This is a genomic window from Arthrobacter sp. GQ119 (assembly GCF_059759125.1).
Map to the genome: position 1 here is coordinate 1 of NZ_JCAXEA010000020.1, position 55,941 is coordinate 55,941.

General features: G+C 63.1%; 57 protein-coding genes and 2 pseudogenes (1 of these 59 only partly in view). 25 read left to right on the forward strand and 34 right to left on the reverse strand.

The annotated features are described in order from the left end of the window. The coding region (locus AC6CH3_RS17635; RefSeq protein ID WP_498133649.1) for a hypothetical protein at window positions 1-328 on the reverse strand (328 nt) is incomplete at its 3' end. 241 nt (window positions 329-569) lie between these two features. Here AC6CH3_RS17635 and AC6CH3_RS17640 point away from each other — a divergent pair. Then, the gene (locus AC6CH3_RS17640; protein ID WP_498133650.1) at window positions 570-1,184 is read left to right on the forward strand and encodes an LOG family protein; all 615 of its coding nucleotides are present in this window, start codon (window positions 570-572) and stop codon (window positions 1,182-1,184) included. A gap of 202 nt (window positions 1,185-1,386) precedes the next feature. Here the strand turns inward: AC6CH3_RS17640 and AC6CH3_RS17645 are convergent. The 16 genes and pseudogenes from AC6CH3_RS17645 to AC6CH3_RS17720 form a co-directional block, all read right to left on the reverse strand. Next, a pseudogene (locus AC6CH3_RS17645) lies at window positions 1,387-1,736 on the reverse strand (recombinase family protein); the annotation flags it as partial. Between the two features lie 232 nt (window positions 1,737-1,968). Beyond that, window positions 1,969-2,142 (reverse strand): annotated as a pseudogene (locus AC6CH3_RS17650) (aldehyde dehydrogenase family protein); the annotation flags it as partial. Between the two features lie 81 nt (window positions 2,143-2,223). Further along, window positions 2,224-2,802 carry a thiamine pyrophosphate-dependent enzyme gene (locus AC6CH3_RS17655; protein ID WP_498133651.1) on the reverse strand — a complete coding sequence of 193 codons (579 nt, stop codon included), beginning with the start codon at window positions 2,800-2,802 and terminating at the stop codon, window positions 2,224-2,226. Beyond that, window positions 2,799-3,350, reverse strand: coding sequence for a thiamine pyrophosphate-binding protein (locus AC6CH3_RS17660; RefSeq protein ID WP_498133652.1), 552 nt, complete (start codon window positions 3,348-3,350; stop codon window positions 2,799-2,801). The genes AC6CH3_RS17655 and AC6CH3_RS17660 overlap by 4 nt, the downstream gene beginning before the upstream one ends. Window positions 3,351-3,421: 71 nt before the next feature. Then, window positions 3,422-4,648: an MFS transporter gene (locus AC6CH3_RS17665; RefSeq protein WP_498133653.1), complete on the reverse strand. Its 1,227-nt coding sequence runs from the start codon at window positions 4,646-4,648 to the stop codon at window positions 3,422-3,424. Between the two features lie 156 nt (window positions 4,649-4,804). Further along, complete coding sequence (locus AC6CH3_RS17670; protein WP_498133654.1) at window positions 4,805-5,203, reverse strand: nuclear transport factor 2 family protein; 399 nt, start codon at window positions 5,201-5,203, stop codon at window positions 4,805-4,807. A 68-nt stretch (window positions 5,204-5,271) separates the two neighbouring features. Continuing rightward, complete coding sequence (locus tag AC6CH3_RS17675) at window positions 5,272-6,204, reverse strand: dihydrodipicolinate synthase family protein (RefSeq protein WP_498133655.1); 933 nt, start codon at window positions 6,202-6,204, stop codon at window positions 5,272-5,274. Between the two features lie 73 nt (window positions 6,205-6,277). Beyond that, window positions 6,278-7,063 (reverse strand): SDR family oxidoreductase, encoded by a 786-nt coding sequence (locus tag AC6CH3_RS17680; protein ID WP_498133656.1) that lies wholly within the window; start codon window positions 7,061-7,063, stop codon window positions 6,278-6,280. A gap of 31 nt (window positions 7,064-7,094) precedes the next feature. Next, window positions 7,095-7,487, reverse strand: a complete 393-nt coding sequence (locus AC6CH3_RS17685) for a universal stress protein (RefSeq protein WP_498133657.1) — start codon at window positions 7,485-7,487, stop codon at window positions 7,095-7,097. Between the two features lie 158 nt (window positions 7,488-7,645). Beyond that, window positions 7,646-8,281: an RraA family protein gene (locus AC6CH3_RS17690; RefSeq protein WP_498133658.1), complete on the reverse strand. Its 636-nt coding sequence runs from the start codon at window positions 8,279-8,281 to the stop codon at window positions 7,646-7,648. A 31-nt stretch (window positions 8,282-8,312) separates the two neighbouring features. Then, window positions 8,313-9,332 (reverse strand): tripartite tricarboxylate transporter substrate binding protein, encoded by a 1,020-nt coding sequence (locus AC6CH3_RS17695; protein WP_498133659.1) that lies wholly within the window; start codon window positions 9,330-9,332, stop codon window positions 8,313-8,315. Then, window positions 9,332-10,918, reverse strand: coding sequence for a tripartite tricarboxylate transporter permease (locus AC6CH3_RS17700; protein ID WP_498133660.1), 1,587 nt, complete (start codon window positions 10,916-10,918; stop codon window positions 9,332-9,334). Before AC6CH3_RS17700 ends, AC6CH3_RS17695 begins: the two co-directional genes overlap by 1 nt. 101 nt (window positions 10,919-11,019) lie before the next feature. Next, window positions 11,020-11,565, reverse strand: coding sequence for a tripartite tricarboxylate transporter TctB family protein (locus AC6CH3_RS17705; RefSeq protein WP_498133730.1), 546 nt, complete (start codon window positions 11,563-11,565; stop codon window positions 11,020-11,022). After that, a complete protein-coding gene (locus AC6CH3_RS17710; protein WP_498133661.1) occupies window positions 11,540-12,388 on the reverse strand; it encodes a MurR/RpiR family transcriptional regulator in 849 nt (282 codons plus the stop codon). Before AC6CH3_RS17710 ends, AC6CH3_RS17705 begins: the two co-directional genes overlap by 26 nt. A gap of 703 nt (window positions 12,389-13,091) precedes the next feature. Beyond that, entirely contained in the window at window positions 13,092-13,658 is a 567-nt protein-coding gene (locus tag AC6CH3_RS17715; RefSeq protein WP_498133662.1) for a recombinase family protein, read from the reverse strand. 360 nt (window positions 13,659-14,018) lie between these two features. Next, window positions 14,019-15,026: a LacI family DNA-binding transcriptional regulator gene (locus AC6CH3_RS17720; RefSeq protein ID WP_498133663.1), complete on the reverse strand. Its 1,008-nt coding sequence runs from the start codon at window positions 15,024-15,026 to the stop codon at window positions 14,019-14,021. Between the two features lie 226 nt (window positions 15,027-15,252). Here AC6CH3_RS17720 and AC6CH3_RS17725 point away from each other — a divergent pair, with 226 nt between their 5' ends. Genes AC6CH3_RS17725 through AC6CH3_RS17740 form a run of 4 tightly spaced genes read left to right on the forward strand, consistent with a single transcriptional unit; the run spans window position 15,253 to window position 19,953 of the window. Continuing rightward, the gene (locus AC6CH3_RS17725) at window positions 15,253-16,626 is read left to right on the forward strand and encodes an ABC transporter substrate-binding protein (protein ID WP_498133664.1); all 1,374 of its coding nucleotides are present in this window, start codon (window positions 15,253-15,255) and stop codon (window positions 16,624-16,626) included. Window positions 16,627-16,637: 11 nt separating this feature from the next. Continuing rightward, window positions 16,638-17,597, forward strand: a complete 960-nt coding sequence (locus AC6CH3_RS17730) for a carbohydrate ABC transporter permease (protein ID WP_498133665.1) — start codon at window positions 16,638-16,640, stop codon at window positions 17,595-17,597. Further along, a complete protein-coding gene (locus tag AC6CH3_RS17735; RefSeq protein ID WP_498133666.1) occupies window positions 17,597-18,529 on the forward strand; it encodes a carbohydrate ABC transporter permease in 933 nt (310 codons plus the stop codon). Before AC6CH3_RS17730 ends, AC6CH3_RS17735 begins: the two co-directional genes overlap by 1 nt. Then, entirely contained in the window at window positions 18,526-19,953 is a 1,428-nt protein-coding gene (locus AC6CH3_RS17740; protein ID WP_498133667.1) for a class-II fumarase/aspartase family protein, read from the forward strand. The genes AC6CH3_RS17735 and AC6CH3_RS17740 overlap by 4 nt, the downstream gene beginning before the upstream one ends. A 452-nt stretch (window positions 19,954-20,405) precedes the next feature. Here the strand turns inward: AC6CH3_RS17740 and AC6CH3_RS17745 are convergent, their stop codons facing one another. Continuing rightward, window positions 20,406-20,828, reverse strand: coding sequence for a hypothetical protein (locus tag AC6CH3_RS17745; protein WP_498133668.1), 423 nt, complete (start codon window positions 20,826-20,828; stop codon window positions 20,406-20,408). Window positions 20,829-21,114: 286 nt separating this feature from the next. Between AC6CH3_RS17745 and AC6CH3_RS17750 the strand changes: the two genes are divergently transcribed. Further along, window positions 21,115-21,801, forward strand: coding sequence for a hypothetical protein (locus AC6CH3_RS17750; RefSeq protein ID WP_498133669.1), 687 nt, complete (start codon window positions 21,115-21,117; stop codon window positions 21,799-21,801). A gap of 104 nt (window positions 21,802-21,905) precedes the next feature. After that, window positions 21,906-22,580: a plasmid pRiA4b ORF-3 family protein gene (locus tag AC6CH3_RS17755; protein WP_498133670.1), complete on the forward strand. Its 675-nt coding sequence runs from the start codon at window positions 21,906-21,908 to the stop codon at window positions 22,578-22,580. A gap of 419 nt (window positions 22,581-22,999) precedes the next feature. Here the strand turns inward: AC6CH3_RS17755 and AC6CH3_RS17760 are convergent, their stop codons facing one another. The 7 genes from AC6CH3_RS17760 to AC6CH3_RS17790 form a co-directional block, all read right to left on the reverse strand. After that, window positions 23,000-23,344, reverse strand: a complete 345-nt coding sequence (locus tag AC6CH3_RS17760) for a DUF202 domain-containing protein (RefSeq protein WP_498133671.1) — start codon at window positions 23,342-23,344, stop codon at window positions 23,000-23,002. 5 nt (window positions 23,345-23,349) lie between these two features. Beyond that, window positions 23,350-23,745, reverse strand: coding sequence for a YidH family protein (locus tag AC6CH3_RS17765; protein WP_498133672.1), 396 nt, complete (start codon window positions 23,743-23,745; stop codon window positions 23,350-23,352). Window positions 23,746-24,098: 353 nt separating this feature from the next. Then, window positions 24,099-25,538, reverse strand: a complete 1,440-nt coding sequence (locus AC6CH3_RS17770) for an MFS transporter (RefSeq protein WP_498133673.1) — start codon at window positions 25,536-25,538, stop codon at window positions 24,099-24,101. An 80-nt stretch (window positions 25,539-25,618) separates the two neighbouring features. Continuing rightward, complete coding sequence (locus AC6CH3_RS17775) at window positions 25,619-26,143, reverse strand: MFS transporter (RefSeq protein ID WP_498133674.1); 525 nt, start codon at window positions 26,141-26,143, stop codon at window positions 25,619-25,621. 30 nt (window positions 26,144-26,173) lie between these two features. Beyond that, a complete protein-coding gene (locus tag AC6CH3_RS17780; protein ID WP_498133675.1) occupies window positions 26,174-26,905 on the reverse strand; it encodes an MFS transporter in 732 nt (243 codons plus the stop codon). A gap of 54 nt (window positions 26,906-26,959) precedes the next feature. Next, complete coding sequence (locus AC6CH3_RS17785; protein WP_498133676.1) at window positions 26,960-27,886, reverse strand: MBL fold metallo-hydrolase; 927 nt, start codon at window positions 27,884-27,886, stop codon at window positions 26,960-26,962. A gap of 30 nt (window positions 27,887-27,916) precedes the next feature. Continuing rightward, window positions 27,917-29,296 (reverse strand): aldehyde dehydrogenase family protein, encoded by a 1,380-nt coding sequence (locus AC6CH3_RS17790; protein WP_498133677.1) that lies wholly within the window; start codon window positions 29,294-29,296, stop codon window positions 27,917-27,919. 158 nt (window positions 29,297-29,454) lie between these two features. Between AC6CH3_RS17790 and AC6CH3_RS17795 the strand changes: the two genes are divergently transcribed. The 4 genes from AC6CH3_RS17795 to AC6CH3_RS17810 all read left to right on the forward strand — a co-directional run bounded on the left by AC6CH3_RS17795 (window position 29,455) and on the right by AC6CH3_RS17810 (window position 33,631). Further along, a complete protein-coding gene (locus AC6CH3_RS17795; protein ID WP_498133678.1) occupies window positions 29,455-30,255 on the forward strand; it encodes an SDR family oxidoreductase in 801 nt (266 codons plus the stop codon). Between the two features lie 120 nt (window positions 30,256-30,375). Then, a complete protein-coding gene (locus AC6CH3_RS17800; protein ID WP_498133679.1) occupies window positions 30,376-31,218 on the forward strand; it encodes an IclR family transcriptional regulator in 843 nt (280 codons plus the stop codon). A 162-nt stretch (window positions 31,219-31,380) separates the two neighbouring features. Then, window positions 31,381-32,346, forward strand: a complete 966-nt coding sequence (locus AC6CH3_RS17805; RefSeq protein WP_498133680.1) for a PDR/VanB family oxidoreductase — start codon at window positions 31,381-31,383, stop codon at window positions 32,344-32,346. An 85-nt stretch (window positions 32,347-32,431) separates the two neighbouring features. Next, window positions 32,432-33,631 (forward strand): cytochrome P450, encoded by a 1,200-nt coding sequence (locus AC6CH3_RS17810; protein WP_498133681.1) that lies wholly within the window; start codon window positions 32,432-32,434, stop codon window positions 33,629-33,631. Between the two features lie 188 nt (window positions 33,632-33,819). Here the strand turns inward: AC6CH3_RS17810 and AC6CH3_RS17815 are convergent, their stop codons facing one another. From AC6CH3_RS17815 to AC6CH3_RS17835, 5 genes are all read right to left on the reverse strand, one after another. Further along, window positions 33,820-35,718: an alpha-amylase family protein gene (locus tag AC6CH3_RS17815; RefSeq protein WP_498133682.1), complete on the reverse strand. Its 1,899-nt coding sequence runs from the start codon at window positions 35,716-35,718 to the stop codon at window positions 33,820-33,822. Beyond that, window positions 35,712-35,933 (reverse strand): hypothetical protein, encoded by a 222-nt coding sequence (locus AC6CH3_RS17820; RefSeq protein WP_498133683.1) that lies wholly within the window; start codon window positions 35,931-35,933, stop codon window positions 35,712-35,714. Before AC6CH3_RS17820 ends, AC6CH3_RS17815 begins: the two co-directional genes overlap by 7 nt. A 95-nt stretch (window positions 35,934-36,028) precedes the next feature. Further along, window positions 36,029-37,375: an ABC transporter substrate-binding protein gene (locus AC6CH3_RS17825; RefSeq protein ID WP_498133684.1), complete on the reverse strand. Its 1,347-nt coding sequence runs from the start codon at window positions 37,373-37,375 to the stop codon at window positions 36,029-36,031. 99 nt (window positions 37,376-37,474) lie between these two features. Then, complete coding sequence (locus AC6CH3_RS17830) at window positions 37,475-38,398, reverse strand: carbohydrate ABC transporter permease (protein WP_498133685.1); 924 nt, start codon at window positions 38,396-38,398, stop codon at window positions 37,475-37,477. A gap of 11 nt (window positions 38,399-38,409) precedes the next feature. After that, a complete protein-coding gene (locus AC6CH3_RS17835; protein WP_498133686.1) occupies window positions 38,410-39,366 on the reverse strand; it encodes a carbohydrate ABC transporter permease in 957 nt (318 codons plus the stop codon). 154 nt (window positions 39,367-39,520) lie between these two features. Here AC6CH3_RS17835 and AC6CH3_RS17840 point away from each other — a divergent pair, with 154 nt between their 5' ends. Then, window positions 39,521-40,753: a Gfo/Idh/MocA family protein gene (locus tag AC6CH3_RS17840; RefSeq protein WP_498133687.1), complete on the forward strand. Its 1,233-nt coding sequence runs from the start codon at window positions 39,521-39,523 to the stop codon at window positions 40,751-40,753. Between the two features lie 11 nt (window positions 40,754-40,764). Next, the gene (locus tag AC6CH3_RS17845; RefSeq protein ID WP_498133688.1) at window positions 40,765-41,829 is read left to right on the forward strand and encodes a LacI family DNA-binding transcriptional regulator; all 1,065 of its coding nucleotides are present in this window, start codon (window positions 40,765-40,767) and stop codon (window positions 41,827-41,829) included. Between the two features lie 431 nt (window positions 41,830-42,260). On the opposite strand, the gene AC6CH3_RS17850 is transcribed toward AC6CH3_RS17845, so the two are convergent. From AC6CH3_RS17850 to AC6CH3_RS17865, 4 genes are all read right to left on the reverse strand, one after another. Continuing rightward, complete coding sequence (locus AC6CH3_RS17850; protein WP_498133689.1) at window positions 42,261-43,541, reverse strand: aspartate ammonia-lyase; 1,281 nt, start codon at window positions 43,539-43,541, stop codon at window positions 42,261-42,263. Window positions 43,542-43,553: 12 nt separating this feature from the next. Beyond that, complete coding sequence (locus AC6CH3_RS17855) at window positions 43,554-44,066, reverse strand: Lrp/AsnC family transcriptional regulator (RefSeq protein WP_498133690.1); 513 nt, start codon at window positions 44,064-44,066, stop codon at window positions 43,554-43,556. Between the two features lie 200 nt (window positions 44,067-44,266). After that, window positions 44,267-45,151, reverse strand: coding sequence for an aldo/keto reductase (locus tag AC6CH3_RS17860; protein WP_498133691.1), 885 nt, complete (start codon window positions 45,149-45,151; stop codon window positions 44,267-44,269). 121 nt (window positions 45,152-45,272) lie between these two features. Continuing rightward, a complete protein-coding gene (locus AC6CH3_RS17865; RefSeq protein WP_498133692.1) occupies window positions 45,273-45,869 on the reverse strand; it encodes a GntR family transcriptional regulator in 597 nt (198 codons plus the stop codon). A 231-nt stretch (window positions 45,870-46,100) separates the two neighbouring features. Between AC6CH3_RS17865 and AC6CH3_RS17870 the strand changes: the two genes are divergently transcribed. The 12 genes from AC6CH3_RS17870 to AC6CH3_RS17925 form a co-directional block, all read left to right on the forward strand. Further along, a complete protein-coding gene (locus AC6CH3_RS17870) occupies window positions 46,101-47,060 on the forward strand; it encodes a succinylglutamate desuccinylase/aspartoacylase family protein (RefSeq protein WP_498133693.1) in 960 nt (319 codons plus the stop codon). Further along, window positions 47,057-48,214, forward strand: a complete 1,158-nt coding sequence (solA, locus tag AC6CH3_RS17875) for an N-methyl-L-tryptophan oxidase (protein WP_498133694.1) — start codon at window positions 47,057-47,059, stop codon at window positions 48,212-48,214. The genes AC6CH3_RS17870 and solA overlap by 4 nt, the downstream gene beginning before the upstream one ends. Before the next feature lie 179 nt (window positions 48,215-48,393). Next, window positions 48,394-49,317, forward strand: coding sequence for an ABC transporter substrate-binding protein (locus AC6CH3_RS17880; RefSeq protein ID WP_498133695.1), 924 nt, complete (start codon window positions 48,394-48,396; stop codon window positions 49,315-49,317). A gap of 48 nt (window positions 49,318-49,365) precedes the next feature. Next, entirely contained in the window at window positions 49,366-50,262 is an 897-nt protein-coding gene (locus tag AC6CH3_RS17885) for an amino acid ABC transporter permease (protein WP_498133696.1), read from the forward strand. After that, window positions 50,259-51,026, forward strand: coding sequence for an amino acid ABC transporter ATP-binding protein (locus AC6CH3_RS17890; RefSeq protein ID WP_498133697.1), 768 nt, complete (start codon window positions 50,259-50,261; stop codon window positions 51,024-51,026). The genes AC6CH3_RS17885 and AC6CH3_RS17890 overlap by 4 nt, the downstream gene beginning before the upstream one ends. Window position 51,027: 1 nt before the next feature. Next, window positions 51,028-52,161, forward strand: a complete 1,134-nt coding sequence (locus AC6CH3_RS17895) for an FAD-dependent oxidoreductase (protein WP_498133698.1) — start codon at window positions 51,028-51,030, stop codon at window positions 52,159-52,161. Window positions 52,162-52,218: 57 nt separating this feature from the next. After that, complete coding sequence (locus tag AC6CH3_RS17900; protein ID WP_498133699.1) at window positions 52,219-52,689, forward strand: RidA family protein; 471 nt, start codon at window positions 52,219-52,221, stop codon at window positions 52,687-52,689. A gap of 25 nt (window positions 52,690-52,714) precedes the next feature. Next, on the forward strand, window positions 52,715-53,821 hold the full coding sequence (locus AC6CH3_RS17905) for an alanine racemase (protein ID WP_498133700.1): 1,107 nt from the start codon (window positions 52,715-52,717) through the stop codon (window positions 53,819-53,821). Between the two features lie 79 nt (window positions 53,822-53,900). Then, window positions 53,901-54,644: an SDR family NAD(P)-dependent oxidoreductase gene (locus tag AC6CH3_RS17910; protein WP_498133701.1), complete on the forward strand. Its 744-nt coding sequence runs from the start codon at window positions 53,901-53,903 to the stop codon at window positions 54,642-54,644. A gap of 37 nt (window positions 54,645-54,681) precedes the next feature. Then, a complete protein-coding gene (locus tag AC6CH3_RS17915; RefSeq protein WP_498133702.1) occupies window positions 54,682-55,332 on the forward strand; it encodes an aldehyde dehydrogenase family protein in 651 nt (216 codons plus the stop codon). A 35-nt stretch (window positions 55,333-55,367) separates the two neighbouring features. Beyond that, window positions 55,368-55,619, forward strand: coding sequence for a hypothetical protein (locus AC6CH3_RS17920; RefSeq protein WP_498133703.1), 252 nt, complete (start codon window positions 55,368-55,370; stop codon window positions 55,617-55,619). A gap of 220 nt (window positions 55,620-55,839) precedes the next feature. Then, window positions 55,840-55,941: the start of an Lrp/AsnC family transcriptional regulator gene (locus tag AC6CH3_RS17925; RefSeq protein WP_498133704.1), read on the forward strand. It continues 351 nt past the right edge of the window; 102 of the gene's 453 nt are visible here — the first part of the coding sequence; its start codon is at window positions 55,840-55,842; its stop codon lies off the right edge, out of view.

A 55,941-nucleotide genomic window follows, 5' to 3' on the forward strand; every position in this document is an offset into this window, starting at 1 on the left:
CCACACGCCCGGGACCATCAGCGACGCAGTCTCCTGACGCCCCACCAATTGCAGGAATCCACTTGTGCCCGGCAGGCCAACTGACGCGCAAGCCAAGACTCAAGGAGCCAAATGAAAGGCCAGAATGTCGTCCTTCGCTGAATGGGAAATCCGAGCCACCAGCCGGCACGACCTTGAAGAACAGCTCGAAGAAGCAGTCCGACAACTCCAGCAACTTGCCCCGCACACAAAGACACACGGAATCCTCATCACACGGCATCGGCACAATCACTACACAGTGGCCTTGTCCGAAACCGTCCCATTCGGAATGACCCAGGAACTTGATCAATGGTCTGGATCTCCCGAACCAGGTTGACAACCACATGCAGCATTACTTAGAACGCGCGAAACACTGGCACTGTCTCATTTCCTAGGAAGTGAACGCCCTGGGCTGGTCACTTACGCTCCCATTGGTTCTTTTGCTGGCGATCATCATCGTACCTACACTACTGGCAGGCGCATGCTCTCCCTATGGCACCGGCCAGGAGACTCGAGGCGGACAATAGATCCCTTTAGAAAGTGACTGGCAAATGAGCTCCAGCCCCGAAACTGCCCGAAGCATAGCCATCTTTTGCGGTTCCTCCGCCGGAGCCGACCCGGAGTACCTCAATGTTGCACGGGAAGTAGCCCGCAAACTTGTTGAGAATGACGTCACCATCGTCTACGGCGGGGGAGCGGTCGGGCTGATGGGCGCCATTGCCGATACAGCCCTTGAAGCAGGCGGGCGCGTGGTCGGTGTTCTGCCTCGTGCTCTCATTGAGGGCGAGATCGGCCACAATGATCTGTCCGAAATGCATGTGGTGGAGACCATTCATGAGCGCAAAGCCGTCATGGCTGAACTTTCGGATGCCTTTCTTGCCCTTCCGGGCGGGGCCGGCACCCTGGAGGAGATCGCCGAGCAATGGACGTGGGCGCAGTTGGGTTTTCATCAGAAGCCATGCGCATTCCTGAATACGCGCGATTTCTACAGTCCGCTCCGCGACTTCGCCAACCGCATGGTCGACGAAGGCTTTATGAAACCCGAATACGCCCAGATGTTGATCTTCGAAAAGGAAATCGAGCCCATCCTCAACGTGTTTACCGGCTATGTCGCACCACCCAAAAAGTGGATCACCTCGAACGCGAAAGAACTAGCCGAAGCATGAACAACTACTGAGCTCCGGCCTCTGTGTCGCCCAAGCTCAGGTGCTCAACGGTGCACCTGTTGCCTGTCCCTACCGCTAGCGTCGCGGTGAGTCGTTGTCGCCCGCAAATAGTGCTTGGGCAACCACGGCGGCCACTTGGAAAGGGAACTTCTGAGACTTCTCCCCCGCCCGTTTTCAAAGACCGAATTGATATTCCGTAAAGCTACGGTAACAAGTGCGGCTCGGCGGGAGAGTGGGTTCCCGCTGGCCTGGCGTAGCGCAGGTACGGGTAGACCATCTCCCTGCTGATCCCGTAATCGCGGGCAAGGATGACTTTCGAAACGCCGCTGCCGGCCCGCTGGACCAGCTCATCTGCACGTTCCGGTGTGAGAGTCTTTTTCCGCCCTTTGTAGGCCCCGCGCTGCTTCGCCAGGGCGATCCCTTCCATCTGGCGTTTCCTGATGAGGGAACGCTCGAATCGGCAAAGGCGCCCATGACCGAGAGCATGAGGTTGGCCATGGGGGAGTCCTCACCCGTACAGACCTGGCTCTCCTTGACGAACTCCACGCGCATGGGTGCGTACACCGGGTCAACGGTTACTCCGGTTTCCTGGGTGAATGCGTCACAGATTCTGTCGTCGAGGGCCTTCTTCATAGCGAGGGTGATGAAAAGTGTGACAGGGCGTTGGGTGAATGAGTTCCCCATGGAAGGTCCGTTCTGGTTCAGGTATGGGAAGAGACAGTTGCTGACAGCGGGAATGTCTCAGCGTTGGGTAGTCACGCTGCGTCCTCGCCATGCATCCGGATCAGAGTTGGATTCGGGTGCATTTGGTTTCTTGGTAGGCTTCCAGGCCTTCGGTGCCGCCTTCGCGGCCCAGACCGGATTGTTTGGTTCCGCCGAAGGGCGTGGCGGGGTTGGAAACGAGCCCGCGGTTAACGCCGGTCATGCCGGCGTCGATGGCGTTGGCAACGCGCAGGGCGCGTGCGAGGGTGCTCCTGTTGCATGCTGTGGGGGAGTAGAGTGCGGCGGGCCCGGTGCCGTTCCGGGCCCGCCGCGGCTTTTAGGCGCTTAGGCGCGGGGTGAGCCAGCGGCGGAAACGTTCTCCATGGACCACGGGGTCGATCAGCAGCAGCTTGGTGCCGGGTTCGTTGCCGGGTTCGGTGCGGGCGTGGATGAACCAGGGGCCGGGGGCGTCCAAGGTCCGCTTGAGGGCGTCGGTGAGCTCTTCGACGTTGCCTGCGCGGAGGACTTTCAGGTCCACGGATTCGGCGATTCGGCCCAGGTCCAGTTTCTCGGCGTGCGTGGGGATGGATGCGGTCGAGGCGTAGACGCCGTTGTCGAGCAACACGATGACGAGGTTTTCGGGGGCCAGGTAGCCGGCCGTCAGGGCAGCTCCCGGGTTCATCAGCAGGGACCCGTCACCTTCGATGACGACGGCGCGGGATACCGGGGTCCCTTCGATGGCCTGGGCGAGGCCGGTGCCTACCGAGATGGCCAGGCCCATTGCGTCCAGGAGGTACAGGTGGTTCTCGCGGTCCTCGATCGAGGCCAGTTCACGGCTGGTCGCCGCGCATGTGGCGATCACGGGAAGGTCGGAGGTTGCGTCAACTACGGCCCGGAGGGCTTCGATGCGTTTCATGCTTTGGCCTTTGCGTCTTTGTGGTCGAAGAACTCCATCAGGACAACGACCGGGCGGAATGTCATTTTTGCGTGGTTGCCGGCTTCCTTGACCGTGGCGCCCCAGTCCTCTGCGGGGTTGCGGCGGTCTACACGGAACACCGGGATGTTGGTTGAGCGCAGCAGTTCGGGGACGGGCTCGGAGATGCTGTGGATCATCGAGTTGTACTCGCCAAGCCCACCGCGGGTGTTGGCTACGATCAGCAACGGCAGGTGGTAGGACACAGCGAACGTCGTCAGCGCTGTCAGGGCATTGCCGAAACCGTTGTCCTGCATGATGACGACACCGAACTTGTCGGCGAACGGGTAGGCCCCGACAAGGCCGATGGCTTCCTCTTCCCGGGACACCGGATACACCAGGGGAAGATCGCCGTTGGTCTGGGCTTCGAGGACTCCGTTGATGATCGGTGCGATGCTCGCGCTGGGAACGTACGCGATACCGTCGGGGGCAAGCCCGACAAGCGCGTCCACCACCTCCCGGTGGCGGTCCTGAGTAATAGTGGTTCTCATAAGGTATCTCCTTGTAGATCGTGCCTCGGAAGGATCTGGATTAACTGATCTGGTTAGTTGTCAGGCTGATATCACTGGTCATCTACTGGTGCTGGGGGTTTGTCCTTTACCGATGGTGGCGGGTCGGTGTTGGATGTGGCGACCACTGCGACCGCGCCAACAAGCATTCCTGCATTGGTCCAAAAGACGCCGAGGGTGCCTAGGGGAGCGGCCAGGGCACCGACTGCCAGGGGTATGGACATCTGGCCGAGGCGGTTGGCGGTCATTCGCAGGCCAAGGACGGCTCCGTATCGTGATGCGTCTGTTTGACTGACCGCCCAGGACAACGTGAGAGGCTGTGGTAATCCGAGGCCTATGCCGAGCCCGATCATGACCAGATAGGCGCCGGCTTGCCCGACGAATGGGAGTGCCAGAAGGGCTGCGGCGCCAACTGAGATCGAGATGATCAGCAGGGATTTCCGTCCGATACGGTTGATAAGCCAAGTCATGCCCAGCCGGCTGGCTACTGTCACGCCGGCTCGTACTGCCAGGAGCACGCCGACCTCGGGTGCGCCAATTCCCTTTTCCGTCGCCCATAAGGGAATGTAGGCGTACATCAGGTCGAGGGTAACGAGGACAGCTGCACTGACTGTCATTGACCTCCACAGGCGGGACGCTCGCAGCGGGTGGGTTTGGGGTTGGGTATCAGCGGCTGTTTTTGCCCGCTGAAGTTTACGCCGGATGAGGTCAGAGCGGCGAAGTCCCAAATGGAGTAGGGCTGCCGGCAGAGCGGCGGCGGCACAGATGATCAGACCCGTGCCGGTGTCGGGCAAGCCGTTGCCTTTCCCCGACCCGACTGTGGCGAGTAACAGAACTGCCGGTGGCCCGATGAGCTGCCCCAGGGACATGGCGGTGGACATTGCGGCAAAAGAATTGTCCCGTGTCAGGGAGCTGCTGCTTTGGGCGGTGAAGGATTGTTGCCCCACCATTACTAACAGGTGCCCCAAACCAATCAGGGCGCTGAAGAGCAGCAGGGAGGGCAAACCCGGTAACACCAGCATGGCAAGTGTTGCGGCGGTCGCGAGGATGAGGCCCACCAAGGTCAGGGCCGCGCCTCCGACTCGATCCGCCAGCCGTCCAGCCGGCACAGCTGTGAATAAGGCTGGGAGCGCGAAACTTGAAGCCAGGACACCCAGGCCCGCTGTGTCTGCTCCCATGTCAATGGCTCTGTATCCGATGATTATCCGCACGCCTGTCCAAACGGCTTGGGTGAACACCGCTTGGGTCCCCAAAATCAGGTTTCCTCGTTCCTTTCTCACTCAGCCGTGGGACCCAGAGGGGTGCGTCCTGCAACACTTTGCCTCGCCCGCGTGGGTTCCTTCACCTCCTCCCCGGCTCTTTCCGGTTGCATATCATCTGCATTCATCGAGTGCCGGGTCATCGATGTTTGCTGAGTCAGGAACATCTGGGCCGCGTTACGGCTTCGCCGGGGCAGCCACCGGCTTGGCGTTCTGCATGAAGGTAAGCTTCCAGTCGTTTCCGGTGCGGACCCAGACGGCGACGAAACGGAGGTCCAGGGTGCGTGCTTTCCCGTCCTGATGCTTTGAAGCATGGAGGAGGCCGTACATCAAGGCTGCATCGTCCGAAATTGGTCGCACGACGGTCTGTTCATGGATGAAGTCGGTCCAGGCGAACTCTCCTGAACCGATGGCGGTCAGGTATGCGTCTTTGTCCTCTGACCTGCCGCTTGCGTGGATGTAGGTGAAGTCAGGCGCGAGAATGTGCCCGAGGCCTGTGGTGTCCTGCCCCTTAAGCGCTTCGGTGCGGGCATGTTCAGCGGCTTGGATCTGTTCATGGATTGTTGTGGTTGTCATCGTGTGGCTCCTTGGAAGCACGGTTCTGCCCTTGTGGAGAAGGGGCTTTGGCCGATTGGGGGTGGGTGTCAGTGGATTTTGGCGCGTGGGTCGTGCCGTGCCACCCGGCTAAGGAGATAGTCAACTTCTGATTTGGCTGTTTCGCTGAGTTTGGCGCCGGGGCTGCGTTGAGCGTCGGAGGCCAGGATGCCTCGTTTCTTGAGGACGTACTTTCGCACGGCGAGGCCGGCGGCGCCGGGTTGCTGTTCGTAGCGGATCAGCGGGAGGTGCGCGTCGAAGAGGTCGTGCGCGAGGTCGCGGTCCCCTTCTGCGGACATACGAACAACGTCAACGAGCATTTCCGGGAAGCAGTACCCGGTCATGGCCCCGTCGGCACCTCGTTCAACTTCGAAGTCCAGGAAAGCCCCGCCGAAACCACACAGGATCGACAGGTGAGGAATTTTCCCTTCTTCTTCCAGCGCGCGGAGCTGGCTGATCTTTTCCAGACCGGGCCAATCCTCGTGCTTGAGCATGACGGCGTTTTCGTTCTCCACCGCGATCCGGCGGATGACGTCCGGTGCCATGACGACCGAGAAGGTGAGCGGGAAGTCCTGGATGACAAACGGGGTGTCCTTGCCGATGGCGTCAGCGGCCCCGCGGTAGTAGTTCACGATCTGGTCATCGGTGCGCAGCGACGCCGGCGGGGCGATCATCACGCCGGCGGCGCCGAGAGACATCACCTTCGCGGACAATGCACCCATGGCGGCGTAACCGGGGGCGGAGACACCAACGATGACAGGGACCTTGGACCTTTTGATGAAGCGTTCTGCGACTGCTTCTGCTTCAGCGGTGGTGAGTTTGGGTGCCTCACCCAGGGCCCCGAGGACGGTGATGCCGTTGACACCGGCGTCCTGGTAAAAATCGGTAAGCCGGTCAATGGAGGAAAAATCGATGTCTCCGTTGTCATGGAAAGGCGTGGGGGCGATCGCGTAGACGCCCATTTCCGTGCGGTTGAGTTTCATGGTGTGGCTTTCCTTCTCGGGTGGTGGCCGGCGTGTGCCGGCCACCAGGTGAAAGGACCGGGACCGGTCCCGGTTAGACGCTGGGGATCAGGCCGCCATCGACCCGGATAACCGAACCGGTGATATACGAGGCGCCTGTTCCGGCGAGGAACGTGACGGTCTGGCCGTATTCGTCCGGGTTGCCGTAGCGCTGGACGGGGATGGAGGCGGTGCTTTCGGCCGTGACCTCGGCGACCGGGCGGTTTTCGCGCTTGGCCTTTGCCTCGTCCAGGGACGTGATCCGGCCGGTTGCGATACGGCCCGGGAGGACGATGTTGGAGGTGATCCCGAAGGGGCCAACTTCCCGTGCGAGGGTCTTGGACCAGCCGACCAGGGTTGAACGCAGGGAGTTGGACAGGCCCAGGTTCGCGATCGGGGCGATGACTCCGGAGCTGGTGCTGGTGATGATGCGGCCCCAGCCGCGTTCCTTCATGCCCGGGAGCACACGGTCGGTCAGGGCGATGACTGGAAGGACCATGGACTGGAAATAGGAGTTCCAGGTCTCGATCGGCTGGCCGTGGACCAGCGTGGGGGGCGGGCCGCCGGTGTTGTTGACCAGAATGTCGATCGGGCCCAGCTCCGCCTCGATCTCCGCGACCTTCTTCTCGAGCGCAGAGACGTCGGCAAGATCCCACGCGAAGGACTTAGCCGTCCCGCCGGCGGCGTTGATGGCTGCGGTGGTGACATCTGCGTACTTCGATTCAATGTCAGCGACAGCTACCTTCACACCTTCAGCGGCCAGGGAACGGGCAATAGCGCCGCCCAGGCCTCCGCCGGCGCCCAGTACGAGGGCGACCTTGTCTTTGATACCTAAATCCATCGAGTATTCCTTTTCTCTAGAGTGAATAAATTCATGTGGCCTTCACGGCGAGCACGGGGCAGTCAGCTTCCAGAAGGATGCGCTGGGACACGCTGCCTAAAATGATCTTGCCGACCGGGCTGCGCCGGCGGAGTCCTATCACGATCATCGACGCGCCCTGCTGTTCGGCGGCGTCCAGTACCTCGGCGGCTGCGTCGTGGCCGCGCACCGGTTGCTTGATGACGTGGTTGATGCCTGCGGCGGCCAACCGTTCGTCGATGCTTTGGATCACAGGTTCGCCCGCGAATCTCTCATCCACTACTGCATCGCCTCGGGATGAGTTGATGACCACGAGGGTTGAGTTACTGTTGCGCGCTTCGGAAATGGCTTGGGAGAGCGCTGCTTCGCCTTCCGGTGTGGGGACGTATCCAACCACGATTGTCATAGCGTTCCTTAGGTCAACGAATGAGGGGTGCTGCTTCCACAGTCATCCGCGCAGTTCCACCCGCGCCGGGTTCTGGGGAGACGGGCGTCACTTGAGGGGTCGGGACCGGTGACGCGTCGCGGCCTAAATGCAGCGACGCGTCACGGAGTCTTGGTGCATCAGTAGGAGCTGGGATCCGATGTCATCGGTGGGACTTCACCGTTTCTGATGGTCTCGATGCGCTGGCGTTCTTTTTCGGCCCGCTCTTCTGCATTGGCAAGGGCTGTGCCCACACTGGCCTGGGGCACGATGACCACTCCGTCCGTGTCAGCCACGACGATGTCGCCGGTAGCGACCGGCCGTCCTGCGAGGGTGATCGATTCGCCGATGGTGCCTGGGTCCTTCTTGCCGGCGTGGCGCATGGCCACCCCTGTAGAGAAGATGGGGAATTTCAGCAGCTCTATTTCGTCGATGTCCCGCACGGTCCCGTGAATTACCAAGCCCGCGACGCCTCGGAGCAATGCTATTTCGGTCAGGATCCCGCCCCAGTAGCCGAACTCGAGCCCTCCGGCTTCGACAACGAGAATGGAACCGGCGGGAGCCTCCCTGACGGCCCGCTGGAGTGCCAGGTTGTCGCCGTCTTTTGCCTGAACGGTGTAGGCGGGGCCTACGGCTTTGGCGCCCTTCCAGACGGGACGGATTTTGGGGTCGACCCACCAGTCCAGGCCCGTGCCTTCGTAAACGGTGCTGGTACCCAGGGCGAGGAGCCGGGCGTGTGCCTCTGGTTTGGTGTTGATGGTTTCTGTCGCGGTCATGGTTTCTGCTTCTTTCACTGGTCTGTTGCTGCTACTTTTGGGCCCGTGCCACGGGGACCAGGTTTTGCCACTTGGTGTCCAGGTCGTTCCAGGTTTTTTCGGCCCACGCTGAGTCCTGGAATCCGAAGACGTAGCCGCCGGCTTCCATTTGCTTGGTGAACGCAGGATCCTTGATCGCTGCTTCGGATGCGCGGGAAATGGCGTCTTCCAGAGTTTTCTTGACGTTGTCCGGGATTCCTGCGGGGGCGGACATGACGCTGAAGGACTCCCACATCACGTCATACCCCTGGTCTTTTGCCGTGGGCACGCTTTTGAACCCGGGAATCGGCTGCTCGTCAAGGGCTGCGAGCGACTTCACTTCGCCGGTATCGAGCTGGGCTTTGAAGGTGGGGACGGAGCCAAGGGAAATGTCGATCTGGCCGCCGAGCAGTGCGTTGAGTTTTTCGGTGCCGCCGTCGAAGGGAACGACTTTGAATTGGGTTCCCGTTTTCTCCATGAAGTTCAGGGCGGCGATGTGGTCATCACCGGTAAGCCCGTCGACGCCCACGGTCAGGGTTCCCGGAGCTGCTTTGGCGGCAGTCACCAGTTCAGCAAGGTTTGTCCAGGGGCTGTTCTTAGATGTGGCCAGGATTCCCCGGAAACGGTTGATGCCAGCCAGGGGTTGGAAGCTGTCCTTGTTGTAGGTGGCCTTCTTGTCCGGGTTGATGTAGGCGAGGGAGGACGGAAGGTTGGTTAGGCCAATGGTGTGCCCGTCCTTGGGTGAATTAGCCAGCTGGGTGAGGGAGATCTGTCCTCCGGCTCCAACCTTGTTTTCGACCAGGACCTCGGTATCGAGTTCCTTGGACAGGAATGGAACTAGTGCGCGGACCAGAAGGTCGGAGGATCCGCCGGCAGAGTAGCCCATGATGATGGTGACTGGTTCCTTGCCGGGGAACTCCGCTTCCGGGTCGGCGGCGGTTCCAGAGCTGCTCAGCGATGAGCAGGCGCTCATGCTCAGGGCCAGAACCGCTGTGGCTGCGGCTGCTGTCAGCCGGTTGAATTTGTTCTTCATTACACGTTCTCCTTTGAAGGTGTTGGGGTGGTGTCGTGGGCGGTGTCGCCGGTCGTGGACGTGTGGGAGGTTTCTCTCAGTTCGGCGGGTACGTCCAAGAAGGGCTTGCCTCGCCTGTTGTTGAGGACCCGGACTGCGGGTGGGACAACCAGGGCAGCGAAGGCCAGGGCCATGAGGGTTGCTGAGAACGGGCTTCCAACAAGGGTGGAAACATTTCCGTCGGCGAGTAGAAGTGCCCGGACGAGGTTCTCCTCCAGGATTGAGCCGAGCACCATGGTCAGAGCGATGGGCGCCAGCGGGACGTCAAGTTTGCGCAGGACGTATCCGACGATGCCGGCTACGAGCAGGACCAGGATGTTGATGGGTGCGCCGGTGACGATGTAGGCGCCGAGGATCATCAAGCCCACGACAGTCGCGAACAATATGGAGTAGGGAATCTTCAGGATCGCAAGCCACACTCTGATCAGGGGCACATTCATGATGAGCAGAATGACGTTTCCCACGAAGAGGCTGGCAATGATTGCCCAGGCAACGTCCGGGTGATCGCGGAAGAGCAGGGGCCCGGGGGTCAGCCCATGAACGATGAAGGCCCCCATCATGATCGACATGGTGACCGAGGACGGGATGCCCAAGGTGAACATGGGAATCATTGTGGCGATCCCGAGGGAATTGTTGGCCGTTTCCGGGCCTGCAACGCCCTCGACGGCGCCTTTGCCGAACTCGTCTTTGCGCCTGGAGAGCTTCTTTTCCACCACGTAGGAGGTGAAGGTTGCAGCTGTTCCAGGGGAGCCGGGGAGAAGGCCCATGAAGAAGCCGATGACACTTCCACGCACCATCGGGGCCCAGGAGCGTCGCCAGTCTTCGCGTGAGGGGGCTATCCGGCCGAGTTTGCTGATCCGTCCTGTAACGACCCGTTCTTCCAGTCCGACGAGCATCTCGCTGAGGCCAAACAAACCCATTACGACGGCTATCAGGTCGATGCCATCGAAGAAGTCCGGTAGGCCGCCCGTGAACCGGGGAGTCCCAAGAACGGGATCGAGACCAACCAATCCGATGCTCAGGCCAATGAAGGCACAGGCAAGGCCTTTGATGAGGTGCCGCCCGGAGAGCCCGACGACCAGCGCGAGTCCCAGCACGCCTATGGCAAAGTATTCCCTCGCCCCGAGCGTCAAGGCAGCCATGGCAAGGGGGGCTGCAACGACCATTCCGAGGATGCCTATGGTTGCTCCCACGAATGACCCAACAGCGGCGATAACCAGGGCCGGGCCGCCCCGGCCCTTTTTGGCCATTTGAAAGCCTTCGAGGGTAGTGGCGACAGAGGAAGGCTCTCCCGGAACGTTGAGCAGGACAGCGGTGATGGTGCCGCCGTACATGGACCCGTAGAGAATCGCTGCGATCATGATGATCCCTGGGATGGGCCCAATCACGAAGGTCACAGGCAGCAGGAGGGCCATTGCAGCGGGAGGGCCGAATCCTGGCAGGATTCCCACGACCATTCCCAGGGCACATCCAAGAAGTGCGAACAGCAGGTTGAGGGGTGACAGGACTTCTTGGAAGCCCATCATGAGGTTTGAAAAGATGTCCACGTTGACACCGCCTTTCGGCTGGAGCCTTGCCCTCTTTTACAGCGGGCAAGCCAGGCTTTCGGGCAGGCAGAGATCGCCGGTCCCGATACTGGATGAAAGCGTTACAGGAGTCCCACCAGGAGGGGACGGAGAACGCCGGTGGGCAACTGAATGCCCAGGAGCGTCGTGACGAGCAGGAAGGTTGCTGCAGCGAACAGCGGACCGGTGATGATCGCTGCCCGCCAGCGTCCGCCGCCGAGAATGGTCAGTGCACCGACCGCCAAAGCCATCGTCAGGGGGTAACCCAAGGGCAGCATGACAAATGCAGATGCGCAGACGACCGCGAAGCTAAGTGCTGAACGGATCAAGGCAGAGCGGTCCGGTGGCGGTTCCACCTCGTCGTCGACCTTGTATTTGTTAAGGACTGTTCCCATGAACCAAGCTGCCCCCAGACCAAGCAGCGCCACCCCAATGATCGCCGGGAACATCCCGGGACCAGGCAGGTTCCCCACGGTGAACGCGTATTCCCGGCCGGAGAGTAGGAGCAGGAGAGCAAACCCTACCGTCCCAACAGAGCCGGCAAAGTTTGCGATTCTGAAGCCACGTGCACTCCAGTGGCCGTGGCCAGTGGTAACTGCCTGCTCAGGCAAAGTGTGAAGGCTCATCATCACCAACCACCCTTGCCAGATCGTCGAGTCGTCGCAGAGCCTGCGTGGTGCGGCTGCCTGCAAGATGGACAATTGCCGCCTGCAGGGCGTAGACGACAAGGGTGGGAATTACAACTGACCGTTGATCGGCGCTGGGTCCCCTTCGGGCGACAAGGATCTGATCCGGCCGGGGGTCGAAGGTAAGTCCCTCTTCATCGGCGATGACGGCTGTTCCGGCGCCCAAGGCTTGCGCGTATCCAAAAATCCGGCCCAGCCGTGGCTCCGGGCGCCGGAACACAAAGGACAACAAGAGGTCATCCTTGTCCATCGTCACCAGATGCTCAGCGATGAGCCGTCCGCTCAACGGAAGCTGCACGGTCTCTATGCCCAGCCGTCGAAGCCGACGGTCAAGAAGCGCCAAAACGGTCTGGGCGTACGGAGGACCAAAGAGGTATACCTTCCGTGCTTCCAGTATCCGCCGTGCAAGGTTGTCGATGTCCTCCTGTGGAAGGGTACGGGCAAGCCGCTGCATGGCAGCGCCTTCATCTTCCACCCATGACGCAAGAGTGTAAGCGGAGTCTTTTCGGATGTTCATCCGCTCGGCGCTGGACACCGGGGCCTGACCCTCACGTGCCAGGCTTTCCCGAAGCTGGCTGTACCCCGTGTAGCCCAACTGCGTAGCCAGCCTGGTCATCGTTGTCTCGTGAACGCCAAGCAGAGCTGCCACCTTGGCCGCGGGGAGTTTGGCCATTTCCTGTGGATCAGTCAACAACAGGTTTAGTGCTTTACGCCCGGTCTCCGAGAGGTTTCCCTCGAAGTGACGAGCCGTTTCCAGAATTCCCATGACTCCAACCTCGTTGGTAATCTGCGTTCCTGCGCAGGACAGCAGGCTATCTGTCTCTGTTCTTGCAAGTCAATAGGCAGGGCCTCCGCTGCGCCTGCCCTAACAGGCGCGAGAGCGCGAGAGGACAGCGCCCGGTAGGGCTCGTTACTAGCCTTTTGAGGCGTGGACGGCACCATGATGCGGCGGGCGGTTGAGCTGAAGAGGATCCGCGCGTGGCTCCTGCCGTGGACGCAGGTTGGCTTCTCACCTGCTCCTAGCTACTTGGCTGTCGGATTCACCGGCACGTCGAAGCCGTCATGATGCTGCCGTTGGCCAAAGTGCTGTGCTTGTTTCCGGTGACTACTGTCGGTCCGGCAGTATCTCGAATGGCCCTGGCGTTTGCGACCTTGCAGGGGCTGAAATTCCTCAGTCGTGGGCCGTCATCCGGTAACTGAGAGGTTGCCTGCCAGTTCGCGGGGCTCCACCCACACAGCATGACCTTCAGCGGCTTTTAAAGAGCGCCCTCACACGGGGGACACGCACTTCCGGCGAGGATGGTCCGAGTACGAGGCTCCACCGCTGAGAGCCAGGCGAGCTGGATCGTGCGTATGAACGCGGTGATCTTGCAGGCGCTCCCCCGGCCAATTTTAAACGCCGATAACCGTGATTCCGTAAGCCTGGCGTGGTTGCTGTTGCGTCAGCGGCTGGGCCTGCAGGGCAGGTGTTACGGCAGCTTGGCCTGGCGCAGGTACTGGTACACCGTTTCCCGGCTGATGCCGTAATCACCGGCCAGGACGGATTTGGGAGTTCCATTGGCCGCACGCTGTACCAGCTCGGCCGCCCGTTCCGGTGTGAGGGTCTTTTTCCGACCTTTGTAGACGCCGCGCTGCTGGGCCAGGACGATGCCTTCGCGCTGCCGTTCCCTGATGAGAGCGCGTTCAAATTCGGCGAATGCCCCCATGACGGAGAGCATGAGGTTGGCCATGGGGGAGTCCTCCCCAGTGAAAACCAGCTGCTCCTTGACGAACTCCACGCGCACGCCCTTGCGCGTGAGGCCCTGGACCAGGGCCCTCAGGTCATCGAGGTTGCGGGCGAGCCGGTCCATGCTGTGCACCACGACGGTGTCCCCGTCGCGCGCGAACCGCAGCAGCTCCGTCAGTTGCGGTCTGGATGTGTCCCTTCCCGAGGCTTTGTCGGTGAAGACCCGATCCAGAACCTGACCCTCGAGCTGGCGTTTCTCGTTCTGGTCCAGTGTGCTCACCCGCACGTATCCGATCCGCTGTCCAGCCACCAGAGCCTCCAAAGACATCAACTGTCAGATTGAGTTCTAAGGCCTTTATTGGAGCAGGTCAAGATATTTGGGTCGTTTGATTTCAGATTGAGGTGAGCTTCAACTTGGTACGGGGCCCTGCCGGTTTCGACCCGTTCGAGCTCTTCGTTGGGGCCTGGAGCTTGAGGGCCGGCGAAGGGCGGCTGCAGTGGAACCCGTGGGTGGAGCCTTCGGTCCCGTCCAGCGCCTCCACGGGCCTACTTTCTGGACCAGGGCCGGCGGCCGGTGCGCTCCGCCAGTCGCCGAATCCGAAGGAGGTGCCTTCAACACTCTTGGGCAGGGGACCGCACGCGGTTGTTTAGTAATGATGGAAGGGGTGTTCTATCGGCATCCGCAGGATTGGCGTATCGCCAGTTCGGGGATGGTCTTATCGATTGATGTTGGAGCACCTGGGTCTTTGATTCGTTCCAGCAGCATCCGTGCTGCCCGCCGGCCGAGTGCTTCACCTTGGGTCGCGACGCTGGTCAATGGCGGTTCCCACAGTGCGGCTCCACCAATGTTGTCGTAGCCAATCACTCTGGTTTCGGTGCCAAGGCCATGGATTCGCAGGGCGCGGTAGAGGCCGAAGGCGACGCTGTCGCTGTGGCAGATGATGCCGTCCGGCAGGGGTCCGGCAGCAATGAGCCGTTGGCCAAGTTCAAGGCCTCCTGCTCCGGTCACCGGCCCGGGCATGTCGATGAGGGACGAGGGATCCAAGCCATGGCGGGTAAGGGCCTCTTTCACGCCGTTGCTCCGGTCGGTGCGGGACAGGATCGCAGGAAGGCCACCTAAGTAGGCAATGGACTCACAGCCGTGGGTTTCGAGCAGGTGAGTGGCTGCAAGTCGCCCACCAACCAGATCGTCTGCCCCAACATAGGGTGCATCGACGTCCTTGATGTAGCGGCTGACCAGCACGTGCTCCATTTTCCATGCCCTCAGTTCTTCCACGAGGGAGGGCTTTGTTCCGGTGGCCGGGACAAGGGCAAGCCCGGCAACCTGGTGCTCGCGCAGTTTCCGGATGGCGTCGTGCTGACGCGCGGGATCATCTCCGGTATTTACCAAGAGGGGCAGGTACCCGGAGTCTGTCAGCCCGGTTTCCAGGCCGTGGATAACTTCCCCGAAGAAGGGGCTGGCTATATGCGTTACGACCACGCCGATCGTATTGGCCGTCTGCGTCCGCAGGGAAGCCGCACCCCGATTGTAGACGTAACCGAGGGCCTGCATTGCCTCGGTGACCCGTTGGCGCGTCTCCTGGGAGATCCGGCCGGTTTCCCTCAGCACCAGCGACGCGGTGGCCCGCGAGACGCCGGCATGGTCGGCAACGTCCTGCAGTGTTACGGGTCCGGTCACGGATGCCTCCTCGGCTGGCTAGGTCCACCTGGCGAGAATTCTCCCACGTCAGGTGATAGATAAATGATATATCGATCTATCGGATAACACGATCATCTCTGAAGCCCGACGCCACTTGGAACTTGGAACAGCTCCGTTTTTCAAGTAGCTGCTTGACAGTGATTCGAAGCACATGCTCCCATTGGTGCTAGATCGATTGATCAACTTCCCCATCAAGGAGACCCTCATGAACGCAAAGAAGCGGCATATTGCGGCAGCGGTGGCTGTTGCGGGAGCCCTGGCGCTTTCGGCCTGCACTCCGGCAGGCGAACAGCCCGCGGAGAACCAGAAACTGACGGTGTGGACCTTGGAGCGTCAGCCCGACCGGGTGGAGATCCAGAAGAAGATCGCCGCGGACTTCACCAAGCAGTCCGGCGTGGACGTGGAGATCGTGGCGGTGGATGAGGCGCAGTACAACCAGTTGCTGGTGTCCTCGGCGGCGTCGGGGGAGTTGCCGGATGTTATCGGCGGTCTGGGCCTTCCCGGCGTCGGCGCCCTGCAGGCCAACGATCTGCTCGACGGTGATGCCGCGGCCCGCGTGGTGGAGGACCTCGGTAAGGACACGTTCGCCGCTCGCTCGCTGGAACTGGCCAGCTTGGATGGCAAGCAGTTGGCCGTCCCGAGCGACTCTTGGGCCTCGGTGCTGGTCTACCGCAAGGACCTGTTTGACAAGGCGGGCCTGAAGGCCCCCGAAACCTACGACGACATCCTGAAGGCCGCCCGGGAGCTGACTGGCGACGGGCGTGTTGGTTTCTCCGGGTTCACCACAAACCAGGAAACCTTCGAACATCTGGCCCTGGCCAACGGCTGCCAACTCGTCGACCAGGACAAGAAGATCAGCCTCGAAAGCCCCGAATGCGTCGAGTCCTTCACCTTCTACCGGGAACTGATGACCAAATACTCGGTTCCCGGCGAGCAGGACGTCAACACCGCCCGGTCCAACTACCTCTCCGGACGTTCCGCCATGACAGTGTTCTCCTCCTTCATCCTCGATGAACTCGCAGGCCTCCGCAAAGACATGCTGCCCTCCTGCGCCGAATGCGCAGGCGACCCCGGCTATCTGGCCAAGAACACCGGCGTCGTGACCGCCATCAAGGGACCGAGCGGTTCCGCGCCGGCGCAATTCGGTTCCCAGGTCAACTGGGCTATTCCCGTTGAAGCCGCACCTGCGGCGTCGGACTTCGTGAAGTACATGATGAGCGACGGCTACGAGCGTTGGCTCGCCTTCGCCCCGGAGGGCAAGGTGCCCGCCCGCCAGGGAACCAAGGACAAGCCGAACGCGTACGTGGACGCCTGGAAGGCCCTCCCGTCCGGAACAACCACCAAGGCGCCGCTGTCCGACTTCTACCCGCAGTCAGTGATCGAGCAGTTGAGCGGCTCACCGGAGAAGATGACACTGTGGGCAGTTCCCGAAGGTCAGGGCGCATTGGCCGGTGCCCTGCTCGCCGAGCAGCCCGTGGCCAAGGCCATCAACTCCATGGTGACCGGCGGAACCTCGGGACCGGACGCTGCCAGGAGCGCCGCTGACACGGCCCGGAACATCCAGTCCACGCTCAAGTAACGGACAGAACCATGAGTAATGTCACTACACTCCGCCGCGGCGGAAGCGTCAGCCGCCGCCAGGCCCGGGCAGGCATCGCCCTGGTCTCGCCCAGCGTCATCATCGTCCTGGTCCTGGTGGTCGTGCCGATCCTCTGGACCGTCATGCTCGCTTTCCAGGACGTACGTCTCATCCAGATCCGCAGGGTCAACCTGTTCGGCAACTACACGATCGACAACTTCGTCAGCGTCCTTACCTCCGAAGCGCTCTGGTCCTCCCTTGGAACCACCCTCACCTACTCCCTGCTCGGTACCGGCGGCGCGATTGTCGTCGGACTCATGGCGGCCCTGGCGCTTCGGCACGCATTCCGCGGACGCACCCTCGTCAGGGCAGCCATGCTGTTGCCCTACGTCTCCCCGGTGGTGGCCGCGGCATTCGTCTGGAAGACCATGCTCAACCCGCAGTTCGGAGTCGTAAACGCGTGGGGGACAGGGGCACTGGGCTGGGACCAGCCAATCTCCTTCCTCACCACCCGCACGAGCAACGTCGAGATCCTGGGGCTGACCCTTCCTGTTCCTACCGCCCTCTTCACGGTTATCGTCTTTGAAATCTGGCGGACGTTTCCGTTCGTGTTCCTCTTTGTGACCGCCCGCCTGCAGGCCGTTCCCAAGTCCATCGAGGAAGCGGCCCGCATGGACGGGGCCGTTCCCACCCAGATGTTCCGTCACATCCTGCTGCCCCAGCTGCTGCCGACCATCGCTGTGCTCAGCGTGCTCCGCTTCATCTGGACGTTCAACAACTTCGACGATGTCTACCTCCTCACCGGTGGTGGTGCCGGCACCGAAGTGGTCAGCGTGGGAGTGTTCAACTACCTGATCGGCCGCGGCGACATAGGATCCGCCGCGGCCCAGGCGCTGGTCCTGGCGGCCATCCTGACCGTCATGGTCCTGATCTACATGAAGTTCGCCGTCAAGGACGAGGAAGTGGCCTGATGACCGTCTTGAACGAATCCCCCGTACGGAGCGCCCCTTCCACACCCCGCCCGCCCCGGAAACGGAACTTCTCCCGGGACACCGCGGAAACCAAGGTCTTCCGGGTACTGCGTTGGGTCGTGATCGCCGCCCTGCTGCTGGTCACGGTCTTCCCCTTCTACTACATGGTCACCCTGTCCGTGCGCGACATCGGCTCACTCATTTCCGACCCCGCCCGGATCTGGCCCAACCTCACCGAAATCAGCTTCGACGCCTACACCAGCGTCCTCGCCTCCGTGGCCGACGGCGGCCAGGGCTTCACCGGCTTCATCATCACCAGCGGCCTGGTGGCCCTGGGAACCGTCGTGCTGACCCTTATGATCGCCGTCCCCGGTGCCTATGCGGTGAGCCGCCTGCAGTTCTTCGGCCGCCGCCAGATCAGCGCACTGTTCCTGGCCGTCTACCTGTTCCCGAGCATCCTGCTCGCCGTCCCGCTGTTCGTGTTTTTCACCAGGCTGGGGCTGCGCGGCGCCGTCGGCGTGCTGCTGGTCGTCTACGTGTCCCAGACCATCGCCGTGTCGATCTTCATGCTCCGCAACTACTTCCAGACGATCCCCGAAAGCCTCGAAGAAGCTGCCGCGTTGGACGGCTTGGGCCGGATCGGGATCATGCTGCGCATCAGCCTGCCGTTGGCCGGGCCGGCTATTATGTCCAACGCGCTGTTTGTGTTCATGATCGCCTGGAACGAGTTCCTTTTCGCATTGCTGTTTCTGGTGGAAGACCGCGACAAGTGGACGGTGTCCCTGGGCCTGGCTCAGCTTTCGGGTAGCCTCGAGGTCCCCACCACGGTGCTGATGGCCGGGTCGGTTATCCTCACGCTGCCGATCATCATCCTCTTCTTCGGCAGCGAACGCCTGCTCGCCGAAGGTCTGACGGCAGGAGCCGACAAGTGACCGACACGCTCCCAGTCAGCGCCTCACATCCCGCCACTGCGGCAGCAACAACAGACAGCGATGCCATGCCGGTGCGCTTCACCGACTACCGGGTGCAGGACCCGGGAATCCGCAGGCTCTTCGATCTCGAAGCGCGCTGGGAGAGCTGGCTCCAGGTGGAAGCGGCGCTGGCCCGGGCCCAAGCCCAGCTCGGGATCATTCCCGTTGGTGCCGCCGAGGTCATTGAGGCGAACGCATCACTAGCCTGCCTTGATGCGGCAGCGATCCGCCGCGGCATCGCGGCCACCAGTCACCCTCTGATGGCACTCATCACCGAACTGAGTCGGGCTGCCGGAGAGACCCACGGCGGCTGGGTGCATTGGGGAGCCACCACTCAGAACATCACCCAAACCGGCGATGTTCTGCAGCTCAAGAAGGCACACACAATCCTGCTCGCCCAGCTCCGCGGCGTCCTGGCCGCCGCCGCCGCCCTGGCCCGCAAGGGCGCCTCCGCGGTAATGGCAGGACGGACACACAGCCAGCAAGCCGTCCCCATCACCTTCGGCTTCAAGGTCGCGGTATGGATCGATGAACTGCTCCGCCACCAGGAACGCCTCATTCAGCTCGAACCCAGGATCTTCAACGCCATGGCAGGAGGGGCAGTCGGAAGCTTCGCCTCCATGGGACAGGACGGCCCGGAAGTCCAGCGACTCATGGCGAAGGATCTGGGGCTCGGAAGCATGAAGATCCCCTCACGAGGCATCGGCGACCAATTCGCCGAATACGTCACGGTGCTAGCCATCCTGGCCGCAACAGGCGGCAGGATAGCCGGAGAAATCTACAACCTGATGCGGCCCGAAATCGGTGAAGCCCGGGAAGCCTCCCCGGAGGGAACCGTGGGCAGCTCGACCATGCCGCACAAACAGAATCCCCAGCTATCCCAGGACGTCATCACCATCTCGGCGCAAATCCGATCCCACGTACCCCTCGCCCTGGAAGCCATGCTCCACGACCAGGAAGTCAATGGCGCCAACACCGCAATGATGGACGATGCCCTCAGCCGATCTGTGATCCTCACAGGCGACATGCTGGCCAGGCTCCAACTCATCCTCTCCCAGCTGGAAGTCGACGAGGAACGCATGCGGGCAAACCTGGAAATCACCCACGGCCTGATCTCCTCAGAAGCGGTCATGCTCTCACTCGGGCACACAATCGGCAGGCAACACGCCCACGATGTCGTGTACGAATCAGCACACGAAGCCATCCGGACAGGCCGCCAGTTCGGAGACGTCCTTAGAACCGACCCAGCCGTGACTGCCCACCTGGACCGGCAAGAAATCACCAAGCTACTCGATCCCCTCAGCCACGTCGGACTCTGCCAGGAAATGGCCCTCCACGCCGCCCAGCGGGCACAAGCAGCAGCCGAACGCGAACAACAACCCTGAATTGAGATCTTCGGCACCCTGAAAATACCCGACATGGCCACCAGCGCACATCCGGCGAGGCTAGCCGGGTGTGCCACTCGTCGTACCAACCGCCGTGGCAAGGAGCCGGCGGACGGATCTCAACGGGCGCCGATTCCGGGCTTCCGCCCTCCGCCTTGCGTCGCTGCATGCTTATGACTGGGGTATGCCTCGATGTTTCCAACTCCCAGAAAGCCTGTTCACACTCGCTGATAGGCTTCCTAGCTTTTCATTGTTTGCACCGCGCTTCCGGCGCCAGCTGCCACACTCAGAACGCCCAAATACCTGCCCTTAGACGCATTGATTGCCCCTACTTTCGGGCCGTTCGAACGCCGATAAGGAAGATTCTGCAAAGCCGGCCGAGTAGGGGAGTGGTTGAAAGCGGCTCATCGGCACGTGAAGGGAGGGCCCCTTTCGGTCCTCCCTCAAACCAGTTAGTCTTCCTTCGCTTCTTCCAGGACTGCACGGGCTGCTGCGGCATCGTGAAGGTCCGGCAGGTACTTTTCCTGCTCTTCGATCCTGCGCCGGTAGAAGTCGTGGGCGGCTTGTTTCGTGATCCCCAGCGCTTCGCCGATCTGGGCCCACGTCGCGCCGGCTTCGCGTGCGGATTTGATGACGTACCAGCGCCTGGCCGTGAGCAGTTCGACAGCCTTCGCGTTCGCACGCAGCGCCTCCAGCGCTGCGACTTCCCTTACCTCGGCGAGGAACTGCGCTGCGGCCACCCGGGCTTGGTCACTGCCGGTGGCAGAAACTTCCCGCCAGGTCTCGCCGCGGTTGAAGTCTTCCCACACTCTGAGCAGCTCGTGGACATCTCCGCCGCTGAGGGCTTGATCGACCGACCCCGCGTCATCGTTCATGAAGTCAAGCTAGCTTGACGACTCCGGCCGGTCAAGGGGAGCACACGTGGTTCTGTGCTGCCCCGGGAGGGGAGCGTTCGTAGAACGGCCTCGCGCCGAATCGCTCCGCGTCTTGCGGCAGGCGCCGGAAATGGCGAAACTCCGGCCAATAGCGGTTGGCCGAAGTTCCATCCCACATTCTGCAGGCTGAACCTTGAAGCTGGCTGGGAAGGGTGAACGGCTCTCGAGGGCATCACGGACCGTCATCTCGGTCGATGCTTCCGATTTTGATGCTTAGGCTGTGGGCATGAGGGTTGCAAAGACCGACACCGTCGCCGGGCTGCCGGCCGTGCTGGCCCGCTCGATTGTCCGCAAATTCAGAGGTCGCGAGATGGTCGCCGAGGCCGTGGCGGACCTGCTCGAAGGGACCGGATACGACCATGAAGCCGTCCTCGCGGAGCTGGAAGCTGCCGGCTACATGGAGAAAGTCCGGGTCGACACCGACGGCGACGTCTGGTGGGACTCGACCATCCAGGGCAATGCCCTGGCGATGGCAAGCTTCGGGAAGCCGATCAGCAGAAAAACCGCAGACCGCCTGGTCGCAGGGTTGGTGGAACGGGCGCAGGCCTACAACGGCGATCCGGGCAAACCCCTGTTCATCGGCACGCTCAGGGTTTTCGGAAGCTACCTCAGCCCGGGCATCGATCCACTCGGCGACGTCGACATCGAGCTCACGTACGGCAGAAGAATCACAGACCGGCAGGCGCTCTCGGACTACACCAAAGCCACCGGACGATCGTTCGGGACATACTTCGACCAACTGATGTGGCCGCAGACCGAACTGGTCCGGCACCTGAAGAAACGGTCCGCGTCCATCAACATCACGCTCGAGGACATCACCACGATTACCGACACCTTCGACACCATCTACAGCATCGACACAGACCCGGGCGCAGTCCCACCACCTGCCGACAGAACCCTCATCGGAAGGTGAAAAACGCGCCAACAACCGACCTTCCGTCAAGCTGTGAGACGCGGCCGGGGTAGAGGTCACTCCCTCTTACAGATAGGGCAGCGGCCCCTGTAAGAATGGATTTCATGGACATCCTTAACGCCGGGGCGGGGGCAGACCAGGACTCGATTCTGGAGCTGCGCGTGGAGCTCGTCGGCAGCGAGCCTGAGATTTGGCGTTTATTCCAACTCCGGAACTCCTTGGCTCTGAATCAGGTGCACCAGGTGCTGCAGACAGCCTTTGGCTGGGAGGACGCGCACCTGCACAGGTTCACAGCAGCTGATCCGTTCGCGCCGCTACGGCCCGTCGGCGGCGCATTTCCGGAGGTCCCACAGTGGCTTCCCCGGCAGGAGTGCGAAGAACCGGCGGACAGGCCTGAGGAGGATTGCTCCCTGGATCAGCTGCTCACACTGGGGTCGGGCGGAGCGTTTTACGAATACGACTTCGGTGACAGCTGGCTTCACCGGCTCGAGCTCATTTCCCGCCGGCCCGCGGACGAAGACAGCGTGCCGGCCCGGCTGATCGATGGCGCCCGGCGCGGCCCGCTGGAAGACTCCGGAGGATTCCCCGGGTACGAGGAGATCATGGACGCACTGGCCGACCCGACGCATCCCGACCACGCCGAGCACTCGGCCTGGGTCGCCGACGTAACCGGTGCCGATGATCCTTTTGACCCTGCGTTCCTCGACATTCCCGCCGTGAACCGGACGCTGGCCGAGCAGTTCCGACGTACGCAGTCTGGGGAAAAACGCGGTAAGTGACGGACAGGAAACAGCCCCTTTTCGGGGCACTCCCCCGCCTGTTTTAAAAGGCCAATAACGGGCGTTTCGTCAACCTGTCTCGGCCGGGCAAACCCGTGCTTGCTGAGATCACGCGGCCGGAACTGGTGGCGGCTCTGATCCGTCCATGGCTGGAGTCAATTCAGGTTATCCACGGAAGTAGGAGCCGTTGGGGTAGCTCCTGGTAGCAGTAGCGGCGGGTGACCTATGAGAATTGTCCCCCGCTGTGCGCGGGCGGACCGGACTTCTCGTTCAAAGGTGAACCATTCCGGTCGTTCCGAGGACCAGGTAAAGAGCCGTATATCAGCTTTGGGTGTACTTTCCTCGACTGGACGGGCGCATATTTTGGAGGTGAGTCAGGCCGGTCATAAAGGCTTCGAACCCGTCCCTAACAGCATGTTTTAAGGTATCAGGACGACGCTCATACCCAGGGCGCCCAATGCCATGGCGGCGAAAGCGGTCCATAGCACTCCGGAAATGTCGGGAGTGGCCGCTTCACGTGAAATCCCGTGGGAGCTGGTTTTGTAACGAGGGCGCTGCGTGAGGTAGATGGCTGAGGCTGCGCCGGCGGCGACCGCGATGAGCACCAGAATGGGGAAGCCAAGGTGGGGCAGCCAGCGCAGGAAGATGGCGCTAACTGTAACCAGCGCCAGCATTGTCCTGCCCCAGGCAAGGGTTGTTCGCTCCGGCTGCAGCCCGGGGTCCCCGTGCTTTCTACCTTGTGATCCGCTGAACTTCGATTTCATAGAAATCAGGGCAAGACGATGAAGACCAGCACGACGGCGGCAGCCAGTGCCCCCGCCGCGGCCAGCAGGGGCACAATCAGGGGCAGGGGCAGGGATGCCTTATGACGCATACTGTGCTCAACCTTCAGCCAACGCATAGCGGCTCCTCCGCTGAGGAGCATGCCGAGCAGAAGCAGCAGGATAGCTATGCCTTTTCGGACCGATTCAAGAAACAGGTCCGCCGTGAGCGCCTCGATCGCTATGCCACCGGCAAGGAGGGCGAGTGACGTGCGGATCCACGCCAGAAACGTCCGCTCGTTGGCCAGCGTGAAGCGGGGATCGGGTTCGGTTCCGCCTGGCAGGATTCGTTCGGCGAGCCTTCCCCGCTGCGGAGGCTGGCGGGGGTCGCTTTCAAACCCCACTAGAGCGCCAGGGTGCGGAAGCGGCAGTTACCCCTACGCAAGATCCTTTGTCGTGCATGTTCGGTCTGTCTGCCGTGCTGTTTGCCAGTTCTAGCGATTCGTGCCTGTAGTGCAGCAGAATCTCGTGCTTGTAGTGAATTCCGATCCAAGGCGAGGCAATAATGTCGTCGATGTCCGCAGCCAATTGCAACGAATTTTTTACCTCTGCTAACTCGAGACTCGGCCTGGTAGTCGGACGGGTGACGATGGGATTCAAGCGGTGCATCCTCTCTTGGAACGCGAGTTTCAGGTTGAGGCTGGGGCCGGAGCGATCTCTGTTCCGGTCCCGGCCTTCGCTCCGGGACGATTCGGGCCTAAGCCTTGGTGCTTGCAGGGGTGACTTCCAAGCCAGTGGCCGTGGCGGAAGCAGCAAGAGCGGACGTTGCCGGAGCGGCATCATCGGCTATCTCCAGGCCAAGCCTGCGTCGGTCACGCTGCTGGTTGATGAAAAGCAGGGCCAGGACTCCGAAGGCCAGCAGGAGGCCGCCGGCCAGGGCAAAGGCTGACCGGTAACCTTCAGCCGGGGTGGCCGCACCGCCAATCAGGAACCCGGAAACCGCCGGTGCGAATACGCCGCCGGTTGTTAGGACCGCGTTTGCGATGGAGAGGTTTGCACCGCGCTGTGCGATGGTGGTCAGTTCAGCGACGACCAGATAGGTGATGGCGAAGAGTGCAGGTGCCGTTCCGAAGCCGAAGACCATAAGGATGACAGACAGGACGGGTGAGGTGATCAGGGTTGCGGCCACAAGACAGGCTCCTGCGAAGACCGCGGAGATGCTGAGTACCCAACCGCGGGCCTTCCGGGTGGGAACGCCTTTCAGGTGCAGGCGCTGGGTCACGGCGCTGAGGCCCACTGTGGCGATAGCTCCCCAAGCCGCGGGCAGGGCGATCATGGCACCGGATTGCTGTCCGCTGAAGCCCAAGACGTTCTGAAAGTAAGCCGGCCCCCAGGACATGGCCAGGGTGAAGGTCCAGTAGCCAAAGAAGGATGCCAGGACCGCGAAGATCCAGCTGGGGGAGAGGATGGTGCGCCAGTAGCGGATTTTGGTCTCTGCTGCGACGGGAGTTTCTTCCGCTGCAATGCCGTCGATTTCTTGTTCGGCTTTCCGGCTGGTGTAGGGGCCTTCCTTGCCCACGATGACCCAGAAAACAGACCAGACCAGTCCCACGATGGCCAGCAGTGCAAAGGCCGTCTGCCAGCCGAACTGCCCGATGATCCAGGCCAGGACCGGTGCGAAGGCCACGATTCCCAAGGTCACACCGGAGGAAGCAAGAGCGGCCGGGGTAGCGCCCTTTTTCTCGGGGAACCACTTGTAAATGCCGTGCATCAGCACCGGAGCCAGTGGACCCTCGCCAGCACCCAGGAGCAGGCGGCTGGCCCAGAGGGCAGGCAGGGAGGCGAACAGCAGGATGGGGACCTGGGCCACGGACCACAGCAGGCACAGGACCAGCAGGATCCACTTGCTCGATACCTTGTTGGCGATGGGTGCGGCGACGATTTGGGCGATCCCGAATGTGAGGAACATGGCGCTGCCCACCAGGCCGAACTGCTCGGGTGTGATGCCCAGTTCTTTCATGATGGGCACGGCCGCGATACCGAGGACTGCTTTGTCCGCCCAGCTGAGCATCATCAGGAAGAGGAGGCTAAAGGTCATAAACCAGCCATAGCGGTTGCGCTTGGACCGGGACCAGTTCCGGGGATCGCGGGAAGCCGCGGCACCCGGCGTGACGCCGGTAAGGGGAGTTTCAGACACAGTATGCCCAATCGTTGAAGGGGAAGTCTTTTGCCGGTTTGGAGCGGCGTTTTCTTGACTCTAGGCTCGTGTGACGGGCCTTACATTTGAGCTTTCCGTTGGGTGGAAAGCGACTTTCCGGGGCGCCGCACGCTCTTGGCGGTCCCGCCGCCGGGGCCAGCCAGGAGCGCCAGCAGTGCCATCCCCAGGATGCTCAATCCGCATGTCAGCCACCAGGTCGTATCCCAGCCCCCGGTGGTGGTGGCCAGCAGGGCGAACATCATGGGTCCCACAAAGTTCCCGAGATTGAAGATCTGCTGCGTCAACCCCAGCACGGCGGTGACAGATCCGTCTTCCGGGGCAATTCGCACGGAGTACCTGGTCACTGCGGCAGGGATAAGACCGCCGACGGCGGAGAATACCGCGATGAGGACGAACTGGAAGACGATGCCGTTCCCGATGTCTTCCCAGCCGACGGCGAACGTCGCCACGGAAGACGCTGACATGCCCAGAAAGGTCCAGAAGATGATTTTCCGCTCGGACAGCCCTCGCTGGATGAGCGGCCCGGCGCTAAGTGCCCCGATCGCGTTGACCCCGCCCACGGCGGCGCTGAGAATACCCGGCATCGGCCCTTCCAGGCCCGCCGAGCGGTAAAATTACGGCAGGAAGCCGAGCACTGCCATCCACTGGGCGGTGTAACAGGCGAAGACCCCTCCGATAATCCAGGGAGGGCGGGTGGCTACGGTGCGTCCGACGCGGCGTAGCGCGGACCGGAGCCCGGCCTCGGCCGGAGGCGCGTCCCTCGGTACCCCGCGAAGCAGCAGCGGTACGGGTAGCAGCGTGAGGACAGCCATCACCACCCACCATTCCCGCCAGCTGGCGGCCTGCAGGAACAGGGCGCCCGCGGCGAGTCCGATAAGCGTGGCCACGCCTTGGAAGGCGCCCCAGCTTGCCAGTGCGACATTTAGCCGCTTGACCGGGGTCACCTTGCGGATAAGTGCAGGGGCGACGACGACGGCCAGCAGGAATCCGACGCCCTCCAGCGTCCGGGTGGCCATCAGCAATTCAGTGGTGGGCGCGGCGGCGCCGAGCACGGATGCGGCGCCCAGCAGGACCAGCCCGGTGATCAGGAGCCGGCGGAGGCCTGCCAGTTCCCCGCCCACGGCCGTGGCCAGGCCACCGACCACGCTGGCCAACTGGATGATGCCGAGCAGCAGTCCTGCCTGAACCAGGGTAGTGCCCAGATCCACCTGGATCCCGGCCAGAGCGGCTGGAAGCTTCCAGATATGCATGGCTGCCGCGATGCCCGCTACGAGGACGGCCAGCCAGGCCCGGTCAGCTGTCGTCCTTTTTTCATCGAGTGCGGTTGCGGGCGACGGCAGTTCCAAAAGTTGTTGTCCTTGCTGCAGGGTGGCGGGCGCGGGTCCTTGTTCTCGGGTTCTTCAGGCGGATGCCAGCACCGGGGTGTCGATGCGGAAACGCTGGCCGCTGACGGCGACGTCCACGGGGCCGCCGAAAGTTGAGGCGGCCCGGCTGCGCCACCATTCCGGCTCCGCGCGGCCGGCCAGGTGGGAGAGGACCAGGCGGCCTACTCCGGCCGCGGCGGCAATGCGGCCGGCTCCCTCGGGCGGGGTATGTGCGATCCGCTGGTGGTTGAGGAATTCCGGTGCGAAGCCCTTGCCGGCGTAGAAGTCCAGGTTCACTGCCTCGTGCACCAGCACGTCTGCGCCGTTGGCGAGCACAGCCATCGCTTCACATTCTGCTGTGTCGCCGGAGAACACAACGGAACCTGCGTCGGTGTCGAAGCGGAATGCCAGTGCGGGGCGCACCGGTGGGTGTTCGACGAGGATGCCGGTGACCTTGACCCTGTCATCCTCGTAGACGTCAAAGGGGAGGGCCGCGTCGGGGCTTTCGTGTGCGGGGGTTTTGAGGTCCACGGTGCGCAGAAGGGATGTCAGGTTCGGGCGGGCTTCATCGTGGACGCGGATGTCGATGTCGTAGGAGAAGGCCTGCAGGGAATGGGAGACCAGCTCGCCGGTGCCGGAGAGCCCGGCACCACCTGTGCGGGTGGCATCCTTGCCCGGGCCCACAATCGAAACGGGGCCGGTGAAGCCTTCTACCGGGTTGCCCCAGTTCCACAGCAGAAAGCCGGGGAGCTCCACCACATGGTCCGAGTGCAGGTGGGTGACAAAGCCCGCCACCAAATTCTTGCCGCGCAGCCCGGCCTCGTGGGCGGCCCGCGAGCAGCCCAGGCCAAAATCAACCATGTAGAAGGCGTCGCCCACGACCAGTGCGCTGGATATGCCGTTTTCCGGTCCGCGGATGGCTGGGCCAGCGGCGGTGCCAAGGGTAATCAGTTCGACGCTCACAAGAAGTCCTTCTGGAGGGTTGGTGCGGGCTCAGGAGTGGGGGCGGGCATTGATGACACGGGTTTCCAGGTATTCCTCCAGGCCCCATCGGCCGCGTTCGCGGCCGATGCCGGACGCCTTCCACCCTCCGAAGGGGGCGTCCGGTTCCACGAGGGTGTGCTGGTTGACCCAAACTGTTCCGGCTTCGATCTGTGATGCGGTGGCGTACGCACGTTCCTGGTCCGGGCTCCAGACGGACGCGCCGAGACCGAACTCTCCGGCGTTGAGCGCGTTGATTGTCTCTTCGAGATTGTCATAGGCGACGATCGGCAGGGCTGCGCCGAACTGTTCCTGTTCCACCAGGTCCATGCCCGGCTCGGCGTCGATCACTACTGTGGGGGAGAGGAAGTAGCCGGGCAGGTCGCAGCCGGGGTTGCCGCCGGTGATGATGCGGGCTCCGGCGCCCACGGCGGAGTCAACCAGGCCGTGGACGAGTTTGAGCTGGGGCTCATTGTGCATGGGCCCTATGGTGGTCCCGTCCGCAATGCCATGGCCCAGCACGTGGTGGGAAGCCTCAGCGGCGATGGCCTCGGCCAGTTCCCTGCTGCGGCTGCGGGGAACATACACGCGTTTGACCGCCATGCACACCTGGCCGGCGTTGCGGAAGGCACTGCCCACAATTCCGCGGGCAGTAACGGCAGGGTCGGCGTCATCGAGCACGATGGCAGGATCGTTTCCGCCGAGCTCCATGGTGACGCGCTTGACGGTCGGGGCTGCCTGCTGGGCCATGGAAATGCCCACTTGGGTGGAGCCGGTAAAAGAGATCTTGCGAATGCCCGGCGAAGTGCTCAAGGCAACATTCACCGTCCGCCGTGAACTGGTCCGCACCTGTAGCACTCCCGCGGGAAGGACGTCATTGAGCAGATTGACCAGTGCAATGGTGGACAGGGGCGTGGACGGGGAGGGCTTTGCGATCACAGTGCAGCCGGCAACCAGCGCAGGGGCAAGTTTCACGCAAAGCAGGGAGATGGGGAAATTCCACGGCGTGATGGTGCCCACAATGCCCACCGGCCGGTACTGGACCTCAAGGGTCCTGTCGGCCCTTGGGGCGAGAGGCTCGGTTTCGTCCCATCCCAGCTCCGCATAGTACTCAAAAAGTCCTGCCGCCACGGTGAACTCACCCGCAGCCTCCGCCTTGGGCTTGCCCTGCTCACGGGAAAGCAGGGTGGCCAGGGAATCCAGGTTGCGGCGGATCAGGGCAGCCCCGGCACGCAGGGCGGCGCGGCGGGCCTCGCGGTCGGCTGCCCAGCGCGGTGCAGCCAGGCGGGCGGCCGCAACGGCCTGTTCAACGTCGTCCCCGGTGTTTTCCGGGGCGTGCCCTACGAGCTCAAGCGTGGCCGGGTCCAGGACCTGGTAGTGGTCTGCCGTCATGGCCTGTCCTTTCGGCGGGGATGGGATTCTTATCCAAGTTTCATGGCACCCGCCACAATCCGCCTCGACCTTTCCATCCAACGGAAAGGACGGGGCGAGGGATTGATCCGGCTTGCCACTATGGAGTGAAGCACGTCACGCACTAATGAGGAGTCTCCATGTCCCAAGAACAGCTACCCATCGTCCTTACGGGGGTTTCCTCCGGCATCGGCGCTCGGACGGCGCAGATTCTGTCCGCCCGCGGGGTGCCGCTGATCGGCATCGACCGCAACGCGCCCACCGGCTTCAGCGGCACCTTCGTGCAGGCTGACCTTTCCAGTCAGGCGGGCGTCGCCGCCGCCGCCGCCGCAGTCTCCGCCGCAGCACCGCATGGCATCGCCGGCCTGGCCAACATCGCAGGCGTCCCCGGCACGGCGCCCTGGCGCACGGTGCTGTCCGTCAACGTCTTCGGCGTCCGCGGACTGGTCCGGGCACTTGCCCCGCTCCTCGGTGAGGGAACCGCCGTCGTGAACCTCGCTTCCAGCGTTGCCGTCCAGTGGCGCGAGGTGAAAGCCAAGTGTGCCGCGTTCGCGCTGGCCGCGGATCAGGCAGGCGCGCTGGACTCGGTGGCCGGTGACGAGGACATCACGGAGGAGTCCTACCTTTTCTCCAAGCAGTGCGTCCGCTTCCTGACGGAGCACCTGGCCGCCGAACTGCTGCCGCAGCGCATCCGGGTCAACAGCGTGAGCCCCGGGCCAGTTGCCACGCCCATCCTTGAGGACTTTAAAAAGGACCACGGGCGGGACAAGGTGGAGGGTGCAGGTGCCCTGCTGGGCCGCTTCGGCGAGCCGGAAGACGTCGCCTCCGTTATCGATTTCCTCCTCCGCCCCGAGTCGGGGTGGGTGAACGGCTCGGACATCCGCGTGGACGGCGGCCTGGGTGCTTACCGCGGTTCAACCCTCGCCACCGTCACCAACTGAGGACCAACGACGCCGGAGCATCCTTGCGTACGCATGGAAGATCCGGCATTGGGCTTAAAATGACGGTAGGGCACGGCGTCAATGATGCGCTGCTGCTTCCAGCGCTCAGGAGGGTGATCTATGGCTAACGCTGCCCCCAGCGGCCGGACCGCCCGCCGTCCCGCTTCAATACCCGGGTCCAAACCCTCCCAAGCTGCCGACGGCGGTGCTTCCGCACAGCAGGCGGCCAGTGTCACGTCCCGCGCACTGGCCCTGCTCGGGACCTTCGACGCTGAGCACTCCGTGCAAAGCCTCAGTGCCATGGCCCGCCGTGCGGGCCTTCCCGTGGCAACCGCGCACCGACTGGTCGGCGAACTGGTGGCGTGGGGAGGACTGGAGAAGGCCAATGACGGGTACCGTGTGGGGCAACGGATCTGGCGCCTTGGCCTGCTGGCCCCTGCGCAGCAAAACATCGCCGAGGTAGCCGCCCCCTTCATGCAGGACGTCCTCTTCGTGACGCACAATGTGGTGAACCTGTTCATCCTGGACGGGCAGGAGGTCCTGCTGGTGGAACGCATGTCCGGTACGGGAGCGGGCCAGCCGTTCCGGCGTGTTGGCGCACGCCTGCCGCTCCATGCGAGTGCCGCGGGAAAAATCATGCTGGCCTATGGGAGCAAGGAATTGTTTACCGCCGTTTCGCAGCGGCTGGAGCCGCACACGCCGCGCACCATCACCAGCCCCACCGTACTCTCGACGGAAATCGAGCGGGTGCGTGCCCTCGGTTATGCCACTACGGAGGAGGAGACAGGCCCGGACAACTACGGCCTGGCCGTCCCGGTGTTCCTGCCCAACAAGCAGGTGGTGGCAGCGCTGGGTATCGTCACCCGCAGCCGTCCCGCCCCGGTCGGCAGCGTGGTGCCTGTGCTCAACATTGCGGCCCGCGGCATTGCCCGGCGGCTGGGTGTGGAGCTTCTGCCGCAATAGGGCGCGTTTCCAGCCCTTCCCAATTCCGATCTTTCCGTTGGATGGAAAGAGGTGCCGCGTTTGTGTTGTGGGACACCTAACCTCAAGTAAGCCGTATTTGTGGCGGATGCCCGGCCAAGGGAGCGTCGTCCGGGCGGGCCTTTCCAAAGGAAGTGAAACCTTATGACTGCATCTGCAGGAGCCACCATCGACGTCGTCGTCGACCGGGCGGACATTGTGGCGGACCAAGTGGTCTCCCTGGTGCTGCGGCGGGCGGACGGCCGGTCGTTCGAGCCCTGGCAGCCGGGCGCACATATCGACGTCCATGTCGGCGACGGGCTGGTTCGCCAGTACTCGCTGTGTTCTTCTCCAGGGGAACTGGACCACCTTCGGATCGGCGTACTGCACGTGCCCGATTCCCGTGGCGGGTCCAAGGCCGTGCACGCGCTGCTGCCGGGAACATCACTGGCCATCTCCGAGCCCCGTAACAACTTTCCGCTGCGCGAATCCCGGCGCTACCTCTTCCTTGCCGGCGGCATCGGCATCACTCCGATCATTCCCATGGTCGAAGCAGCCGACGCTGCCGGCAAGGACTGGACGCTGGTCTACGGCGGCCGGAGCCGCAAAACCATGGCCTTCGCACAGCAGTTGGAGGACCGGTACGGCGCTGACCGTATCTGCATCGTCGCCGAGGACGAAGTTGGCCGGTTGGACCTGGACCAGGTCCTGGGCATGCCTCGGGCCCACATGCTGGTGTATGCCTGCGGTCCGGGCGGGCTGCTCGGTGCCGTGGAGGAACGATGCATGGGCTGGCCTCCCGGCGCCCTGCACACCGAACGGTTCGTCGCTTCGACCCTGGGTGCCGCCGCGGCCAACGCACCCTTCGAGGTGGAGCTGGCGAGGACCGGGACCACCGTGACCGTACCGAATGACAAAACCATCCTCGAAGCTGTGGAAGAGGTGGGCGTGCGCGTACTGTCCTCCTGCCGCGGCGGATTGTGCGGCACCTGCGAAACCCAGATCATCTCCGGCGAACCCGAGCACCGCGACGCGGTCCTGACCGAAGAGGACCGTGAAGCCGGCGAGATCATGTTGGTTTGCGTCTCCCGCGCCGCTGCCGGCTGCCCGCGCCTGGTACTGGATCTCTGAACCAGTCCGTCACACCCGCTTGCAGCCTTTTCCATAGACCGGCCTACGGGCACCAACCCACGTCTCGCCACCCAGGAGTGTTCCAATGACCGCTACAACCCATGAAGCCAATGTCCTCGGCGAGGACCCCTTTGAAACCGCAAACCTCCTCGACCCCTACCCCTTCCTCGGCCGGCTCCGCGACGCAGGGGCCGTCTCCTACTTGGAGAGCACGGGCAGCTACGCCGTAGCCGGGTACCAGGAGGTCTACGAGGTCCTCACGGACTTCGAAACGTACATCTCCTCCGGCGGCCTCGGCCCGCGTGACATCCGGAAGGATTCGGGCTGGCGGCCGCCCAGCATCCTCGAATCGGACCCGCCCATCCACACCGTCATGCGACGGGCGCTGACCGGCGTCATCAACCCCGGCACCATCCGAGCCCTCAGGGAACCCTTCACGCCGCCCGCGGAGGAGCTGACCGAGCAACTGGCAGGCCGTGAACAATTCGACGCCATCACCGACCTCGCCGAAAAGTACCCCCTGCGTGTCTTCCCGGACGCAGTGGGCATTCCAGACGTCGGCCGTGAACACTTGCTGCCCTACGGCAACATGGTGTTTAACGCCTTTGGTCCTGAAAACTACATCTTCAAGCAAGCCTTCGCGCAGGGCGACGAGCACGCCGCCGCAGTGATGCGCAACTGCGAGCGGGAAAACCTGGACGACACTGGTTTCGGCGCCCAGATCTGGAAGCGTGTGGAGGACGGACTCATCACAGAACAGCAGGCGACGCTGCTAGTCCGGGCACTGTTGTCCGCGGGCGTAGACACCACCATTTTCGGCATCGGCAACACCCTTTCGGTGCTGGCACGGTACCCGGCAGCCTGGGCCCGGCTGCGGGAGAACCCCAAAATGGCAAAGTTTGCCGTAGACGAGGCGCTCCGCCTGGAGTCCCCCTTCCAGAAGTTCCACCGGACCGTTGCCGTGGACACCGTCCTCGGCGGCGTGCATCTGCCAGCCGGTGCAAAGGTGCTGGTGTTCTTGGGTGCTGCTAACCGGGATCCGCGTAAGTGGGGAGACAACGCCGACGAGTTCGATCTTGACCGCAACGCCTCCGGCCACGTGGCCTTTGGCATGGGCCTGCACCAGTGCGTGGGCCAGCCCATCGCCCGGCTCGAAATGGAAATTGTGCTCCAGCAGCTGCTCAAGCGCGTATCCACCATCGAACCGGACGGGGCGCCGGTACCTATCCTGCACAACGTACTGCGCGGGTTCGAGTCCCTTCCGGTGCGGATCTCGGCAGGATAGATCTCGTAGGTGCGTTCGCGGTCCTGTCGGGAAGTCCTTGAAACGGCCAAAGAGTAGAGCCCCAATTGTCAGGTTGGGGTGTACCCAGACCGACGTCTAAAGACTTTCGTCGATGCATCCTTTGCTCGAGCCCACGGTGTATTCCTCGAGGGGCGTGAAGCCTCGCTGCACGCCGCCCATTCGGATGTTTACCCAGCGCGGACGGTTAGCGTGGCCCGGTAGGCTGCCCAGTGCTGTGCTGTGGCGTGCAGGGACGCGGGCGGGATGGGTTGTTCGCCGGGGTCGGGTACGTCGAGGCGGTTGGTGTAGTAGAGGCTGGGAACCCCGAGACCGGTTTGTGCCGAGGTCCAGCTCTGGTAGGCGGCTTGGCTGGGCAGGGCCCAGCCGTCGGTGTCGATCAGCAATTCCGGGCAGGCTGCCCGGGCGACGCGGGCCCGGTGGGTCATGGTGTCAACGACACCGGTGCCAGGGTTGCTGTTGGGTGGTTCGGTGTGGCCGCCTGGCTGGTCGAGCATGAGCACGTCGTTGAGGCGGAGCATGTCGGTCACGTCGCGGAAGCCGGGATCTGGTGTGTGGGTGACGACGAGGGCGTCGGGGTTGATGTCCTTGACGGCCTGGTAGAGGACTGCGAGCAGTTCGTGGAGCAGGTCGATGCCCCATGACGGCCCGGCATGGGTGAGGGCGGAGCCTGCGGGGGTGGAGGCGGTGAAGTCTATTTTGATGCCGTCGGCACCGAGCTCGGCGATCATGGACCGTGCTGCTTGCCGGATCAGTTTGCGTCCGGCCGGCGATTCGGGGTCGAGGGCCACCGGCTGACCGGTGTGGTCACGGACGCAGGCTTCCGGTGGTGCGCCCTCGGTGTCCCAGGCCTTGTACCAGAGCAGGACCCGCTGGCCGGCGTCATGCCGTTTCCGGATCCATCCGGCCATGTCGGGCCATTTTTCGGTGTCGGGCCGGCAGGTGGCGTAGTCCTGTTGCCATTTGTCGTCGATGACGATGGTTCCGGGCACGATTCCGTGCTCCCCGAGCGTGTTGAGATAGCCGTCGTAGTCTGTCTGGCGTGCCCTTTCGACTGCGGTGCGTTGACCGCCGATGGAGGCCATTGCGTCGGCGTTTTGGGCGCCCCAGCCGCAGAACATCGGTTCGAGCCACGCTGGTGATGGCGGGGCTTGGGTGCGGGCGGGCAGTAGACCTCGCGCGTCGAGCAGCTCGCGGTAGCGTTTGAGCCCGTCGTAGGGGTTATCGGCGAGGAACAGCAGGAGTGTGGGTGTGCTGAATTGGTCCTCGACTGAGGTGTGTCCGTCGTAGTCGTAACGGAGGGAGAAGCCTGGGGTGAGGGCGTCGTAGGTGAGTTGGGTGAAGGGGCGTCGCTTGGCTGCGACACCGATCATCAGGCAGGGCCCGCCGGGTGCCGGGGACGCGCCGGGGTCGTTGGGGGAGACGGCCAGGCACAGTGGGGGTGGGGTGAAGAGCCATCTTCCGACGCCGGGCTGGCCGCCGTCTCCGACCACGCCCAGGGCTGCGGATTCCCCCGCGGGGCGGAGGACCTGCCATGGCCGGTCCGGGTTGGGGGAGAAGACGGTGCTGTGCAGCAGGTCGCTGGGCAGCAGGCCGGAGCCGGCTACGTGGGCGCCGAGCTGGCGGATGGAGGTGATTCGGCCTGTGCCCTGGACGGTGGTGGTCAGTTCGAGGGCGTCGCCTTCGGCGCGCAGCTGGGTGTGGTGGTGCTCCCACAGAGAGCTTTTCGCGGTGATTCCCACCTGCGTAAGAGTCCCGTCGTGGGTATTGACGTCGACGTGCGTGACGCGAATTTCGTCAGTTCCGGCGGTCGTATTGATGCTGGCTAGCAGGCGCAGGCGCGCCAGGGATGCGCCGTCGGGGGTGGCCAGGGTGAGGACCTGACGCGCAGAGTCGATGGAGATCTCCATCCCGGCGGCCACAAGTGGACGTGTGCTGCTCGCGTGCAGGTCCAGGGTCAAGGGGTTCTCCGTTGGTTGAGTTGGGGTTTCCGGCTCCTTTTCATCCGCTGAAATGAGTACGTACTGGCCGTGGCTTTCAGGCGAGCCTGTTCCGATCGCGTTCACCATTCCTGCCGTTCCTGGATAGTGCCGTACGGGATATCGGGGTGGAGCTGGAGGGTGAAGTCCCGGGGGGAGTGCCGGGCAACGAGGATCCCTTTGCCGCCGTGCCTTGGGGATCGGGCCGCGAGGATGTCCACTGCTTTGTCCAGTTGTTCCTCAAGATGGCGGCGGTCCTGGACCCGGACGTGGAGGAGGGCTTCATTTGATGGATCGATGTACATGATGGTCCTCTGGGGGATTTGTCGTTGCTCGCTGGAGGTGCGGAGCGGATGGCGTCCGCCCCTCCATGGCGTCGGACGGTTAGTTGACGGTGTTGCTATTTGAAGAGGGCGTTGACTTGTTCGTTGGCCTGGGTGAGGGAGCTGGCGGGGTTTTTGCCTGCTACGACGGCGTCCACGGCGGGTTTCATGATGCCCTCGACCTTCGGTGCCTTATCGGCGATGGGGAAGAGGAACGTGGCACCGTCTTTCACGGGCTGCGTGAAAGGTGTGACGTCGACGCCCTTGGCCTGGAAAGCCGCCGCGGCCTTGTCGGAGGAAGTTTTGACGGCGGGGAAGACCACTGCCTTGGACGCGACGACGTCCTGGCAGGCTGCGGATCCGAGGTATTCGACGAACTTCGCGGCGGCGGCAGGCTTCTTCGTGCCGGCCCAAATGGTGTCCCCGAGACCGTTCAGCATGGATGCCCGCTTGCCGTTGACACCGGTAGGGGTGGGTGCCATGCCGAGGTTGATGTCTTTGTAGCTGGTGTATTGGCCGATCGTCCAGGAGCCGTTGACGTTGATCGCTGCCTTGCCGGCGGCGAAGATGTCGGCGGTGCTGGCTCCGACCGTGGTTTCCAGCTTGGGCATGTAGCCCTTGTCGATGAGGCCGGCGTACCAGGCGATGGTCTGCTGGAATCTGGGGTCGTCGTAGTTGAAGTGGCTGCCCCAGGGGTTCTTATCGGTGTGGGTCCAACCGGTGGTGCCGGTGAGGTAGCTCCACTCGGTCTGGCCCAGGCCGCCGCCTGCGCCGTTGAGGCCCAGGCCGTAGACGGCGACGTTGTTCTTGTCGAAGCCGGGTTCGTCGCCGCGTTTGCCGTTTTTGTCCACGGTCAGGTGGGCGATGGTCTTCTCGTAGCTGCCGCCGTCCTCGGGATTCCAGCTGAGGTTTTTGATTTGTTCTTCGCTGATCCCTGCGTCGGCGGTCATTTTCTTGTTGTAGAAGATGGCGACGGTGTCCCAGTCTTTCGGCAGCCCATAGCGCTTGCCGTCTTCTCCGACCCAGAGATCGGCCAGGCCTTCGTTGTAGATCGAGAGGTCAACCCGGTCTTTCTTCAGGGCTTCATCGAGGGGCAGCAACTGCTTGGTCTTGATCAGTTCCGGGTATTTGGTGAGGTGGTTGGTGAAGATGTCAGGGGCGTTCCCGGCGACGAAGCCGTTGGTGAGGGTGGCCCAGTAGTCGTCCCATCCGCGCTGGGTGACCTTGACGGTGATATCGGGATTTGCCTTGTGGAAGTCGTCAGCGCACTGCTGGTAGGCCGGGCGCTGGTTCGGGTCCCAGAGCCAGTAGTTCAGCTCGCCTTTTGCTTCCTCTGATGAGGTGCCTCCACCGCCTGCGCAGGCGGACAGGGTCAAGACGGCGGCAGCCGCAACGGCGATGGCGCTGGCTGTTTTCTTTTTCATGATGGTTCCTTTCAAGGATGAGGTGGGGGCGCGCCTGCAGGAGGGGCGGCGCCAGTCTGGCGCGTTTGGGAACTGGTCCCAGGGTTATTTGGTCCGGGGTTATTTGATGCCGGAGAAGCCGATGGAATTGACGATCTTCTTACCGAACGCGATGAACAGCAGAAGGATGGGCAGGGCCGAGACCAGGGTCGCGGCCATCAGGCCGGACCAGTCCGGCGCGCCTTGGGGAGCCTGTGCCTTGAAGACGCCGAGTCCGACGGTGAGGACCCTCAGGTCGTCCTGGTTGGCGACCAGGAGCGGCCAGAAGTATTCGTTCCACTGGCCAATGAAGGTCAGCAGCGCGAGGGTGGCGAGGGGTGCTGCGGCGTTGGGGAGGACGATCTGAAAAAAGATCCGCAGGTGTTTGGCGCCGTCGAGCATTGCTGCCTCCTCGACTTCGCGGGACATGTTCAGGAAGAACTGCCGCAGGAAGAAGATGGCGAATGGGCTCATGAACAGGTAGGGCAGGACCAGGCCGAGCAGGGTGTTGAGCAGACCCAGGTTTTTGATGAGCAGGAAGTTGGGCAGTGCGGTGAAGATCCCTGGGACCATCATTGTGGCCAGGAAGAGGCTGAAGACCACGTTCCGGCCTTTCCAGCGCAGCCGGGCGAAAGCATAGGCGGCCATCGCGCTGAAGAACAACGCACCCACCGTGGTGATGGAGGCGAACAGGAGAGAGTTGCGCAGGTATAGCCAGAAGTCGATGTGAGCCCCGGAGCCACCCTCTGCCATTGCTTCTTCGGCTGACTGGAGGCCGAACACGCGCTTGAAGGCGCCGAGATTGAAGTCGGCCGGCAGCAGGTTTGTGGCGTTGCTGGCCAGCGAACCGTTGGTTGACAGCGAGGTCCTGATTACCCAGTAGAACGGCAGCAAGGAGGCGGCAACGGCGAGGATTATCAGGCCCCAGGACACTGCCCGGCGCAAAGTCATGGGTTTGCGGGACCGCTGCAGACGGGGACGGGAAGGGCGGTTGGTGGCGGTCATGGTTGGTTTCCTTAGTCCAGGTCCGACTCGTTGCCGCGGAGGAACTTCATCTGCGCGAAGGCCACCACGGCGAGGATGACGAAGAGGATGACGGCGAGGGCGGAACCGTAGCCGAAGTCTGACTCGGTGAAGGCCTTTTGGTAGATGTAGAACTGCAGGACGCGGCTGGCGTTAACCGGGCCGCCTTGAGTGGTCACGGCAACGGTGTCAAAGATCTGGATGGATCCGATGGCTGTGACGATGAGCACCAGCACGATTACCGGGCGCAGCAGCGGCATGGTGATGCGCCACAGGGTCTGGAGCGGGGAGGCGCCGTCGAGGTCGGCCACCTCGTAGACCTGCCGGGGGATCGCCTGGAGACCGGCGAAGATGAGCAAAGCGGTGTAGCCCACGTGGCGCCACGTGTTGATCAGGGCCTGGGTGGGAATGGCCCATGCTTCGCTGCCGAAGAACGCCACCCGCGGCAATCCGACGGCTTCGATGAAGTGGTTGACGATGCCGATCTGGTAATCGAGCAGCCAGAACCAGAGCAGAGCCGCGATTACGTTGGCCATGAGATAGGGCAGCAGCAGTGCTCCCCTGACAAAGGTGGACTTGGCTACCCGGTGCATCAGCAGTGCCAGGCCCAGGGCCAGAACCGTCTGGAGGACCATGTTGATCAGTACGTATTCCCCTGTCACCGCGAGTGCGTTCCAGAACAGTGGATCCTTTGCGATCGCGGCGTAGTTCGCCCCGCCCACCCACTCGGGCTCTCCCAAGAGGCTGTATTCGGTGAAGCTCAGGTAAGTCCCCCGGACCGCGGGGACCACGTAGAACGTGACAAAGCCAATCAGGGCCGGGGCAATGAAGAACAGGGCAATCCGCAGGTCCCCATGGTTCCGGCGCCATAAAGGCTGCCCGGCCCGTCCCGGTTGGTCCTGAGGTGCCGTGCCGGCCCTGGCGGCCTGGCTGGCGGCAGTGGTGGTCATCTTTGATCCCTCTCCTGTGAGGTAGGTAACACTTGGCGGCTACTCTACGCGCGTTGAATCAGTAGATGCAAGGTATTTCGCGGAATATAAGGGATTAACGTGGAATCTGAGAAAACTGTTGACGCGCGTTGATTTTTTGTCCATACTTCTTTCCATGACTTCTTCAATTGGAATCGTTGGTGCAGGACAGTTCGCAGGCGTGTTCGCCAAGCTCTTCGCTGCCCACCCCGGAATCTCAGACATCTACTTCACCGACCTCATCAGTGAGCGTGCGGAGTCTCAAGCCAGCAATGTTGGGGCTGCAGGGACTTTCGGTAGCTTCGAGGCAATGCTTGAAAGCGACGTCGACGCCGTTGCGATCTTCACCCAGCGCTGGACCCACGGACCCCTTGTGGTGCAGGCGCTGCGGGCCGGCAAGCACGTCTACTCCGCTGTGCCCATGGCCATCTCCGAGGCGGAGATTGCCGAAATCATCGACACGGTCCGGGAGACCGGGCTGACGTACATGATGGGCGAGACCAGCTACTACAACCCCGCAACCGTGCTGGCCCGCAAGAAGAACGCAGAGGGCGCCTTCGGCCGGATCTTCTACGTGGAGGGCGACTACGTCCACGACATGGACCTCGGCTTCTACAACGCCTACCAGTACAGCGGCGGGGAAGACTGGAAGCGCACCGCCAGCTACCCGCCCATGCTCTACCCCACCCACTCCGTGGGCGGAGTGCTCGGAGCAACCGGCTCTCACGCCGTCAGCGTCAGCTGCGTCGGCTTCAGGGACGAGCGCGGTGACGGCGTCTTCGACCGCGAGGTAAGCATGTTCGCCAACGACTTCTCCAACGCCAGCGCCCTGTTCGAACTCGCCGGCGGCGGGTCCATGCGCATCAACGAGTTCCGCAGGGTGGGCTACCCCTCCCACCTGCGCGAAAGCCGCTTCCGCTACTTCGGCACCGAGGCCAGCATGGAACAACTCGCCCTGGTCACCGTCTGGCAGGACAAGCACACCGTCACCGACATCAGCGACCAGCTCGAGACCCAGGCCACCATGGACGCGGATGACCCCATGCTGGCCGACGTGGCGCCTGCGCTGCGCGACGCCTTTATATCCGGCATGGCATCAGTGCACGACGCGGGACGTCTGCCGGCAGAGTTCCGCGGCCTGCCCAACGGCCACGAGGGCAGCCACCACTTCCTCGTCGATGACTTCGTCACCGCCATCAACACCGGCACCCTGCCTCCGGTCAACGCCTGGGAAGCGGCCCGCTACACACTTCCCGGCATCATCGCCCACCAGTCCGCCCTGCGCGGCGGCGAACGCCTGCCGGTGCCCGACTTCGGCGACGCCCCCGCAGAGCTGCACCGCCCGGCACTCCGCGAAACCGCCAAGTAGACACCGCTAGCATGGTTGCCATGCCGCACCCCACCTCACACGCCAAGCCCACCGTCAAACGCGATGACGTCGCCCGGCTGGCAGGAGTCAGCCCCGCCGTCGTCAGCTACGTAGTCAACGGCGGGCCCAGAGCGGTTTCGGCCGCGACCGAGGCCAAGGTGCGGCAGGCAATCAGGGCGCTGGGCTACCGACCCAACGCGGCAGCCAGGGCACTTGCCCTGGGCTCCAGCGAGATGCTCGGCATGATCGTCTCCGACGCCATGAATCCGTTCTTCGCCTCGCTCGCCCGCGCCGTCGAAAACGCCGCGGCCGAGCGGGGCTACACCCTCCTGCTGGCAGACTCCCAGGCCTCCCTACGCACCGAGCGCCGCCTCATCAAAAACTTCGCCGCCCGGAGGGTGGACGGCCTGTTCCTCTGCAGCATGCTGTTCGAACCCGATCTGACGGACCTCGAACAGGCAGACATCCCCGCCGTCCTCCTGAACCACAGCACCGACCTCGCCACAGCAGGCAGTCCCACCGTCATGAAACACGGCACGGGAGGCCACTCCAACTCCGTTGGCGTGGCCTTCCAGGACGGGGCACGCATGGCGGTCGAGCACCTCATCACCCACGGCCACGAACACATCGGGCTGGTCATGGGCGGCAATGCCGGCGGTGACCTCGACGCACGCGAGGTCGGGTGGCATCAAGGCATCCAGGACGCCGGTCTCACTCCGGGCCCGATCGTCAGGGCACCCTTCACCCGCGAAGGCGGGCACCGTGCCGGACAGGAGCTGCTGGCCCGCAGCGAGCGACCCGCCGCCGTCTTCGTCAGCTCCGACCAGCAGGCAGTGGGTCTCCTCTGCGCCCTCCACGAGGGCGGACTACGGATACCGGAGGACCTCGCAGTGTTCTCCTTCGACGGCTCACCCGAATCCGAATACACCTGGCCCCGGCTCAGCACAGTCGCCCAACCCGTCAAAGACCTCGCACAAACCGCCCTTGAAGCCCTCCTGGCCCCACCCGGAGAAGAAACCCAAACCAAAATCTTCCCCACCGAACTCGTACTGCGCACATCCTGCGGCTGCCACTAACACCCCCACGGGCATCGGGGACGGACCTGGTGACGACGGCGAAAACGAGATGCCCGACGCTGCTTCGAAGGTCGGCCGGAAGAATTCGTTGGCGTCAGTTTAGGGTGTAGCTCACTCGGACAGTGCTCCTGATACTCGCTGTCCTACTGCCCGTATCTTGAGCTACAGCCACTAAGACTTCGCCGTGGGCGTTCTGGTCCCCTAGAGCCCACGATGATTCCCTCGCTTCGAGGTCGGGGCATCATTCTGTCGCGGAACTCTTCAGATGCTCGTCCATATGGACCCGATCATTCGCCGTGGAGGTGAGGCAGCCACTCGGTGCCGAAGAGTACTTCATTCGTCCCATCACCTCCGGCCCAGCCCGCGATGAGGCGGCAAACACGCCCAGGTGTCTCCGATAAGGCTGCGGTTCCAGGGCAAAGTGGCTCACGTTAGATTGACATTCCCACGCCGTCCTTATCCGGGTGGAGGTGGCGCCTGTTGGTTGTGATCCCGCTGATGCAGTGCTCTGCGAGGGTGGTGCAGGCGGACGTGAGGTGGGTGAGGCTGGCAAGCAGAGACTGGGCGATGATGGGCTCGAAGGTTTTGAGCTGAAGCTGTCCAGCCTCGGCCGCCATCGTGATGGTCAGGTCGTTGCCGATGACCTCGAAGGCGATCTGGTTGACGGCTTCGGGGATGACAGGGTCGGCCTTGGCCGGCGTCATGGTCGATCCGATTTGTCGTGGCGGCAGATTGATTGCCGCAGTCCCTGCTCTGGGTCCGGTGGCGAGGAGCTGAAGGTTGCTACAGATCTCCGAGAGCCCAACTGCTGTGCGCTTCAGGCTCCGCGAGACGAGCACGAAGGCGCTGCAGTCTTGGGTCCCTTCCGTGAGATCGCCCGCTGCTTCAAGGGGCAAGCCAGTGATCTGTTGCAGGTGGGCGCGAACGGCTGAAGCGTATGCTGGATGCTTGTTGATCTCGGCGCCGATCGCGGGGCCGCCGAGATTTACCTCGTGGAGATGGACGAGCCCTTCGCGGATGCTGTGTTCAGCCTCGTCGACCATGGCTGCATACCCGCTGAATTCCTGCCCCAACGCCAGGGGAGCGGCATCCTGGAGCTTGGTCCAGCCAGTCGGGACGATGTCCCCGAGCTCCAGGGCCTTGCGGGCGAGGCGGTCGCGGAGATATTCCATGGCTGACAGGAGATCATCTGCAGTCTGGATGACGGCGATCTTGATCGCGGTCGGGTAGACATGGCTCGTGGAATGGCCCATGTTCAGGTCGCGGTTGGGGTGGATCACCGAGTAAGCGCCCCGGTCGTGGCCAAGAAGCTCGAGGGCGCGGTTGGCGATCACCTCGTTTACATTCATGGTCGTCGACGTCCCGGCCCTATCCTGGATGACATCGACGATGAACTGGTCGAGGAGTTCGCCCTGCTCGATCTCTCGGCAGGCCTGCACCATGGCGTCCTTCTTTGGCTCATCGATCCCGCCGAGGTCGAAGTTAGCCAGCACGGTTGCATGCTTGATTTGAGCGAGTGCCGTCACCAGCTTCGGGTACGAGGAGATCTGGATCCCGGTCAGAGGGAAATTCTGGAGCGCACGGAGCGTGTGGATGCCCCAATACATGTTGGCCGGGATCTCGCTGGCCCCCAAGGAGTCCTTCTCGATCCTGCTTCTGCCCGAGTTTCGAAGGCCAGCGCTCCTGGCGAGGAAAGATGTCTTAGAAGCCATTGCCTTCTCGGTTCATAGCCCGCGGTTTGAAAAAACAAGTGTTGTTGGGGTCACGTCTACCGCCTCAACGGTGGTTTGAATTCGCAGCGCGCTGGCGATCGACTCGATGCGGGCGGGCTCTGTGGTCTGAAGTCTCAGGAGCAGGGAACGGTCCTCGTCAAAGATCTCGGCGGTAACGATTTCTGGGATGAAGTCCAGAGATCGCAAGAGATCGGCCCCTGTCCGCGACCGGTCCTGAACCACCCTGATCACCGCCGAGATAGGACGGAGTTCTGGATCGGGATAGCTCCGCACCAGTGTGTAGCCCTTTATATGGCAGGCTCTTTCCAATTCCGCGATACGAGCTGCGCATTCTCCCGGGCTGACTCCGATCCGGAGGGCGATGTCATCAGCAGTGAGGCGCGAATCCGCCTCCAGCTCAAGAAGTATTCCCTCGTCGATACAGTCAGGGACTCCTGGCCTCCTGTTCATGACGTCCTCATTTTTCGGAGACTTTTGGGCATTTCCAAGGATGGGATCCGACATCTCACTCCAGTGCTTCGTGGCGCTCCTGGCCGTTGTCCGTTGGAGCTACCGTTTGGTTGTCCGGGCGCGGAAGCGGCCCGGCAGAAGATGCGGACTGAGTTCGGGACTGAACGCCGCAAGTGTTCGTCCGCATTCCGTTGGGGATGGGCGAAGGGGGACGGTCTAATGCTCACAATGATTGGGTGAAAGGGCTCCAGGTCCTAGGCCTCGGGGATCACCCTGGCGAAATTGGACAACCGCGCCACGTCCGGATCCGGTCCATGGCGCACCCCCTGGTCGAGCGCATCGATGCTGGCAAGTTCGTCCGCGCTGAGTTCGAAGTCAAAGACGTCGAAATTCTCCGCGATGCGTGCAGGGTTGGTCGACTTCGGGATGGCTGAGCGGCCTTGTTGCAGGTGCCAACGCAGCATGACCTGGGCCGGACTCTTCGCGTGGGCTTGTGCTACGGCGACGATCGAGGCGTCTTCCATCACGTTCTTCTTGCGGTTCTCGCCAAAGCCAGGGTAAAAGGTGATGCCACCGATCGGTGACCATGCCTGGGTGAGGATGCCGTTTTCTGCGTCCGCTGCCTGGACGGCTGGCTGTGTGAAGAAGGGATGGAGTTCGATCTGGTTGATGGCCGGGACGATGTCGGTCCTCGCGAGCAGTTGCTCCAGGTGGTGAGGCATGAAGTTGCTGACGCCGATCGCGCGCACACGCCCGTCGCCGAGCAGGGTCTCAAGCGCTTTGTAGGCTGCGATGGTCTTTTCGAAGCGATCGGGTGCGGGCTGATGCAGAACGAGCATGTCCAGATAATCGACGCCAAGTTTGGCGGCTGCCTTGTTCCAGGCATGCAAGGTCTGGTCGTAACCGTAATCGCTGACCCAGACCTTCGTCTCGATGAACACGTCGGATCGGTTGAGGCCGGACCCGCGCACTCCTTCCCCAACGTCACGCTCATTGTCGTAGGCGGCCGCGGTGTCGATGTGCCGGTAGCCGGCCGCCAGCGCGGCCTCGACAGCCGACGTCGTTTGCTCCGGCGGGCTCTGGAAAACGCCCAGCCCGAGGGCCGGCATGGTGACGCCATTGTTGAGGGTGAGTTCCATGATCATGACCTTTCTGTCTGATCTCGAGTCAGCCCGCTCGGGCCGCTTCTTGCGGGCGGTGAGCATGATCGTCGTGCCTTCGCCGTGAAGGCGCGAGGCCACCGCGTGGCCGATCCCGCTGTTACGCCTGGTAATAGTGCTGTTCAAGAGCCTTGATCAGCATCTCGCGCTCTCCGGTCATCGCGGCGTCGACCAGCAACAGATGCTTGTCGGCCTGGTTATCGGCGCTGCCCAGCCCGCGCCGCATGATCGGCACCATCATGACCGCGATCAGGGACTCCAGGCTTTGCCAGGCCTCGACCAGCTTGGCCTTGGGCTGCTGGCTCATCAGCGTCCCATGGAACTCGCGGTCCAGCCTCATCTGCTCGTCGACGTCTTCCGGCAGACGCAGCCCCCGCATGCGTTCCGCGATGCCCCTCAGCTCTTTCTCAACGGTTTCGGGCAGGGGAAGCGCTGTGTGCAGGGCCGCTCGTCCCTCGAGTGCTGCGAAGACTTCGCCGATTCCGGCGATGTCGTCGTCGCTGAAATAGCGGACCCGGTGGCCGGAGCCAGCCGAGGATTCGACCAGGCCTGTTGAGGCAAGGCGCGACAAGGCTTCGCGCACCGTGCCACGGCTCACTGACAGATCTTCAGCGAGCCGCTTCTCCACAAGATGCCGGCCCGGGTCGAGGGTGCCCAGGATGATCTCCCTCCTGATGCGGTGCGCCACCTGATCCACGAGCGTGGTTCGCTCCGCAACCCGAGGCGCAAGCGTTCTCGCGAGAGTTGTCGTTGCTGGCTCAGAGAAAGTTCTGTTCTCCATTGCATTCCCCTATATGGCTCACGGCCACCCCATTTCGGAGTGAGCCTTGACACAACATCATCTTACGATACATCATACAGTGGTGACGGACACGATAATCATACAGTTAAGACCGACAACAGTGTCCGACAATCTCAGGAGAACATCATGATCGAAGACCCGATCAGCCAAGGAGCAGTGACTCGCGGCTACTTGCCGATCTCGGGCCTCCCTGACGGAAGCTTGGATCTGCCGTATATCGAAATCCAAGGTCGGGAGACCGGGCCTCGGCTGACGGTGCTCGCAGGCGTGCACGGCTGTGAATATGTGGGCATGGCTGCCCTGCGAGAGTTCGTTGCAGAGGTCAGCCCGGCGGCACTTATTGGGACCATCACGGCGGTTCCGGTGGTGAACCTTCCGGCGTTCACGAGACGGACGCCCTTCGTCGTTCCAGCCGACGGCAAGAATCTCAATAGGTGCTTTCCAGGCGACCCCAAGGGCACCTACTCCGACGTACTCGCACACCATGTGTTCGAACGCTTCATCCGTGAAGCCGACTACCTCATCGACCTGCATTCCGGGGACGTGCCGGAAGCTATCGAACCGCTTGTCGTCTATGACGAGTCACCCGTCAGTGAGGCTGCACGGCGGATCGCTCTGGCGTACGGAATCCGGCATGTGATCAGGCAACCGGCCGCCGCACGGGTTACCGCCGGCACCACGAGTGCTGCTGCTGCAGACGCCGGCGTCCCGGCGATCATCGCTGAATCGGGCGGCAACGGCATCGTGGACCGCCAGGCTGTCGCCGCGCACGTGCGGGGCCTGCGGAATGTGGTCGCGACCTTGGGGATGCTCCCCTACGACGTGGAGCAGGCCCCCCGCCAGGTCGAGCACGACGACGGGTGGAACTGGATCTACACCCCCGTAGGCGGCTGGTGGCAACCGCTCGTCGAACTCGGCAAGCGTGCCGAAAAGGGCGACGTGCTCGGACGGGTCAGCGACCTGTTCGGTGACGTCATCCACGAAGTGAAGGCACTCGAAGCCGGAATGCCCATGATCATCACCACGAGCCCCGCGGTCGCCGTGGACGGACTCCTTATGGCTCTGACCCCGGAGGTTTCAGAATGAGCACCACCAAGAAGCGCGTCGCCGTCATCGGCCTCGGCACCGCAGGCACCATGTCCGCCTGGCGCCTGGCCTCGCGGGGCGCGGATGTCGTCGGCTACGAGCAGTTCGGAATCGCTCACGACCGCAGCGCTCACGGCGGCGAGTCCCGCATCTTCCGTACCGCCTACTTCGAAGACCCCGAATACGTGCCGCTGCTCCGCACCGCCAAAGCGCTGTGGCGTCAGCTCGAGGGCGAGACGGGCACCGATCTGCTCACCCTCGCCGGCAATCTCATGCTGGGAGACGCTTCATCGCGGATGGCCAACGTCAGTGACTCCATCGACAAGTTCGGGGTCGACGCCTCTCTCGTTCCGATCGAGGAGGCGCGCAACCGCTGGCCGCATCACCCGTTCCATGAAGGCGACGTCGTCGTCCTTGACCGCGAAGCAGGCTATCTGCGCCCCGAGCTGGCCGTCCTGAAGGCCGCTTTCCGGGCCAAGGCGCTGGGCGCCCAACTGCGCACCTACACCCCCGTTGAGGGGATCGAGGCCAGGGACGACGGCGTCTGGGTCACCGCTGCCGGTCAAAGCGAGCGATACGACCATGTTGTGGTCACCACCGGCCCCTGGGCGGGCAAGCTGCTTCCCGAACTCGAGGCGCTCGTTGACGTGCGCAGGGCGGTGTCAGCGTGGTTCGTCGCGAAGGAACGCGGAGCGTTTGATCCGGCCGACTTCCCGTGCTTCATCCGCACGGCTCCTGAAGAGTTTTACGGGCTGCCGGCGATGGACGGGAACGGGCTGAAGCTCGGCCTGTCCGGTACGGTCAACCGGCCGGTCGCTGACCCCGACGCCCTCGACCGGACGGTTCCGCTCGACGAGGTCCAGGCATTCAGAGAACTCGTCGCGGGATCCTTCCCGGCCCTCTATCCGGACCCGATCCGGGTCGCTGCCTACATGGAGGGTTACACCCAGGATGGGCACGGAATTGTCGGGCGGCTCGGTGGAGAGGAGCGTCTCACCGTCGTTACGGGACTGTCCGGACATGGGTTCAAGCTCGCACCGGCGCTCGGGGAAATTGCCGCGGACTACGCCCTCGATGGCTCCAGCGACAACACCATCCCGCTCCTGAGCCCCGACCGGTTCCTGACAATGCCGACCGGCGAACCGGTGAGGTGACGCAACTCCCATTCCCAGCCATTGACTGATTCCTCTGGCAGCCCCCCGTCAACGAAGACCACGCAAGGTCAAAGAAGACCCCGCATGGGGGAAGCCCTCCCGAAAGCCACCTGCCACTACTGCACTGGCTTCCCAGCAACCACATCATCCCCGACCGAAATGATTCCAAGGAAAGCATCATGAAGACACAACGCAAGGCCCACGCCGCTGCAGCGGCCCTGGCCCTCCTCCTGACCCTGACCGCCTGCGGCAACGCTGCCGGTGGCGAACCTTCGGCCAGCCCCACCGAACTGGGCCTGAGGGATATCTCCGAGGGCATCCAGCCCGATCCGAAGGCGGTGAGCCTCCTGCCGCAGTCTTACAAGGACAAGGGCGAGCTCACTGTGGCCGCGGACCTGCACTATCCGCCGACGGTCTTCCTCGCCGAAGACAACAAAACCCCGATCGGCCTCAACCCGGACATCACTCGGCTCATCGCCAAGAAGCTCGGAGTGAAGGTGAAGTTCGTGGACACCAAGTTCGACACGATCATCCCGGGCCTCGATGGTAACCGCTTCGACTTCACCGTCTCGACCATGGCCAAGACCGATGAGCGGCTCAAGGTCGTAGACATGATCGACTACTTCAAGGCCGGCAGCTCCATCGGCGTGAACGCCGGAAACCCGCAGAACCTCACCAACGAGACCCTGTGCGGGAAGAACATCGCCGTCACCCAAGGCTCGACGGGCCAGCTGTTGCGCCTCCCCGCCCTTAACGAGATGACCTGCGTCTCCAAGGGAAAGCCGGCGATCAGCCCGGTAACGCTGCCCAACATCCAGGAGGCCCTGATCCAGCTGCACTCCAAGCGCATCGACGGCATCCTCTACGACACGACGGCACTCGCGTGGGCACAGACGAAGCAGCCGGGCTCGTTCCAGATGCTCACCCCCGCGCTCAACGTCGGCGGGACCGGCATCGTGGCTGTCGCCCTGAAGAAGGATTCTCCGCTGACACCGGCCATACAGGCAGCAGTCCAGTCGATCCTCGGCACCCCGGAGTACAAGGAGTCCCTCAAGACCTGGGGCCTCGAGTTCGGGGCCATCGCCGATGCCAAGCTGAACTAGCGGGGCGCCTCCATGGTCACAGCTATCAACAAAGGAAGCAAAGCAACGATGGGTAGCATTGATGCAGCCCTGAAGCCACGGCTTCGGCTTCGGACCCGCTCCGAGTACGCGGGGTGGATCCTGAGCATCCTTATCGGCATCGGGATCCTCACCTCTGTCCTGACCAACCCCAACTTCAAGTGGGACATCGTCGGCAGGTACTTCTTTGCCGAGTCGATCCTGCGCGGGCTGATGCTCACGATCTTCCTCACGGTCGCGAGCATGGCCTTGGGAACGCTGCTCGGGCTTGCCCTCGCGATCATGCGGTCGTCCAAAGTGAAGCCGGTTTCCATTGCCGCAGGGCTCTACATCACCCTGTTCCGGGGCACCCCGGTCCTGGTGCAGCTGATCTTCTGGTTCAACGTCTCCGCCCTCTACCCGAACCTGAGCATCGGGATCCCGTTCACGGACATCGGCACCGCCATCGACGTCAACACCCTGATGGGGCCGATCACGGCGGCCCTGGTCGGGCTGACGCTGAACGAAGGCGCCTACATGGCCGAGATCATCCGCGGTGGCTTCTCCGCAGTCGGCAAGGGCCAGATCGAGGCCGCCGACTCCCTCGGGATGAGCGGTGCGATGAAGATGCGCAAGGTCATCATCCCGCAGGCGATGCCCTCGATCATCCCGGCGACCGGCAACCAGGTCATCGGTATGTTCAAGGGAACCTCCCTGGTCAGTGTGCTGGGTGTGGCCGAGTTGCTCCAAAGCGCCCAGCTCATTTACGCCCGCACCTTCGATACCATCCCGCTGCTGTTGGTAGCCAGTATCTGGTACCTGGTGATGACCCTGTTGCTGAGCTACCCGCAGTCCAAGCTTGAACAGAAATACTCCCGCGCAACCTCACGGCTTCCCCGGAAGGCGAAAAAAGTTGTGCTGACCGAACCGGAAGGTACCCTCCGATGAGTAGCGACGGCACGATTGTTGCCCGGGGAATCCGAAAGTCCTTCGGTCCCAAAACAGTCCTCAAAGACATCGACCTGGAGATCGCCAGCGGCGAGATCTGCTGCATCATCGGCCCCAGCGGCTCCGGCAAGTCCACCGTCCTGCGCTGCATCAACGGCCTGGAGACCGTCGACTCCGGCGTCCTGAAGGTCAACGGCGAAGACTTCGGCTACTACGAGACTGCGCACGCCTACCACGCGCACAGCCCGAAGAAGCTCGCGGAGCAGCGCACCAGGGTCGGCATGGTCTTCCAGTCGTTCAACCTGTTTCCGAATATGACCGCGCAGGAGAACGTCATGTCGGGACCGGTGCTGGTCAAGGGCGCCGACAAGAAAAAGTCGGCCAAGCGGGCACAGGAGCTGTTGGCCAGCGTAGGCCTGGCCGGGTTCGGTGACTACTACCCAGCCCAGCTATCCGGGGGGCAGCAGCAGCGCGTCGCGATCGCCCGGTCCCTGGCCATGGACCCCGAGATCCTGCTCTTCGACGAACCGACCTCGGCCCTGGACCCCGAAAAGGTCGGCGAGGTCCTGGCCGTGATGAAGCAGCTGGCGAAGAAGGGCATGACCATGGTGGTCGTCACCCACGAAATGGGCTTCGCCCGCGAAGTGGCCGACTCCCTGGTCTTCATGGATGACGGCTACGTCGTCGAACGCGGCGACGCCCGCGAGGTCCTCGGCAACCCCCAAGAACCCCGCACCCAGTCCTTCCTCGAGAAAGTACTCTGAAATGACAGATGGAAAACTGGCCGTCATCGGCCTCGGCACCATTGGCAGTATGGCCCTGTGGCAGGCCTCCCGCATGTCCGATTCGGTGGTCGGATTCGAAGCGCAGGTCCCTGCCCACGGCCGCAGCGCCGTCGGAGGGGACACCCGCCTGTTCCGGATGCTCAACCTCAACCCGGGCTTCTACCCGATCCTGGAACGCTCCCAGAGTCTCTGGGCTGAGCTTGAGGAGGAATCCGGCCAGGACATCCTCCTGCGCTGCGGCGGTATCTACATTGGAACGGACAACGGCCCCTACATCCCGCAGCTGCTCGAGTCGGCACGTGCGACCGGCGCCGCCCACGAGATCCTCTCCCGAAAGGAGATGGCCGAGCGTTACCCGCAGCACAATCTGCGTGCCGACGATATCGGTGTGTTCGATCCCCACGGCGGCGCACTGCGAACGGATCGGGCCGTCACAGCCGCCATCACCGCGGCCCAGGCCAACGGCGCAACAATCCATACCAACACCCCGATCGACAGCATCCAGGAAACGGACGACGGCGTGGTGGTCACCTCCGGGGAAAAGTCCTGGACGTTCGAGAACGTCATCGTCGCCTCCGGGGGGTGGTCGCGGAAGCTCATGCCAGAGTCCCTGCGGGCACACACCCAGCCGAACAGGGTCTTCCTCACCTGGTTCGTCGCGAAAGATCCCGAGCTCTTCTCCCCGGAGCGGTTCCCCATCTTCGTCCGGCTCTCCGGAGAGCGCTCGATGTACGGTGCACCCGCCGTTGACGGGGTCACGGTCAAGGCGACCCTGAACTTCCGCCCAACCCCGACCGAGAACCCCGATGCAGTGCCCAGGGAACTCACTCCGGCAGAAATCGCCGAGACGACCGAGACGGTGAGCGAGTTCTTCCCGGGCCTGTATCCGAACATCGTCCGGTCGGACGCGTTCCCGGATCTCTTCACGACCGACCGCAACCCGCTGCTCGGCCGGCTGGACGCGGGCAGCAGGATCTACAGCGCCACCGGGTTCTCCGGCGGCGGCTTCAAGATGGCTACCGGGTACGGCGAGATCGCCGCCCACGAGGCCCTGGGCAAGGAGACCTTCGAGAATCTCGACTTCCTGCGCCCGCAGAGGTTCTTCACCACCTAGCCCGTCCTATTTGGCCGGCGGCGTCCTGTCGCCTCGCAAGAAAGACATGAAAAACAAATGACTATCACTAACGTCGGCTCCGCATCGGAACGGCTCCGGGACCTCGGTCTGGAACTGCCCAGCCTCGCCGAGAACCCGTACTACCTGCACCACCGGGCGGTGGACTCCAGCATTCACATATCGGGCCAGCTGCCTTACAAGGACGGTGAGCTGCTGGGCCAGGGCATCGTCGGGCGGGATGTCGAGCTGGAGACAGCGCAGGAGCTCGCCCGCCACGCCGCACTGAACGCACTGGCTGCCGCTGTGCAGGCAGTGGGTGACCTGGAGCGGGTCCGGATCGTGCAGATGCTGGTCTTCGTGGCCAGTGGGCCGGACTTCGGCTTGCAGTCTCAGGTCGCCAACGCGGCCAGTGAACTGCTCATCGAGGTGTTGGGCGAGAACGGACGGCACGCCCGTACCGCGATCGGTGTCGCCGGGCTGCCGCGCAAGAGTCCTGTCGAGATCCAGATGATCTGCACTGAGGCGTAGTGGCATGAACAATAAGGAGTACAGCGTGAACCGCATTCAACGAGCCCTCGAGGCTCTCGTCGAGCGGATTGATACCCCGGCACCGATCGTGCTGGCCGATGTGATGCAGGAGAACATCGACCGCATGCAGGCCTTCGCCGCGCGGAACAACCTGGACGTCAGGCCACACGTTAAGACGCACAAGTGCGTGGAGATCGGTCGGCGCCAGGTCAAGGCGGGGGCGGTCGGAATCACTGCAGGCAACGTGGGTGAGGCCGAGGTCTTCGCGGCGGCCGGGTTCGATGACATCTTCCTCGCCTACCCGATCTGGCCCGCCGGAACGAAGGGGCCGCGGATCCGCAAACTGGCCGAAACCATCCGGCTGCGGGTCGGCGTCGATAACGTCGCGGCGATCAATGCCCTCGCCGACGCAATGGGGGACGAACCCGGGCTGTTGCAGGTCGTGATTGAGGTCGACTGTGGCGCCCGCCGTTCCGGGGCTCCCGCCGAGGCCGCGGGCGAACTCGCCCTGGCCGCGCGCAACCGGGGCTTGGTCCCGGCCGGCGTCTTTACCTACCCGGGCCACGGCAGCGCCGGCCCGGACGCGCGCAAGCGTGCCGCGGAAGACCAGGACGCCGCGCTCACCACCGCGGTGCGCAGCCTTGCCGCAGCCGGGATCACCCCGGAGGTGGTCAGCGCCGGCTCCACACCCACTGTGGAGTTCGCCACTAACAGCGTGATCACCGAGATCCGGCCCGGCGAATACGTGTTCAACGACCTGAACAACACCCGGCTCGGCGCCTGCACCGAGGATCAGATCGCGCTGTTCGTTGCCGGCACGGTGGTCAGCGACTGGGTTCCCGATCAGGTCATCCTCGACATCGGCACCAAAGCCCTCGGCCGCGAAGGCAGCCCCGAGATCGGATACGGCGGCATTGCCGGCACCAACGCCGTCCTGTCCAAACTCAACGAATACCACGGATTCCTCCCCCTGCCTGGCGGAGACTTCCGCCCCGGCGTCGGGGCCGTGCTTCCGGTGGTGCCCAACCACGTCTGCCCCGTCGTGGTCAATTTCGAGGAGTACATCGTCACCGACAGCACCGGCACAACGCTGGAACGGTGGCCGGTCGACGCCCGCGGCTTCCTCAACTGACTAGACCCCTAACTGAGGCTGGGGGACGGGACTTCCGTCCCCCAGCCCGCAACCCAAAAACAACCAACTTCACGATGGAGTGTCTAACTTGAGACTTGATAAGACGACCGCCCTGGTCACCGGCGCCAGCAGCGGAATCGGGGAGGCAGTGAGTTCCCACTTCCGCAACGAAGGCGCCCGGCTGCTGCTCACCGGCCGCAGGGAGCAACTGGACAGCGCCCAGCCCGAGGACCTGTACGTCCCGGGAGACCTCAACGACGAGGCGTTCGTCGAAAGCCTCGCGCAACAGGCTGCCGAGTCTTTCGGCACCGTGGACGCCGTCGTCCTCAACCACGGCCTGCAGGTCACCGGCCCGCTCACGGAAATGGCCCATGAGGACGCGAAGAACGTGCTCCACAGCAACCTGCTCAGCTCCTTCCTGGTGATGAAGCACTTCGCGCCGCTGATGCCCGCAGCAGGTGGCTCGTTCGTCCTCGTCAGTTCGCGGCTGGGCATGGTCGGCATGGCCGATCAAGTCCTGTACTCCGCGGCCAAGGGAGGCCTGATCATGCTCGCCAAGGGCGCCGCGATCGAATGGGCGTCACGCAACATCCGGGTCAACGTCGTCGCGCCGGGGCTGACCGCCACCCCGATCATCGAAGCATCAATCCAGCGCAGGGAAGACCCCGAGGCCTACCGCCGCCAGCGGGAGGGCCAGATCCCGCTCCAGCGCCTCGCCACCCCCCAAGAGATCGCCGACGCCATCCTCTTCCTCGCATCGAAGGAATCGTCCTATATCACCGGAGCGACCCTCCCGGTCGACGGCGGATACACCGCCTTCTAGCACCGCCTCCCAACGGCCCAAAGACAGAATGTGGCTCGTGGGAAGAACGCCGCTGGCTCACCCCCGCCTGAGCGGCTGCCCCCTGAAACAGCGGGGCCCGGTTACGCCGCCGGGCCCCGCACCCCCTTCCCCGCAAAGCCTTGCCGCCGAGTTCGCCAGACGTTTCACCAAACGCCTCGCCGCCGTCACCATGGCCAATGGCCACGAACCCCGCACCGGCCTCGGAGCACTGATCGATGACAAGCAACGCGCAACCGTCCACAATCTCGTCACCGACGCCGTCGCCAAGGGCGCGACCTGCCTCACCGGCGGTCGGATCATCGACGGCCCCGGCTACTACTACCAGCCCACCCTCCTGACCGACATCCCCGCCAACGCCACGATCAGGGAAGAAGAAATCTTCGGCCCCGTCGCAGCGATCTACACCTTCGACACCGAAGAAGAAGCCATCACCGAAGCGAATGCCACCCCCTACGGCCTGGCCTCCTACGTCGTCACCCCGGACCTGGCGCGGGCACTGCGCGTTGTCAACGCGATCGACGCCGGAATGACCGGGATCAACCGCGGACTCGTCAGTAACCCCGCCGCCCCCTTCGGCGGTACGAAACAATCAGGCCTCGGCCGCGAAGGCGGCACCGAAGGCCTCGAGGCCTACCAAGAAACCAAATACACCGGCATCCAACTCTGACTCCTGCCGTGTAAGCCCTTTAGGAAGAGCAAACCATGGAAAAATACCTCAAGTGGCAGCGCCTCATAGGGTTGCCGGTCGAAATACGCCAGGCCGGCCACACGGTCGCCAGCGGAACCGTCGATGACGCCATGCCGGACTCTTCCATCCTGTGGCTGGCACAATGCGGACCCCAGTACCGCTCGATGTACGAAAAGTCACTCAAGCATGAGGCATGGGTCGATCCGAACATCCTTCCGGAAAAACCAACCAGCCCCGACAGCAAAATCAGCAGCGGTGTGCAATGAGAAGGCGCCAAATATTTCTCTGGCCTTGAAAACGATCGACCCGTGCTCCAACAACGGGGTACGGGCGCTCCATCGCCGGTTCAAGAAACAACGACGTCTATCCAACTTCCAACGCCGGTCTAACATCGACTGTGGCGTCAGCTCGAGGGCGAGACGGGCATCGAACTACTTGGCCAGATCATCCAATCGCATGTTCAATTCCCTTTAGACAGGAGCACCCGTGCCGAAGAGTCCCCGTGATGCGATAGATTCGCAGATTCTGGCTGAGCTCCGGCGCAATGCCCGTATCAGCCTGGCCCAACTCGGCGAGAGGGTCCTGTTG

Bases quoted from the DNA above. Each gene is read 5' to 3' on its own strand.
- AC6CH3_RS17745 (WP_498133668.1), bottom strand. From the start codon at position 20,828: ATGAACGATGACGCGGGGTCGGTCGATCAAGCCCTCAGCGGCGGAGAT.
- AC6CH3_RS17825 (WP_498133684.1), bottom strand. From the start codon at position 37,375: ATGAAAAAGAAAACAGCCAGCGCCATCGCCGTTGCGGCTGCCGCCGTC.
- AC6CH3_RS17690 (WP_498133658.1), bottom strand. From the start codon at position 8,281: ATGACCGCGACAGAAACCATCAACACCAAACCAGAGGCACACGCCCGG.
- AC6CH3_RS17760 (WP_498133671.1), bottom strand. From the start codon at position 23,344: ATGAAATCGAAGTTCAGCGGATCACAAGGTAGAAAGCACGGGGACCCC.
- AC6CH3_RS17845 (WP_498133688.1), top strand. From the start codon at position 40,765: ATGGTTGCCATGCCGCACCCCACCTCACACGCCAAGCCCACCGTCAAA.
- AC6CH3_RS17710 (WP_498133661.1), bottom strand. From the start codon at position 12,388: ATGGGAATTCTGGAAACGGCTCGTCACTTCGAGGGAAACCTCTCGGAG.
- AC6CH3_RS17815 (WP_498133682.1), bottom strand. From the start codon at position 35,718: ATGGTGAACGCGATCGGAACAGGCTCGCCTGAAAGCCACGGCCAGTAC.
- AC6CH3_RS17895 (WP_498133698.1), top strand. From the start codon at position 51,028: ATGACAGATGGAAAACTGGCCGTCATCGGCCTCGGCACCATTGGCAGT.
- AC6CH3_RS17730 (WP_498133665.1), top strand. From the start codon at position 16,638: ATGAGTAATGTCACTACACTCCGCCGCGGCGGAAGCGTCAGCCGCCGC.
- AC6CH3_RS17805 (WP_498133680.1), top strand. From the start codon at position 31,381: ATGACTGCATCTGCAGGAGCCACCATCGACGTCGTCGTCGACCGGGCG.
- AC6CH3_RS17850 (WP_498133689.1), bottom strand. From the start codon at position 43,541: ATGGCTTCTAAGACATCTTTCCTCGCCAGGAGCGCTGGCCTTCGAAAC.
- AC6CH3_RS17885 (WP_498133696.1), top strand. From the start codon at position 49,366: ATGGGTAGCATTGATGCAGCCCTGAAGCCACGGCTTCGGCTTCGGACC.
- AC6CH3_RS17860 (WP_498133691.1), bottom strand. From the start codon at position 45,151: ATGGAACTCACCCTCAACAATGGCGTCACCATGCCGGCCCTCGGGCTG.
- AC6CH3_RS17790 (WP_498133677.1), bottom strand. From the start codon at position 29,296: ATGACGGCAGACCACTACCAGGTCCTGGACCCGGCCACGCTTGAGCTC.
- AC6CH3_RS17685 (WP_498133657.1), bottom strand. From the start codon at position 7,487: ATGACAATCGTGGTTGGATACGTCCCCACACCGGAAGGCGAAGCAGCG.
- AC6CH3_RS17725 (WP_498133664.1), top strand. From the start codon at position 15,253: ATGAACGCAAAGAAGCGGCATATTGCGGCAGCGGTGGCTGTTGCGGGA.
- AC6CH3_RS17755 (WP_498133670.1), top strand. From the start codon at position 21,906: ATGGACATCCTTAACGCCGGGGCGGGGGCAGACCAGGACTCGATTCTG.
- AC6CH3_RS17820 (WP_498133683.1), bottom strand. From the start codon at position 35,933: ATGTACATCGATCCATCAAATGAAGCCCTCCTCCACGTCCGGGTCCAG.
- AC6CH3_RS17660 (WP_498133652.1), bottom strand. From the start codon at position 3,350: ATGAGAACCACTATTACTCAGGACCGCCACCGGGAGGTGGTGGACGCG.
- AC6CH3_RS17890 (WP_498133697.1), top strand. From the start codon at position 50,259: ATGAGTAGCGACGGCACGATTGTTGCCCGGGGAATCCGAAAGTCCTTC.
- AC6CH3_RS17705 (WP_498133730.1), bottom strand. From the start codon at position 11,565: ATGATGAGCCTTCACACTTTGCCTGAGCAGGCAGTTACCACTGGCCAC.
- AC6CH3_RS17880 (WP_498133695.1), top strand. From the start codon at position 48,394: ATGAAGACACAACGCAAGGCCCACGCCGCTGCAGCGGCCCTGGCCCTC.
- AC6CH3_RS17830 (WP_498133685.1), bottom strand. From the start codon at position 38,398: ATGACCGCCACCAACCGCCCTTCCCGTCCCCGTCTGCAGCGGTCCCGC.
- AC6CH3_RS17675 (WP_498133655.1), bottom strand. From the start codon at position 6,204: ATGAAACTCAACCGCACGGAAATGGGCGTCTACGCGATCGCCCCCACG.
- AC6CH3_RS17750 (WP_498133669.1), top strand. From the start codon at position 21,115: ATGAGGGTTGCAAAGACCGACACCGTCGCCGGGCTGCCGGCCGTGCTG.
- AC6CH3_RS17680 (WP_498133656.1), bottom strand. From the start codon at position 7,063: ATGGATTTAGGTATCAAAGACAAGGTCGCCCTCGTACTGGGCGCCGGC.
- AC6CH3_RS17870 (WP_498133693.1), top strand. From the start codon at position 46,101: ATGATCGAAGACCCGATCAGCCAAGGAGCAGTGACTCGCGGCTACTTG.
- AC6CH3_RS17810 (WP_498133681.1), top strand. From the start codon at position 32,432: ATGACCGCTACAACCCATGAAGCCAATGTCCTCGGCGAGGACCCCTTT.
- AC6CH3_RS17840 (WP_498133687.1), top strand. From the start codon at position 39,521: ATGACTTCTTCAATTGGAATCGTTGGTGCAGGACAGTTCGCAGGCGTG.
- AC6CH3_RS17695 (WP_498133659.1), bottom strand. From the start codon at position 9,332: ATGAAGAACAAATTCAACCGGCTGACAGCAGCCGCAGCCACAGCGGTT.
- AC6CH3_RS17855 (WP_498133690.1), bottom strand. From the start codon at position 44,066: ATGTCGGATCCCATCCTTGGAAATGCCCAAAAGTCTCCGAAAAATGAG.
- AC6CH3_RS17795 (WP_498133678.1), top strand. From the start codon at position 29,455: ATGTCCCAAGAACAGCTACCCATCGTCCTTACGGGGGTTTCCTCCGGC.
- solA (WP_498133694.1), top strand. From the start codon at position 47,057: ATGAGCACCACCAAGAAGCGCGTCGCCGTCATCGGCCTCGGCACCGCA.
- AC6CH3_RS17735 (WP_498133666.1), top strand. From the start codon at position 17,597: ATGACCGTCTTGAACGAATCCCCCGTACGGAGCGCCCCTTCCACACCC.
- AC6CH3_RS17900 (WP_498133699.1), top strand. From the start codon at position 52,219: ATGACTATCACTAACGTCGGCTCCGCATCGGAACGGCTCCGGGACCTC.
- AC6CH3_RS17640 (WP_498133650.1), top strand. From the start codon at position 570: ATGAGCTCCAGCCCCGAAACTGCCCGAAGCATAGCCATCTTTTGCGGT.
- AC6CH3_RS17670 (WP_498133654.1), bottom strand. From the start codon at position 5,203: ATGACAACCACAACAATCCATGAACAGATCCAAGCCGCTGAACATGCC.
- AC6CH3_RS17920 (WP_498133703.1), top strand. From the start codon at position 55,368: ATGGAAAAATACCTCAAGTGGCAGCGCCTCATAGGGTTGCCGGTCGAA.
- AC6CH3_RS17835 (WP_498133686.1), bottom strand. From the start codon at position 39,366: ATGACCACCACTGCCGCCAGCCAGGCCGCCAGGGCCGGCACGGCACCT.
- AC6CH3_RS17775 (WP_498133674.1), bottom strand. From the start codon at position 26,143: ATGCCGGGTATTCTCAGCGCCGCCGTGGGCGGGGTCAACGCGATCGGG.
- AC6CH3_RS17800 (WP_498133679.1), top strand. From the start codon at position 30,376: ATGGCTAACGCTGCCCCCAGCGGCCGGACCGCCCGCCGTCCCGCTTCA.
- AC6CH3_RS17655 (WP_498133651.1), bottom strand. From the start codon at position 2,802: ATGAAACGCATCGAAGCCCTCCGGGCCGTAGTTGACGCAACCTCCGAC.